Below are 53769 nucleotides of genomic sequence, written 5' to 3' on the forward strand. Positions count from 1 at the left end.
CTGACTGTAGCGCTGGTCGGACGGAACCTGCTGGCCTTCTCGCGCATCCCGCACTTCGACCCCGAGCAGACCTCGTTCCAGCAAAATCAATTTCAGACAGGCGTCGAGGACATGAGCTACCCAACCACCCGCAACGTGGGCTTGAAACTAAGCGCAAACTTCTAAGCCTGCCACCACATCATGAAACGGAAATTATACAGCATCCTCCTGCTGAGTGCCCTGGCTGGGTTTCTGCCCGCGTGTACGGACGGCTTCGAGGAAATCAACACCAATCCCAACGCGCCGGTCAACGTGCAACCGTCGCTGCTGCTGCGCAAAGTCATCTTCGACTACGGCGAACAGATGTCGTACGAAGCCTTCGTCGCGGGCAACCTGCTGGGGCAGTACTTCACGGCCATCGACTTCAACCTCTTCGACCGGCACAGCCTGAGCGAACCGCAGTACGGCGGCAACCCCTGGCCTTTTCTATACAGCAACCTGCGGGACAACGAGATTCTGCTGCAAAAAGCGCGCGCCAATCCCGCTTTCGCGGTGTACGAAGGACCGGCCCTGATACTGAAAGCCTACCTCGCCGCCACGCTGACGGACCTGTACGGCGACGTGCCTTACAGCCAAGCGTTGCAGGGCCGCGCGGGGGTGATTACGCCGGCCTACGACAGTCAGGAGTCTATCTACACGGCCCCCGGCGGCATCCTCGACAACCTGGACAAGGGCATCGCCTCCATCAATAACTACCGAGGTACTACGGCCCTCGAAGGGGATGTCCTCTACAATGGCAACCTCAGCAAATGGGTAAAATTTGCCAACTCGGTCAAGATTAAGTGCCTGATGCGCGTATCGCGCAAGGTGAACGTGCAGGCTGCCTTGCAAGCCGTTGTGACCGGCGGCAATTACATCCGCACAAATGCGGACAATGCCGCCTTTCGGTTCTCGCTGGCGCAGCCCAACAATTTCCGCATGTCGACCGCCCGCATCGGGGACTTCAACCTGTTCATCATGTCCAAAACCAGCGAGGAGCTGCTCACGGGACTGAGCGACCCCCGGATAGCTACGTATTTCCGGCCCACGGCGGCCAATCCGAGTACCTACCAAGGGCTGCTGAACGGCCCCGATGCCTCCAGGCTCTCCATTTCGTTGGCCAATTACTCCCTTACGGGAACCATCTTTCGGGAAAGCTCGGACCGTTTATCCGCCAACTACCTGACCGCGGGCGAAACCAGTTTCTGGCTCGCCGAAGCCGCCGAGCGGAACCTGATAACCGCAGCGGCGCGGACCTTGTATGAGCAAGGCATTACCCAGTCGTTTGAGTACTGGGGAACGGGCCTGCCCGCCAGCTACCTCACCAGCAGCCGGGTGGCGTACGGTCAGAACGGCCAGAACCCCATCGAGCAGATAGTAACGCAGAAATGGCTGGGCAACATCAACAATGGCTACGAAGGCTGGACCGAGTACCGCCGGACGGGTTTTCCTCGCTTGAAAACGGTTTCCGCTAGCCTCAACAACGGGCTGATTCCCGTTCGCATGCCCTACCCCGCCACGGAAAGTGCCCTGAACGCGGTGCAGTACAAAATAGCGGCCGACAACACCCAAAACAACAGCGTCAACGCCCCCGTGTGGTGGGCCCGCTGATACCCCCGTATGAGCACAACCCTTTTGCAGTGGATGTTGGTCCTGGCGTCCAGCATCACGCTGTTTTTCGTGTCCCCGCTGTCCCGGACCGCGGCCGAATTTTTCCGAGGAGCCCGCAAAGAGCGCACCCCCAATGCTGTTTTTCTGACGAGTAGCCTGGTTATCTCCTGGCTGTTTGCCAAGTCGATTACCAACGCCGCCAACCTGGGCCAAAGCTTCGGGCTGGTGGGGGGCGTGGCCTACGCAGGGTATTACCTCTCGTTTCTGGTGGCCGGCTTTGTCATCGTGTCCATGCGCAACAAAGGGGGCTACCGCAGCATCCACCACTTTCTGGAGTCGAAGTATGGCGCGGGCGCGGTAGTCGTCTTCACCTGCCTGATTATCATTCGGCTGTACAACGAAATCTGGTCCAACACCATCGTTATCGGCTCTTATTTCGGCGCGCAGGGTACATCCGCTTACTACGTCGCCATTGTGGTGTTCACCCTGCTGACGCTGGCCTACACGCTCAAGGGCGGCATGAGCAGCTCGATTATGACCGACGTCATTCAGCTCTCGCTCTTTGTGGTGTTGCTCACGGTTATTCTGGGCTTTATCCTTCCGCAGTACGGGGGCAGCCTGAAGCCCTTTCTGAGCAGCGGGGAATGGACCTTGGGGCAGGGGGTCGATTTGCTGCTGGTGGCGTTGGTGCAGTGTTTCAGCTACCCCTTTCACGACCCGGTGCTCACCGACCGGGGGTTTATCGCCGATACGCGCACGACGCTGCGGTCGTACCTCTGGGCGGCGGTTATCGGCTCGGGCTGCATCCTCTTTTTTAGCTTCGTGGGCATCTTCGCCAAGCTCAACGCCCTGACCGGCGAAGCCCCGGTGGCCGTGGCGCGGTACTTCGGGGTGCCCATGCTGCTGCTGATGAACCTCATCATGGTTACCTCGGCCTCGTCGACCCTCGATTCGGCCATGGCCGCGTTCTCCAAACTAGTCAGCATTGACTTGAGCAAAGCGGCCGAACCCAGCGTATCAAGAGGACGGTGGGCCATGGTGGTGTTGACGGTACTGGGCACCGTCCCGGTGTTTTTCAACCCCGCTATTCTGTCGGCTACTACCATCAGCGGCACGCTGGTGCTGGGGCTGGCACCCGTGTTTTTGTTTTGGAACGTGCCCGTCCCGCGCCTTGCCTTTCACCTGGCGGTCGTGGGAGGTCTGGTGTTGGGCGGTTTGCTAACGCTGTTTCCCCTGCCCGATACCCTGCACCTGGGCGACGGCAAATACGGGGCGCTGCTCAGCACGAACCTGATGACGTCGGCTTTCTGTTTCGGGGTGTTCGGGCTCTGTATGCTTCTCCCCAAAAAGCCCCATCATGGATAGTTCACTCCCCCAAGACCTCGGCACGCAAAGCGGCCGGCTGCTCGTGTTCGGAGGGCCCTACTCGAACCTCCAGGCCTTGGAGGCGCTCAAGGCCATTGCCGACCAGCTGCAGATTCCAGCTGGCAACATCATCTGCACCGGCGACATCGTGGGCTACTGCGCCCAACCCGAAGCCTCGGTGCAGTTTGTGAAAGACTGGGGCGTGCACGCCATTCAGGGCAATGTGGAACAGAACATCATCCGGGGCGAAGACGACTGCGGCTGCAACTTCGCCGAGGGCAGCCGGTGTGACCTGTTGTCCCGCGCCTGGTTTCCCTACGCGGTGCGGAGCCTATCGGCCGGCTCGGTCGCCTGGCTGAGCACCCTGCCGCTCCAGCTGTCTTTCCGGTACGCGGGCAAGGCGGTGGCCGTGCTGCACGGGGCGTCCACCGGCATCGCCGATTTTGTGTTCGCTTCTACCCCCTGGCCGGTGAAAGAAATCAGCTTTGCCGCTACCGGGGCCGAGGTGATACTGGCCGGCCACGCCGGAATACCCTTTGTCGATGCGCGTGCGGGGCACTGCTGGCTCAACGCGGGCGTGATTGGGATGCCCGCCAACGATGGCACCCCGCGGGTATGGTACCTGCTGCTCGATGATACCAATGGCCGGTTTAGCTACACCTTTCACGCCTTTACCTACGACAACGGCAGGGCTCATCAGTTAATGCGGGCCAATGGGCTCCCCGACTCCTATGCGCACACGCTCCTAACGGGCATCTGGGATAACTGCGAAATTTTGCCAGCGGCAGAGAAGACTTTACAGGGCCATCCCGTTACGCTGCATTAGAGATTATCGCTACCATTAAGCAGCAATTGCGCTAAGCAATAAAGCATTGTTTATCAGCGCGTTCTGTTAGTGTTCTAGCAAATGTACATTATGCGATGTAAGTAGTAATCAGCTCAGAAGTAGGCTATAATATCTGACTGACTGCCTTTCATCACCTTCTCATGAATCAATTAGCCACCCACTGGGGGCCTGATGAGATGATGAAACGCTTACCGCAATTTTTCGCCCCGTTGTAACGAGAACCCCAAAACCTTGTTCGGCAACGTGACGGTCGATAGCCCGCGCTACTACTTGCCGCCCACCGAGGCGGGACCGAAGAGCTTCAGTCCCCTGCAGCACCTATTTCCGCAGCATGTGACGCCGGAATTGCTGTACCTGGAAACCAAGTGGGCCAGCCTGATTCCCTACCAGAAAACGGCCGATTTACTTCACGATGTGCTGCCCCTGAGTGCGAAGCTCACAGGCACAACCATCCAGCAGCACCTGCACGCGGTGGTCACGGCGCAGGAGCAGCAACTGGCCCCGGAAGTGGCCACTTTTCACGGTAGTTCTCAACTTGAACGCGAAGCCTTACCTCGTCCGGCGCGTACCCTAGTGGTCGGTCTTGACGGCGGCTACGTCCGGCACTGGCATAAAAAAGGCTGTTTTGAGGTCATTGTCGGCAAGAGTATTCCCGCCGAAGGAGCCGCCAAATGCTTCGGCTTCGTGCAGGAAGTCGATGCCAAGCCGCGTCGGCGCGTGTTTGAGGTGCTGCGTTCGCAGGGGCTGCAGGCCAATCAGGCGGTAGAATTCTTCACGGACGGCGCCGCGGTTCTGCGGTCGCTGACCAGCTACCTGAGTGCGGAGTCCACGCACATCCTGGACTGGTTTCACCTGACCATGCGCCTGACGGTGCTGCAGCAATACGCGCTGGGATTCGCTCAGGTCGACGCGGCCAGTGGCAAAGCACTGCAAGACCGCTTGATCAGCATCAAATGGCACCTCTGGCACGGCAACGCCGAGCGGGCCCTGGAAAAAATACTGGACTTGGACGATATCCTGACCACGCACCAAGACGACCCGCTGGTGGCCAAGAAATACAGCAAGTGCAAGCCATTGGCCCGGCTACTGGCTGATTTTCACACCTATGTGGAGCAAAACAGCGGCTTCATCGTGGACTACTCGGAGCGCCATCACTACGGCGAACGGGTGTCTACTGGCTTTGTGGAGTCGGCGGTGAACCAAGTGCTGGCCAAGAGAGTGGTAAAGCGACAGCAGATGCAGTGGACCAAAAAGGGCGCGCACCTGCTTGTGCAGGCCCGCACCAAGGTGCTCAACGAGGACTGGGAAGACTGTTTCCGGCAGCAGTATCTCGGCTTCCGGTCAGTGCCAGCGGAACCGATGCAGATGGCCCCTTAGCCCCACTGCCCCACACTTTTTGATGCTCTCCTACGCGCTGGGCGCGACCTGCAGCACTTGGCAGAGCTGGCGCACGGGCGCTTGGCCCGTGCGCTGGGCGATGTGCTGATAGGTACTCACCGCGTCGGCTGGCCGAAGATGACCAAGGCTTTTTTTAAAATATCCAGCTCCTGCTCGGCCCGTTTGAGGCGTGGGGTGGTCGGCTAAATCTGGACAGTGTAGGGTGGTATCTTTCCTTCGTCATGAAAGACACGTCAAAACCCGACAAACGCCGCAAGTATGATGCGGCCTTTCGCGCCGAAGCCCTACGCTTGGCCGAGCAAAGCCGCTCGACCCAAGCTGCGGCCCGGGCGCTCAACATCGACCCGAAGCGCATCTACCAGTGGCAGAAAGCGGCCCAAACGCCAGCCGCGGCCACGTTAGGGCCTGCGCTGGACCCGGCCACGGCCGCCGAGCTGCGCCAGCTGCGGGCCCTGGCCCGGCAGCTGGCACAGGAACTGGAGATGTTAAAAAAAGCCATCGCCATCTTCTCGCAGACGCCGGCCCAATGAGCCATTATCGCTTCATCGCCGCCGAGCGCGGCCACTACCCTGTGCGCCAACTTTTCCAGGTGCTGGGCGTGCCAGCCAGTGGCTTTTACGCTTGGCAGGCCGAGCAGCAGTGGGTGTCGTTAAACAAATAGGGGAGAACCTCCGACTCGGACGCCCAGCAGCTTGAATGCTGCTGATAAGGCATAAATGCGTCGTAAGAGTAGCGAGGGATGATAGTGTTACACGCTCCTTACTACAATCAAAGGAGGGTAGCGAAAATGAGCGGTAAGACTATAGATTTGCTCTCGTTTCGAGTAAAAGGCTATCTATCAAAGTTCTAATCGCTGAAATTGCGCGGTTGTGCCGATGAGTCGGAGGTTCTCTCCTATTTGTTTAACAACACCCAGAGGAGGGCAACTCCTGTTGCCAGGGCTTTACTAATTGCGGCACCAGCTTAGGGCTAGTTCAAAATAAAACACACAATCAGTATATTACTGGGTTCAGAAGTTTAAGGATTAGATATGATTCCCCCTGTACTTTGATCCAAAACTTGTATTTCCCTGGTACCTTTTTCAGACAAATACTTGTATTCCTCTGAAAAAGGAATTTTATCTAATATAATTTCCCAAACGGGATACCCAGAATTATATCTTATAGGAGAGTTGAAAATATAATCTCGTTCTTTTTTGAAAAGAAAATTATGTTAGCCTTTTTTCCAATAACATTTGCAGGAATTATAAAAACACTATCATTTAGTCTTTTTGGCTTTACCTCAAACTTTCCAAAATCAAACAGCATTTTGTCTATTTTTATATGACTATCATCTTGATACATTCTCATTGTTATGTGAATGTCTGCAACTGGTTTTTGAAGACATAAGAATATGGCAAGAAAAAAACTCTCCATCTTACTCAAGGATTTATAGTTCTAAATTCGTGCAGAGGAAATGTTGCTATTGGGGTTTTAGAGGTGCCATTATAAATATAAACTTTTTTATCTTCTGCTCCTATTACATAGGAGTTTCCAGGATAGCTTTGAGCCTGGTTGTAATCTACTACAGGAGTTGGCGACTGTCTAAAACTTCCTTTTGATCCAACAACACTAAATGTAGAGGAAGTGGGATCCTGCGGCAGCCCGGTTGATGCAACACCTTTTGGATGCACATGAAAACCACCTTCTATATTCTCTATTCGATCTTTTGCAGGGTTGGCACGGATTGCTAAATCAATTGATGCCATTCCATCAGTCAGCGGATCTTTTTTAGATCCTGGCTTTGCAGCTGTAACTTCATCTTGGCCATCCATAGTTGTGCCATAAAAACCGCCTTCTTCATGAAATCCTCCTGCATCGTCATCCCCTTTGAATTCATCTTGCCGATTAGTGTTTTTACTATTAGATCTATCAACTGCTTCTCCCATTTGTTGATGCTGATTAAAACTTGGAAGCTTCAATGCTGAGTTTACTACACTTGCATCTGCTACAATACCTCCCGAATTTTTTAGCTCTTTTACGGTATTTTTATCTGCTACCACATACATCTTATGATCTTTTATATTATCTGTGCCAATTAGATTTCCTTTCTGATCATATAAATCCCCTGGCGCCATTCCATCTAAATCCAAGAAGCGTAACGGATTATTGAAACTGAAGTTGTAAGGTGACCAACGACGCATAGCGTCTGCTAAGGGATCTATGCTATTCCAGCGCCCCAGTTGCGGATCATACATTCTGGCGCCGTAATCGAGCCAGTTCAGCCCAAAGTCCCCCTGCTTCTCCTTGCCGTTGTACTGGAATTTTGCGTCCGGCTCACCAGCATCCTCAATACCCTCGAGGTTAAGTCCCCAAGGGTCATAGTGATTTTCCTGCATTTTTTGATCATCAATAAGCCGTACGGCTACGTCGTCAAAATAAGCAGGTGTTCCACTCTCGTTTATAACTGAGACTTTTACAAAACCGGCCGAATCAGCTCTCATACCCGTTTTCAAGTGCTGCCAACTGTCTGTGGTGGTGCATTGCAATGGTACTGTACGAGATGCTATCAACTGACTGTCGCAGTTGAACAACTCGAAGTGGAGAAATGCTTTGGGCAACTCGTCCTGCTTAGGTTTGAAGAGCTGCGGTACTAGACTTATGCTGGCCCCTAGATAAGGCAACCAGCGCCGGGGGGGGGACACGCCCTGCTTTTGATCACTACCGAGCACACCGGGGCCACCAGTCACGACGGCTCCCGCGACAACCGCCCCACGCCGCCAGAAGCGGCCGGAAGCGGCCGTGTGGTCATATCGACCGTACGCTTCGGCCCGGATGCTGTCACCGGCTTGCACAGCCCAACGGATACTGGGGCCTACGCGGCGGCCTTCCGCAGCAGACAGACGGGCTACGTAGTCGCCTGTGCGCGCGTGTTGCCCGTCGCGTTGTCGTGCCTCGCCTACATGTTCGAAAGTATGTTCTTCCTCCGCGGCGTTAGACGGCTCCATTCCAGCTGTACGTTGCTGCGAATTATTGCCTTCGTCGCGAAATCACCTTTGGTAATCGAGGTACGCAGGTTGTGGAGCGCGATGCGAAAGCTAAGGCCACTTGTGCTTATTGTGACGCTCGCGGTAGGGCAGACCAGGATGCAATGGCAGTGATGATTTCGGCCCCACTTCACTGGCCCGCCCCCATCATCTACGAGCCGAAGGCTGTTGCATCACAGGTTTGACTTGACGGAAATTAGAGGGAGATGAATCGTGTTTTAAAGCCTGGGCAGATTTGTCCAGGCTTTAGCTATTTCCCGGGATAAGCTGCTCTATATGTAGAATGCGGTTGAGTTTACTCTGAGTCATTACTGATTTCCTCGTTTTACATATTGTAAACGTTCGTTTGCAATATGTAAAATGGCTAACTTGCGAGAGTTTTCTTCCCTCTGGTTTTTTTCTCATGTCACCGGCACGCCGCTACACTCCTTATTATAGAGTCTCCACTCAGAAGCAAGGCAATTCCGGCTTAGGCCTTGATGCGCAGCGGGCGGCCGTACGAGCCTTTGTGCCGGACGTGGCCCAGCTCGGAACCGAGTTCGTGGAAATTGAGAGCGGTAAGAAGAACCAGCGCCCGCAGTTGCTGGCCGCCATCGCCGAAGCCCGGCGCGTGGGGGCGACGCTGCTCATCGCCAAGCTGGACCGGCTCAGCCGCAACGCGGGGTTCATCTTCGCCCTGCGCGACTCGGACGTGGACTTTGTCTGCTGCGACATGCCCGACGCAAATACGCTGACCGTCGGGCTGTTTGCCGTCATTGCCCAACACGAACGCGAGACTATCTCCAAGCGCACCAAGGACGCGCTGGCCGCCAAGAAGGCCCGCGGCGTCAAGTTGGGCAGCCCGGCCAATTTTACCCCGGCGGTTATCGCTCAGGGGCAGGCGGCCATGCAAGCCAATGCCCGCGAGCACCAAGCCAACCGCCAGGCCGCTCGACTCGCTGAACTGCTCCGCGCCAAAGGGCATACCCTCTGGCAGATTGCGGCCGAACTCAACCAGGCCGGCTACCGCACGCGACGCGGTAACGCGTTTCATGCCACGACCGTGCAGCGCCTATTACCGGTGGCTGGCTCCGTACACAGCTGAACAACATACGGAGTTGCGTTACTGAACAAAAAGCTTTAACTTTGCGTAATACAAAGTGTATACACTTTGTATTTGCGGCCAACATGACATTGCTACCCCTCCCTAATTGGTGCAGCGGCCTTGGATTTGACTTTTTGCTTTTTATGTCTTAACTTTGCTGGAAGTATATATACTTCCAGTGTTTCGGCATGTTCAACCGCTGCTATGGCCGGTAAATCACGGTTTGTTATCGCAGAGGCCCGGATACGGGCGTTCTTTAAGCAGCACCCCAAGAAGGCCTTTACCAAGTTGCAGCTGATTGCCTTGGTGGAGGAACAACGGGCGACCTGGAACATTGCGCCGACCACCACGGAGGAAAAGCTGATTGACCAGTTGCTGGCCAAGGAGGTGCTCCAGAAGATAAAGCTGGAGTCCGACGGGTACTTGCCCTCGAAAGAACTCTATGTGCAGGACGAGTTTTCGGTGTTGCACATCGCCACGGCGTTGGCCCCCCGGGCCTACCTGTCACATTACTCGGCCATATGGGTGAACGGCTTAACCACGCAGGTGCCGAAGATTATTTACGTGACGTTTGAGCAGACCAAGAAACCCCAGCGGGATGCGTCTCTGACGCAGGCCGGCATTGACGCGGCGTTTGCCAAGCCCCAGCGCCGCACCACGTCCAGCATTCGCTACGGGGACTTCACGTTTATGGTGCTCAACGGCGGTTTTACGAACCGCTTAGGCGTGCATCAGCTGGACGGCATTCCCACCACCAATGTGGAGCGCACCCTGCTCGACAGCACCGTGCGGCCCGGCTACGCGGGGGGCGTTTCGGCCGTCCTGGAGGCCTACCGCCAGGCCCGGGGCAAGCTCTCGTTAAATAAGTTGGTGGCTACGCTGGACGCCTTGGATTTCATCTACCCCTACTTCCAGGCCGTGGGGTTCTATCTGGAGCGCGCCGGCTACCAAGGCAAGAAGTTAGACGAGTTGCGAGAGCGCCCGAAGGCATTCGATTTCTACCTGACGTACGATATGGAGGATAAGGATTATTCCGCCGACTGGCGGCTTTACTTCCCTAAGGGGCTGTAATTCCTTCAAAGGCATTCATCACGTAGTCGAAATAGAAGTCAAAATCCTGCACTTCTTCCGTTTGGGAGACCGTCGCTCGGACGTTTTCCCAGTCGTCGCGGTGCAGAGACTTGTGGTGGCGCATCTGTTGTAGAAACGCCAGCGGCACACGCTTGGCGTCGAAGATGTGTTGCAGCAGCGCCCGGCTCTCGGCAGACCTGCAGGTTACTCCTTGGGACTCCATGATTAAGTGGATATCGTAGAAGTCCCGGGCCCGCGCCCTTGGAGTATGCGAAGGAATTATCTCGGCGTACTGCGGCAACTGCTGGCAAATGGCCCGTACTTTCTCGAATACTATCATTTCCGCCGTGTACACATACACGGTGTAGCCATCCACTTTAATGGGCCGCTTGCTGCCTTCGCCCATGTATTCGAACTTGCTGAACTCGATTTGAAACTTCGAGGAATTGTTGGGGCGCAGGGGGATAAAATCCCGCCGCTGCGCTTTGGGATTCGCGCTCGGCTGGTCGAATACGTGCTGCTCCACCACTTTGAACTCCACCAGGTAACCACCCCAAAAATCAGCCACTTGGGGTTTGACTTTGGGCTTGATGACAAAGTTGTAGTCCAGCACTACGTAGCCGTTTTCGGCGTAGGTCTGCACCAGCGTCTTTTCAATTCTATCCTTAATGATCTGTAGGTCTTCTAGGAAGTCGCCGTCGGCCAGGGAAAAATCCAGGTCAAAGGAAGTGCGCGAAACCGCGCCCTGCTGGCCGCTGTAAGCCAGGTCGATGGCGTTGCCGCCCTTTAGCACGATGGCTTCACTCAGCTCGTCATCGGAAGCGAGGGCAATAATGGCGAGGTGCTTGATTTTGTTGACGACATCGATGTCCATACTGAGGGCTTAGAAGCGCGGTAGCTTGACTACTGCACCAGCAAAATTAGCTGAATTTCGGAAGTCCTACTGACAGAAATGGTAACACCAGTAACACAGGTAATATTAGTAACATATGTAATACTAGTAACACTGATAATACTGCTGATAACAGCTTTGAAAGTCAAGCTGACCGAATTCTACTGCCTGAGCCAATCGTGAGCCAATTTGCCTGTTAAAAAAGCGCCTTCACGGCGCTCACTTAAGGATTTGCGCTTGGGTGCCGGCGCGTGGTGAGCCAATCATGAGCCTATTAACCGTACTCAGTCTCTGCTCCGCGGGTCCCAGTTTTCTGCAGGTAGCCGCCCTTCTCCAACTCATCCAGGCAGCGCGTGGGCGTGGACATGCTCACGCCCAACTGCTGCACCACGATGTTGGTGAGACGGCCGTGCTGCTCGTAGCAGCCCCGGAGTAAGTCAGCGCCTGAGCGCCTGCTGCTAGGCCTTCTTATAGGGGTTCTTCTTCCAACGGGGCGGATTTACACGCTAAGGAATTTCCCCGCCCCAGCGGGCTTCTACGGCTGGCGTAACGGCCGGCGGTGCAGCGGGTCCACCTGCGCCGGATTCTCGAAGGAATACTTGCCCAGTCGGTTAATATGCTCGTAGCGGCTGGGCGAGAGGTATTCAAAATGGGCCTCGTCCACTGGATACCCTTCCGTTTGCAGTTGCTGCAGGACCTCCTGCATGTAGACCGTATTCCAGAGCAGCACGCAGTTGGTGAGCAGCGTCAGGCAACGGGCGGCCTCGGCCTGCTCCTCCTGCTGTTTGCGCCGGATCACGCCCTCACTGCCGAACCAAAGCCAGGCCCGAAGCGCGTGCAATTCCTCCCTTTTGTTGAGCTGGGCGTGAATGCGTCGCCGCAACGGCTGGCTCTGCAGGTAGCGCAGAATGAAATTGGTTTTAATGAGCTGGCCGTAGGCCTGCAGCACCTAGGTCAGGTGGTTTTGCCGGGGGTAAGCCTGTAGCTTGCTGATGAAGAGCGAGGCCGTCACGTAACCCAACTTGAAGGAGCCGGCTATTCGCAGCAAGTCGTCCAGGCGGGCCTCGATGTAGCCGGGCTGCACGTGGCCGGTGAAGTGAAGGCCCGGGTAACTCAGCTCGCGGCCCCGGATGCGGCAGAGCTTCTGGTCGCCGATGTCGCGCAGACGCGGCGAGTACTGCAGGCCCAGCAGGTCAAAAAGTCCGAAAATCAGGTCCGTGTAGCCGTGCGTGTCGGTGGCGTGCTCGACGATGACCACGTCGGTTTCGTTGCCCAGCACCTCATCCAGCACATACGTGGCGTCCCGCTCGGTGGCGGGGATGACCTTGCTGCCGTACTGAGCGTAGTGGTCGGCCGTGTGGGTGTAGAAGGTCACGCCCCGGCCGTAGCCGAAGTAGCGCGGCAGGGCTTTGGCGTTGCGCACGGCCCCGCTGACGGGGAAGCGCTGGCCATCCGAAGAGGACAAGCCCCCACCGCCCCAGTGCCGGGCCAGCCACTGGCGGTGCTGCTGGTTGACCACGCGGGTAGTGACCGCCCGCAACGGCTGCTCGTGCAGGAACTGGTGGGTGGCCCACCACACCGTTTGGTAGTCCAAGCCGGTGCTGCGGGCCATGTCGGCCAACGGAATGTTACAGGCGGCCGCCAACAAGGCGGCGTACACTGGCTCCGGGTCGTCAACAGCTCCAGCCAATGATTCACGTAGCAGTTCCGAAAAACCGGTCTAGCCGTCCACTTCGACCAAGATGTCGGTCAACTCGACCACCGGCATGCGGGCGCGAATCTGCTCGTCCAGCACCCGGAGCGATTCCGGCAATTCCTCGGCCTGCAGCGCCGTCACCACCAACTCACCCGCTTCCAGGCGCACCTCCCCGCCTTCGGCCAGCAGGGCCGTTACCCGCGGCAGCAGCGCTTCGAGCTCGGCGAGGCGGGCGTGCAGGCGCTGACGCGGGTCCTCCGGTAGCCCCAGCTGGCGCAGCACTTCCCCGCGCAGGCCCGGCCACTGGGCGGCGGGAATCAGATAGCTCTCCAGGTCGGCGTATTTGCGCGAGCCGGGCACGAACACGTCGCCCGAGCGCAGCCGCTCGCGCAAGGTGGCCAGCACGCACAGTTCGTAGGGCAACCGCTCCGGCACCTGCTGCGGGTGCACAAACCCGTGCCAGGAAGGCGTGATGAAGTCGGTTGGCGCATCGGCCGGCAGCTTGCGCCGCGCGCCGGTCTGCAACTCCACCACCAGGGTCAGGGCCTCGGCGAACCGGTCACCGGCAAAAGCGCTGGCAAACGAGACCTGCCGCAACAGGCGGGCGGAAAACTGCTTCAGGTGCGCGTAGCGCCGCAGCAAAAACGCCAGGGGCGAATCCAAGCGGGTATCGCTCAGGGCAAAGTAGGCTTGCAGGGACTGTTCGACCTGTTCCCGCGGAATGGTCTCAAACACGGCTTCGCGCACCAGCCCGGCTGGGATCTGCTCGTCGACGACCGTGCGCGCCACCTGGGCGAAGACGCGCAGGGCCGTCTCGCGGGCCTGGCGAATGGCCTGCAGGTGCGCCTCGTGCTCGCGCTGCGCTTTGCGCTGGGCCAGCGCCCAGTAGTCGGGGTAGCACAAGAGTAAGAACGGAAACCAACGCTAAGGAACTTGCGCGAGTTGTTCTTCCCAATCGGCCGGGTCCCGCAACGGCCGCAATTGCCCCGCAGCAAGGCTTTCGGGCAACGTAAAATCGTAGCGTCCCAGCATGTTGACGTGCTCATACAATAACGGCGAAAGCCGGGTAATGTCCTCCTCCAGTACTTCCCCACCCGTTTCTTGGTGTTGCACCAGCGCTTGCTGTAAATAACGTGTGTTCCATAGCACCAGCGCATTCACCACCAAACCCAGGGCTCCTAACTGGTCCTCCATACCCTCGCGGTAGCGCTGGCGCAACTCGCCTTTCTTGCCGTGAAAGACGGCGCGGGCCAGCGCATGCCGCCCTTCACCCCGGTTGAGTTGCACCAGGATGCGCCGCCGGTAGGCCTCATCGTGGACGTAGGCCAGCAGGTAGCGCGTTTTCTCCACCCTCCCTAATTCGGCCACGGCCCGGCCCAGGCCCGATAAGGCTCCGGCCCGTTGCAGGGTGCGCATCACGGCCGGGGCCTTGACCTTGCCCACTTTAAGTGAGCCGGCCAGCCGTAGCATATCGTCCCAGTGCTCGATAAGGAGACGGGCATTGATGACGTGGCGGCTCAACGCGTTCAGCGGCCCGTAATCGTCGTCTTTCTGCAGCCGCCAGAAACGCTGGTCGGCCAAGTCGGCCAGCCGGGGACTGAAGCGGTAGCCCAGCAACGCGAACAGGCCGAAAACCACGTCGCTGTAGCCGTGGGTGTCGGCCATAATTTCGCGTGGGTCCAGGCTGGTTTGCTGTTCCAGCAGCCCGGCCAGGATGAAGAGGGAGTCGCGCAGCGTACCGGGAATGACGATGCCGTGAAAGCCGGTGAACTGGTCGCCCGTGAAGTTGTAGTAGGTCACGCCACGCTGCGAGCCGTAGTATTTGCGGTTCCAGCCGGCGTGCAGGGTGCGCACGGGCACGACGAAGCGCATCCCGTCGGCCGAGGCCACTTCCCCACCGCCCCAGGCCTGGGCCAGCGGCAGCCCCGCTTGTGCGTCCACGAGCCGGGCATTCGCGGCGGTGAGCGTTTCGACCCGCACGTAATTTTGCTGTACCCACGACAAGCGCGGCAACGTCAGGGCCGGTACGTCGGCCCGCGCCACCGTTTTCAGGCCGATGTTGCAGGCCTGGGCCAGCAGAACGGCGCAGATACTCAGGGGCAGGTCGGTGGCGGCCGTCTGCCCATCGGCCACATGGCTGAAGGCGCTGGCAAAACCGGTAAAGGCCTCCACTTCCAGGAGCAGCGCGGCCAGTTCGACTTGGGGCAACTGGCTGGCCAGGTGCTCCCGCAGGTGCTGTAAGCGCGCAGACTCCTGCTGTGCCGCCAGGGGACTGACCACCACGTATGGCTGTCCGTTCTCCTGCCGCAGCTCCAGGGCCGTATTCTGCGCTAGATTTTCACTCACCTCGCGGTAGGCGTCCCGCAGTTGCTGCTGGAGTCGACCCACTTCGACGGTTGGGTCAGTAGACCTTTCTAGGGCCCGCGCCACGGAATCGCGCGCCACCTCCCACTGTTCGCCCCGTAGCAGTTCGGCCCGTGGGTCGCCGTACCGTTCACTACGTACTACAAATACCTCCCGGCGGCGCAAAGCTTGATGCAGCCGGTCGAGCACGCATATGGTATACGCGGGTGGATTTACCTCGCCTTCGGCAGGAAATACCCGCCCCGCCCACCCCTTGGGCACCACCGCGCGGGGGGCGGAAGTCCATTTGGGCCGGCCCCGGCCGCTCGTTTCCTGCGCTTGCAGGAAGTGCCAGGCATCCAGTAGGGGTTTGGCTGATGGAGTACCTTCGAACTTGACGCTGCCGAGCAAGGCGGGCAAGAAGCGGCGCACCGTGGCATAGCTGCCGCTCAGCGCTTGCGCCATAGGGTCCTCCTGCGGGCTAGCCAGCGCCTGCACGGCGTCTGCCGCCACCCGTAATCGGGCCTCGCCCAGGACGGCCAGGGCCCGGGGTCGTATTGCTTTGGCGGGTACCGCCTCGTTGAGCAGGATGCAGACAGCTTGCTGGAGCAGCAGGGCGGCATGGTCCAGGTCTTTGAGCGAGCGAAGCCGCTCACTACGACGCTTGGTTTCCCCGCGCAGGGCCAGCGACGTCATTAGCCCGTCAAACAAATCCAGCACGTCGTCAGTGGCCGTGCGTTCCAAGGCCTGCACGAACACCAGCAGCGTGGCCAGGCAACATTCCTCGCCCATGCGTAGCAAGGGCTGGGCCCACGTCAGCTGGGCATGTCGGGCCATACGGACCAGCCGGGCTTCGGCTACATTCTGCACGGACACATCCCCCACGCCGACGGCCCAAATCTGCTCCAACCGCCGCAGGGCGACCACCAGGGCAGAAGCGGACACGCGGGTGGGCGGTATTCGCAACACTTCCAAGGGCGTTAGCCGCTCCCTCGCGGGCACCAGCAGCAACGCTTCCAAGGCAAGTTGCTGCGCGGGACTGAGGCGGGCCCGCAGGTGGCGGTAGATGTGCTGGCCACTCTGTTCGCGCACCCGCACAATGAGGCGCGTCAGGAGCGAATCGCCTGGCAACACCACGCGCAGAGTAACCAGATGCGCTGTGGTCAAATCAAACAGAACGCTCGGGCGCACCGTGCTGGTGGTTACCTGCGCGTAGAGCCAGCGCGTGAGTCGAAACGCTTGCCGGGCATCGAAGGGCACGTACCCTGAGTACGCCACCAGGCTAGCTTGGTGGTCATACCACGTATTAGGGCGGGTATGGTAGCCGTCCAACGACTCCGCCGGCAAACCGAGTTGCTGAGCCAGCGTGTGAACTACACTGGTCGGCACCTGCGTGGGGTCAGGCAGAAAGGTGCCCAGGAAACGGAGGGTGCAGAGCTGCACGGCACATCCCAGCTTGTTGTAAGGGCGCCGACGCCCCGATAACCACTGCAGGTCCGGGCCGCTCAAGTAGAAGAAACGGCTGAGTTGCTCCGGGCTCGGGTCGGCATGATAGCACCCGTACCGGGCGGCTTGGTCGTTGCTAAGAAATTCTACCGGCATCGGGGGAACGTCCAGGGTCTCAGCCCACGCTTTTCTACTGGTTCGCGGAGTCGGACGGGCTACCTGCCTTCCGCCCGAAGGCCCAGTAGAGCGCCGGCATGCCCAGCAGGTTGAGCACCGTGGAGGTGATGACGCCGCCCAGAATGACCACCGACATGGGGTGCTCGATTTCAGAGCCCGGCTCGTTGCCGGCCAGGATGATGGGCAGCAGGGCCAGCACCGACGTCAGGGCCGTCATGATGATGGGCGACACCCGCTCCAGCGAGCCGCGAATGATAAGCTCCTTGCCGAAAGGCATGCCCTCTTCCCGCTCCAGGTGCTGGTAGTGACTGACGAGCATGATGCTGTTGCGCGCCGCCACCCCGAGCACCGTGATAAAGCCCACGATGGAGCCTAGCGAGAGCACGCCGCCCGTGAGAAAGGCCGCCAGCAAACAGCCCGACACGGCGAAAAACAAACTTAGAATGCCTAGCGTAGCCAGCCGCACGGTGCCGAAGTCGGTGTAGAGCACCAGGAAGATGCCGATGAGCGAGAGGCACACCAGCAGCGACATGCGATTCTGCGAGGCCTGCCGCTCGGCGTACTCGCCCAGGATTTCGGGGTGGTAGCCGGCCTCGAAGGCCACGCCATCCACTTGCGCCTGCACGTCGCGGGCCACGGAGCCCAGGTCCCGGCCGCGCACGTTGAGCGTCACGTCGATGCGGCGGGAGGAAGCTTCGCGGGTGATTTCGTTTGGCGTGGGCACGATGCGTACATCAGCCACCTCGCGCAGGGGCACGGCCCCACCACCGGGCAGGCCAATGAGCAGGTCGCGCACGGCCCCGAAGTCGGAGCGCACGGCCGGCTGGCCCCACACGGCCACGTCGAAAATCTTCTGCTCCTGGTAGATTTCGCCCACCTTGCGGCCCTTTACCAGCGTGCTGATGGCCTGCAGCACGGTGCCGGGGCTGAGGCCGAAGCGGGCCGCTGCCTCGGGCTTTATCTTCACCTGAATCTGGGGCACCAGCGTCTGCTGCTGCACTTTCAGGTCCACCACGCCCTCCACGCCTTCGAGTTTGCTGCCGACTTCCTTGGCCTTGGTGTAGAGCTGGTCGAGGTCGGGGCCGAAGATGCGCACCACGATGGTAGCCGAGGTGCCGGTGAGCACCTCCTTGATTCGCTCGCGCAAATACGTCAGCAGGTCGCGGTAGAGACCGGGGTAGCCGTCCACCACGGTCTGGATTTTGGCCACGGTCTGCTCATAGTCCACCTTGGGGTCGACGGAAATCCACAGCTCGGTGAAGTTGGGTCCGACCACCTCATCGGCCACCTCGGCGCGGCCGATGTGGGCCCCGAAGTTGCGCACGCCCGGAATGGCGCGCAGCTCCTTGCTGGCCCGCACCGTGATGCGCGACATGGCCTGCAGCGAGGTGCCGGGCTTCTCCACCCAGTGCATCAGAAAGTCGTACTCCTTGAAGTTGGGCAAAAACTCCTGGCCGAAAAACGGCACCAGCAGCATCGACACCACCGCCACACCAGTCAGCGACCAGGCCACGCGCTTGGGACGAGCCAGCAAACCGGGCAGCACCCGGGCGTAGTGCCGCTTCAGCCAGGCCACCACCGGCGCGTCCTTCGACTTTTTCTCCGCTGCCTTGGGCAGCAGCAGCAGGGCCAGGGCCGGCGTCAGGGTCAGGGCCACGAATAGGGAGGCCAGGATGGCCAGCACGTAGGCAAAGGCCAGCGGCTGGAAAAACGCCCCCGACAGGCCCGGTAGCAAAAAGATGGGCAGCAAGACCAGCGCCACGATAACGGAGCCGTAGATCACGGCTGACCGTACTTCCATGGAGGCCTCATATACCACCGCAAACGCGGTTTTGGGTGAGCCCGCTTCGTGGTTCAGCCGCAGCCGCCGCATGATGTTTTCCACGTCGATAATGGCGTCGTCGACCACCTCGCCCAGGGCAATGATGAGGCCGGCCAGCACCATCGTGTCGATGGTTTTGCCGGAGTAACGCAGGGCCAGCGCCGCCGCAATCAGCGACGTGGGCAGCGCCAAAGCGCTAATCAGGGCCGTGCGCCACTCGTACAAAAAGAATAGCAGCACCAGCACCACCAGCACGCAGCCGATGAGCAGCGACTTGTTCAGGTTGCTGAGCGACATCTCGATAAAGGTCGCCGGCCGGAAGATGGTGGAGTCGATATCCAGGCCCTTCAGGCCCGGCCGCATGGCGTTCAGGGCCGCTTCCACTTGCCGGGTCACGTCCAGGGTATTGGCGCCGGGCTGCTTTTCCACGATGAGCAGCAGACCGGGTCCGTCGTTAATCACGGCGTCGCCGATGGGCGCGGGGAAGCCCTCGACCACCTGCGCCACCTCGCCCAGCTTCAGACTTACGCCGTTGCGGAAGGTCACGGGCATCTGGGCCAAATCGGCGGCCGACTGAATAGCCGAGCTTTGCGAGACGGCCAAACGCTGGTTGGGCGAGTCGATGAAGCCGCCGCCAGCTAGCGAGGTAGCGTCGGCCGCGGCCTTTTCCACTTCGGCCAACGTCAGGCCCAGGGTGCGCAGCTGCTCGGGGTTCACCAGCACCTGCAGCTGCCGGTCGCGCTGGCCCCAGATGGCCACGTTGGCCACCCCGGGCACCGCCATCAGACGCGGGCGGATGCTCCAGCGGGCCAGCGTCGTCATCTCCACCTGCGTCAGGCTATCGGAGGAAACGCCAATCTTGAGTACCCGGCTGGTCGAAGACAGCGGGGAGAGCATCACCGGGGGGCGGGCCACGCCGGGTAGTGTGGGCGCCACCCGCGCCAGCCGCTCCTGCACCGCCTGCCGGGCGTTGTTGATGTCAATGCCCTGCGGGAAGTACAGCACCACCGACGAGAGCCCCAGCACCGATTTGGACCGGATTTTCTTCACGTCGGGCGTGCCGTTCAGCGCGTTTTCCAGCGGTACGCTCACCAGAGCTTCCACCTCGGCCGTACTCAAACCTGGGGCTTCGGTCTGCACTTCCACGTAGGGCGGAGCAAACTCGGGGAATACATCCAGGGGCGTGTTGCGCACCACCTGCAGGCCCGCCACCAGCAACACCCCAAACAGGATGACCACTACCAGCCGCAGCCGCAGCGCCGATTCTATGATCCACTTCATGGCTTAGTGGCTGCCGCCAAATTCAGTTCCGAATAATTCTGCCGCGCCGTCGGTCACGACTTCCGCGCCGGCCTGCACGCCCCGAGAGATGACAATCTGGTTACCCACTGCCCGTTGCACCTCTACCCGCTGCCGGGTGTACTGCAGCGGTTTAGTGCGCACGTACACCCACTGCCCGCCCGAGGCGTCGTAGAGCAGCGCGGCGGCCGGAATGGTCAGGGCAGCCGTTGTGGCGGTGCCGCCCGTGGCTGAGCTGCCGCTGCCCAGCGTCACGTCCACGGCCACCCGCTCGCCGGGGCGGAAGGCCTCGTCGGTGTTGTCCAACTCGTAGAACACGTCGGCCGTGCCCGTGCCGGCTGCACCCGCACCGGGCGTGCCGGTACCGGCGGAGGCGCTGAGCAAGGGGGCTTCTACGGGCCGGGCCTGCCGGGCCGCGCCCCCGTTCAGGGGCCGTACGGTCACGGACTGTTCCTTGCCCAAACGACGCAAATCACCCACGAACAATGGCACGCGCACCCATACTTTGTTGAGGGCAGCCAGCTCCACCAGCACCGTGTTGGCCGTCACCACCGAGCCGGGCGCGACGTTCACGCGCTGCACCACCCCGCTCAACGGCGCTTTGATGGGCAGGGCCTGCCCGCCGCCGGTATTGCCGTTCATGGCCCCCTGCCGGGCGCGGGCGTCGGCTAAGGCGCGCTGAGCCAACGCCACGTCGGCGCGGGCGTCGTCGCGGGCCCGCACGCTGCCCGCGCGGTCGGCCAGCAGCTCCTCGGCCCGTTGCAGACGGGCCTGGGCTACCTGCAGTTGGGTGCGGGCCTGGGTGGTGCCCTGGTCGAGGGTGAGCAGGTCGCGCTCCGGCGGCAGCGGCACCAAGCTGTACAGCGTCTGGCCCTGGCGTACGCGCTGGCCGGCCGTGAGGCTGGCCCCGCCGCGTAGCGTGCCCTGCACGGGGGCCACAATGGTGACGGCCTGGCCCGGCACGGCCTGAATCTCGCCGCCTACTTCCCGCGTGGCCTGCACGTTGTCGGTTGTAATGGCCACGGTTTTGATGCCCAGCCGCTTTTCCGCGTCAGCAGTAATAACTATGGTAGTCAGGTCCGACTCCTTGACCGGGTTTTCGACTTCGGCGGGGCTGACGGCCTTGGGCTTTTCGGCTTTGCCGCAGGCCACCACGCCGCCGAGCAGGCTAGTCAGCGCCAGGCAGCGGGCGGCTACCAGCAGAGAGGATGTGAACGGGGGAAAGTACATGGCAGGAAGATGTCGGAGAAGTTAGAAGCGGCCACCCACGGCGTAGCGCAGCCGGGCCAGAGCGCGGCGCTGGTCGGCGCGGGCGTCGGCAGCGCGCTGGCGGGCATCGAGCAGCTGGCGGGTGGTTTCGGCCACCTGCACGTAGGGAAAGTCGCCGTTGATAAAGGCGTTGGTGGAGCGGCGTAGCGCGTCGCTCAGGCTGGGCAGGTAGCTTCGTTCCCACAGGGCCACGCTCTGGGTGGCCTGCTCGTACTGGGCGTAGGCCTCGCGCACATCCAGGTTCACGGTCTGGCGCAGGGCTAGATACTGCCAGGAGGCCTGTTCCAGTTCGGCTTTGACCCGTGAGATGCGGCCCTGGTTGCGGTTGAAAATAGGCAGGCCGATGGCCGCGCCCGGCCCCAGGTGCACGGGATTAGGGTCGTTGAGGCGGGCGTTGAGCGAGAGTACGAACGAGAACACCCGGCTCCGTTCCCACTTCAGCCGCTTGCCGATGCCCTCAATGCCGATGCGGGCGGCCCACAGGTCGGGCCGGGCCGCGTAGGCCGAGTCCAGCAGCGTGCGCAGCGGCGGCACGGTAGTAGCAGAGGTAGGAGCCGCCGTGAAGCGCACCGAGTCGGCATTCACCGAATCCAGTCCGAGCGTGGCAAAAAGCCGCAGGCGGGCCACCTGGGCGTCGCGGCGGGCGCGATAGAAGTCGTCGACGGCGCGTAGGCTATCAGCGCTGGGGGCCACGGTTTCCAGTTCGCTGGCCTCACCCACCCGGTAGCGGGCCCGCACAATGCGCGCTACCTCGGCCCGCATGGTAATGGCCTCACGGGCAATGCGCAGCCGCTCCTCGGCCAGCGTAATGTCGGTGTAGGCTACCTGGGCGTCGCGGCTCACGAGCAGGCCCCGGCTCACCAGGCTTTCGGCCACGCGCTGGGTTTCGAGCTGGGCGGCTCCCACCCGGCCCGGGCGCTGCCAGAGCAGATCGGAGGCGAAGTTCAGGGCCAGAAATACGGGCGAGGTACCGTAGGCCGTCACGCCCGTGAGCACAGGATTGGCCAGCAGACCGGCGTCCTGCAAATCAGCCTGGGCAAGGGCCAGCGTACTCAGGTCCGCCTGAAAGGCGGGATTGCGCGTGAGCGCCAGGCTCACGGTTTCTTCCTCGCTCAGGCCGTCCTGCAGGTTTGGCAGCGCGGGGGCGGGGACGGTAGCTGAGCGGCCCGGCCCCAGCTCGTAGCCGGCCCGCGCCTGTAGCCGGCGGGCCACATGGTCGCGGGTGTAGGTCGATTTGGTACTCACGCAGCCCGCTAGCAACAGGGGTAGCGCCAGCAGCCAGAGGCAGCGCCGGCGAAGCGTGGCGGCCAGGGAAACGGGAGGTGGAAGCGGGGAATGTATGGTCACGGCAACGGCTGCTGGGGGCAACTACCTGGGCAGAGTGCTACCGCCGGGATAGGTGCAGAGTAGGATCTTGGACTTAGCTCGCTGGCTCCGGCGTGTTTTCACCGCCTTTTCTGGCTCGCATGAGTAGTACTAAACCCAAGTATGAAGAATGCGTGAAGTTGAAACAGGCCCAAGAATACGAGGCCTTTCTGAAGCAATTCTGTAGTCGTCCTGCCACCATGGCAGGTGGATGCTCGTGCGCATTAGTTGGCCGGCGGAGACCAGACCAGACAAGACCAGGGCTGGGCGCGTGCTCAGCTCCGCCGGGCCAGCCAGTAGGTGCGAGTGTCGCGCCACAGCTGGCCCAGGTCCAGGGCGTGCCGGTCAAAGAGCAGGTGTATGCCGCCCACCCAGCCCATGGCCCCCACCCAGCCGGCCAGCACATCGGAGGGGAAATGCACACCCAGGTACATGCGCGACCAGCCCATGAGCAGCGCCCAGCCCGTGCCGAGCCCTACGGCTACCCAGCGGCCCCGGGTGGGCCAAAGCAGCACAACGAGCGTCAGGGCCAGGGCCGCCGCCCCCATGGCATGCCCGCTGGGAAAGCTGTAGGTGGTCTCCGGGGCGATGGACACCCAGAGTGCCGGGCGGGCCCGCGCCAGCAGCAGCTTGGCAAACAAGTTCAGCACGCCAGCTCCGCCCACCGCGAGCAGAAAAAACAGGGCCGCCCGCCGCTGCCGAGCCAGCAGCAGGCCCAGTAGAACCGTGGCCTCCACTACGGGCGTCCAAAGCATGCCCCCGGCCCGGGCCATCCACAGGGCCACGGCGTCCTGCCCGGGGCTGCCAGTCCGGTGCAGCAGTTCCAGCAGGGCCTGGTCGCCGAAGAAGCCCTGGTCTTCCCATACTTCCTGGGCTACCTTGATAAACACGCACCAGGGCCCCACGAAGCCCATTATCAGCCCGAGCAGCAGCTGGCGGTGCCGCCGCCAGAGCAGTCGGCCAAAGCCCCAAAGTGCGGATAGATACATGCGGCGGGCGGGTAAGGGGAGTAGTCGGCAGCTGGTGGCTGCCAGCGGGAGCCGCGGCGCCTGATTAGCTGCGCGGTGGATGGGTTTGCGCGGGGACCTGTGGCCGCCAGGTGGTATACGCCACCAGCGCCCCCAGCAGTAGCAGTAGAATCAGGGAGGAGCCCTGCGTGCCGAACCCCAGCCCGTTTTTCGCTACCGGCTTGGTGAGCAGGTCGCCAAAGGTGGCCCCAAACGGCCGGGTCAGCACGAAGGCCAGCCAGAAGAGCAGTACCCGCGAAATGCCGGTGAGATAGTAGGCGCCTACCACGGCGGCCAGTAAGCTGCCGATCAGCAGCGCGCCACCCCCGAACCCCAGGCCGGAGCTGTCGGCCAGGTAGTCGCCCAGTGCGGTGCCCAGCGTGTTGGACACCAGAATGGCCGTCCAGTAAAACAGCTCGCCGCGACGGGTGCGGATGTCGGACACGGACAAGGACTTTTCGCTTGCCCACCACAGCCCCAGCACGGCCAGCAGCAGGCCCACCAGCAGCCCCGCCCCCGTGGCATACCCCAGGCCCAGGGTCCGGTCCAGGTAGTCCGAGAGGGTAGTGCCGGCCGTACTCGTGGCCAGAATCACGGCCCAGTACAGGGCGGGAACGTAGTGCCGGGCGGCCAACTGCCCGAGCAGCACCGCCAGAAACAGCCCGAGCAACAGCAGGGTGCTGGCCCCGTAGCCCACGTTTAGCGTCTGGGCCAGCAGGTCACCGGCCGTTTCCCCCAGGGTAGTGGCGCAGATTTTCATTACCCAGAACAGCAGGGTAACCTCGGGAATCTTTTTCAGGACGGATTGCATGCAACCGGGCCGTTAGCGGGCGCGCCAGCTTACCGTCAGGCCGGGTGTGCCACCGCCGAAGTAGGCCGGGGCTACGTTCAGGCCCACCATCGTAGGCTTGCGGCCCCACCGGTTGCGGTGGGTGAGGTAGCCCAGGTGCGCCGACAGGATGCCAAAGCCGGCCCCAGCCACCACGTCGCTCTGCCAGTGCTTGCTGTTGATCATGCGTAGCGCGGCCACGCTGGTGGCCAGCGTGTAAGCGCCGATGCCGTACCACTGGCTCTTGTCCCGAAACTCGGTGTGCACGATGCTGGCTGCCAGAAATGCCTGCGCCGTGTGCCCCGAGGGAAACGACAGGTTATCGGACCCATCCGGCCGGGTTTCGCGGCTCAGGAACTTCACCGCGTAGGTTGTGCTGAGCATGATCAGCTCGCTTTTCAGCACCACCAGCCCCATGTTGAGGCGGTCGTTGTGCGACTCCACGCCCGAGAACAGCACGGCGCCCAGCTCCAGGTACGGGGCGAAGATGAGCAGGTCGTCGGCGCGGGTGCGGAAGGTGGGGAATACCCGGTGAATGTCGCGGTTGGCCTGCTGGTTGGTGTAAAAGCCGCCCCCGTTGAAGGTGTAGGCCCCGTAGCCAATGAGCACGGCCGGCACGATGGTGGCTTTCACCAGCTTGCCGGCGTACCACGGCTTCTTGCTGCTTGCCGCTACGGCATTAGGGTTCTCAAACTTGTGCGTGGTATCCGGGAGTATCGTCTGCAGGGGTACTACCTGCGCCGAAAGAGGGTGAGCTACTACGCCGCTCAACAGGAGCAGCAACGGGTAATGGACAAGTCGCTTGCGCATATACTGTCTTGCAGGAAGTGGTACCAGATTCAGGGAAAAGAGAAGTAGCAGCCTCACAGCCGGACTACCGCGGTGGCCCCCAATGCTCCCTGCTGGTAGCTGGGTACCACCAGTGCCCGGCTGCCCAGCACCCGGCGCATCGGCTTCATAAGGCGCGGATACAACCAGTAGGCCGCCTCGGTGGAGAGGATGCCCACGCCGGCTCCGGCCAGCACGTCGGAGAGCCAGTGCGCATCCTTGGCCATACGGATGACTCCCGTAGTAGCGGCCACGCCGTAGCCCCCGAGGCTGTACCAGATGCTGCGCCCGCCGTATTCCTTGTGCAGGAACGTGGCCGAGGCAAAGGCCAGGCTGGTATGCTGGCTGGGAAAGGAATGGAGATTGGACCCGTCGGGGCGCTGCACCTGCGTGAGCTTCTTCAGGTTGCTGGTTACCGCGTCGTTGAGGGTGAAGGCTAGCGCCGCCAGCAGCAGCTGGTCCACCGGTTTGTGGCGGCCCGGCACCCCGGCCAGGCCTAAGCCGAGCGCGGCTGCCCCCGGCAGGTAGCGGAGCTGGTTGTCAAGCGTCATCGTGGGCCGGCCCATGTGCTCGCGGATTTCCTCCCGCATTTCCTCGTCCGATTCCAGCAGCTCCACCCGGTGGGTGGTCAGGGCGCCGGCCGTGAGCAGCAGCGTAGGCACCAGCACCGCCCGGCTCACCGGCCGCTGCCAGAGCGCCTGACGTATGGTGGAGTCACCAGAGGAGGGCGTTAGCGAAGCGGATGGTAGCATCTGGGCCCGAGCCGGAAACAGGGGCAGCAGACAGCACAGCCAAGGGAGCAGCACAGAGCGGAACATACAGACAGGAACAGGTAGGCCCCAAACGTAAGGGCCAATTCTGTGCACATTCTGTAGTTGTCAGGGCCGGACGGCCACCGGCCCAAACCGGACGCGCAGCGTATGCCATGGCGGCTCCGGGACGTAGTCGTACGTCACGGTAAAGCCATAAAAAGCTGTGATGCTCTGCACAATTGACAAGCCCAGGCCGGGCGACTCGGAAGCTGCGTTCTGCTTGCGGAACCGCTCGAAAAAATGTACAGGATCCTGCTGCGCCGCCAGAGCCGGGCCGGCATTGGTGACAATCAACTCGGTGGTCGTCATCTCCACCCGCAGCAGGCCACCCGCCTGGTTGTGCCGGATGGCGTTGTGCAGCAGGTTGCTGAGCAACGAATCCGCCAAGGCCGGGTGCATCATAAGTACCTGCTCGGCGCTGATCTGTACGTCCAGCTGTAGGTCTTTCTGCTGGATGAACTCCTCCAGCTGACTCAGCTTTTCGCGCAGCAGCTCGGCCAGCGGCACCGGCTGGGCGGCGGCAAACTGCTGGTTTTCGATTTTGCTGAGCAGCGTCAGGCCCTGGTGCAGGCGGGCCAGCCGCTGCACGGCCGCGTACAGGTCGCCCACCAGTGGGCCGGCTGGCGCGGGCAGATCGGGCAGCTGGAGCAGCTGCTCCAGCTTAGCCTGCATGATGGCCAGGGGGGTGCGGGTTTCGTGGGCCGCGTTTTCCGTGAACTCCTTGAGTGTGGCGTAGTCGGCCGCGACCCGCTCGCTCAACTGGGTAAGCGTGTGGTTGAGCTGGGCAAACTCCTCGATGCGGGTAGCGGGCAGCTGCAGCACCTGATGCTGGCGCACCTCATAGCCACGCAGCTGGTGCAGGGTCTGCTCAAATGGGGCCCAGAGGCGGCGGGTCAGCCAGCGGTTGAGTACCACCACGCCCAGCAGCAGCGTGCCCAGCACGCCCACCAGCAGCAGCAGAATCAGGCGCTGGACTTCGTAGGTTTCCAGTAAGGCTTTGCTCAGCGATACCCACTGGGTTTGCCCATTGAGCTGCAGCCGGAACGTGAGTTGGCGGTAGGGCTCCAGCTCGTTTTCCAGGGGTTCCAGCAGCAGGGTGTCGCGCAGGCCTTCCGGCTGCCGCTGCGGGCTGAACTGCATGCGGCCCTCGAACGGGGTGCCGGGCAGGCGGCCGGTGCGCTGCACCTGCTCGCGCAGGTAGTCGCGCTGCTGAAACAGGCGCTCCTCCACCTCGCTTTGCAGCGTCCAGCGCACGCCGTAGTACAGCAGTACGCTGCCCACTGTGAAGAGCACGGTGGCCAGCAGCAGGTAGTAGCGGTTGGTGGCGGCCAGCAGCTTCATTCCGCGCTGAACTTGTAGCCTACCCCGTAGACGGAGCGGATGTAGTCCCCGGCTCCTTTCTCCTGCAGCTTACGCCGCAGGTTCTTGAGGTGGGTGTAGAGAAAGTCGAAGGAGTCGGCCGCATCGGCCGCGTCGCCCCAGACGTGCTCGGCAATGGACTCCTTGGTTAGCACGCGGCCGGGCTGGGTAAGCAGGTACAGCAGCAAGTCAAACTCCTTACGCGTGAGCAGTACCGGCTCGCCGTTGACCAGCACTTGGGCCTGGTCGGGAAACACGGTCAACTCCTGAAACAGCAGGTGGCGCTGCCCCTGAAACTGCCGCCGCCGGATAATGGCCTTCAGCCGGGCGCTTAGCTCCGAGAGGTGAAACGGCTTGGCCAGGTAGTCATCGGCCCCCAACTCCAAGCCCAGCACCTTGTCGTCGAGCGCCCCCCGGGCCGAGATAATGAGTACGCCGGCCGGGGAGCGGTCGGCTTTGAGCGTGCGCACCACGTCCAGCCCGTTGCCGTCGGGTAGGGTCAAATCCAGCAGCACGCAGTCGTACTGGTAGAGCTTAATCTTCTCGTGGGCCTGCTCGTAACTAGCCGCGGCTTCCACAACATAGCCGTCCTGGCGCAGGTACTCCACCAAGGAGGTGCGCAGGGCGGGCTCGTCTTCTACAATCAGCAGCTTCACGGGAGAGCAAGGTTAGGAACAGCAGAAAGGTAGCCGGCAATTCTGAAGACTTTCTGACGGCGGCCGTCACAAGCAGGCACCCGGCAATGCGGCAACTACGCCGATTCCTGCGCTTTTCCGCCGGTTGCCACCCCCAGGTACGCCAAGTAGCGGTAAATGGTGGCCCGGCCGACCCCTAGGAGCTGGCCGATTTCCGCCACCGTCTTATCCTGCTGCAGGTAGAGCGTTTTCGCGGCCTGGGCCTTGGACAGGGCTTCTTTGGACAGCCCCTTGGGCCGCCCGCCCTGCCGGCCGCGGGCGCGGGCGGCCGTCAGGCCGGCTTTCGTTCGTTCCCGGATAATATCGCGCTCAAACTCGGCCAGAGAGGCAAACAGGTTAAACATCAGCCGGCCCTGTGCCGTCGTCGTGTCCAAGTGGTCCTGCAGGCTGACAAAGTGAATGTCCTGTTGCTGGAAGCCGCTGACTAGGGTGACCAGGTCTTTGAGCGAACGGCCCAGTCGGTCGAGCTTCCACACCACGAGCGTATCGCCCGGCCGCAAGCGGGTCAGCAGGTGCCGGAGAGCTGGCCGCTCTTTGACCGATGACACTTTTTCCTGAGCGACTTCCACGCAGCCGTAGGCTTGCAGCGCGTCGGTCTGTAAATGCAACTGCTGGTCGGGGGTACTAACGCGGGCATAACCAAAAATCATAGTGCTTTTCTCGATAAGTCAACGGGGGCAAAGATAGTGAGCCGTTGAATAATGAGAACAGCTAATGAGACAGTTGCAGACCACTTTCTGCTGCTTTTTCCGTGCGCTATTTACTGGGCCGAAAAAATGCCCGTTTCCTGAGACACCCCACCACCGGAATCTGATTAACTGGCCTTAGCGTTGTTTTCCGTTCTTACTATAGTGCGACCCCATTCACTGTTAAGCGTCACGGCTGGCTCTGTTCTGACAACTCGTCCAAATACCTTGGCCTAACCTCTAGGGTGCCACCACAAGGCGGCGCGTGGCCGGGAGCCAGCCCGGCACCCGGAGCGCACACAGATACACGCCCGCCGGCAGCCCACCCAGTTCCAGCACCACCGTGCCACTGCCGCCAGCGACCAGCAGCCAGCGGCGCACCACCTGGCCCAGCATATTAGTGAGTTGGAGTTCCGCCCGCCCGCTGCGTGGTGGGCGGCGGTAGGCCACGGTGGCCGTGCTACTGGCTGGGTTGGGGTAAGGCGGCTCTAGCGCCACTGCGCCGGCTACGGCCCTGGGAGTAGCCGTCGCGGTGACGATACCTGGTAGCCCCCGCAGCCGGATGCGCGCCGTGTACAGCTCGCCAAACGTGGGACTGCCCGCCACGCAGCGCCCGAATATATATACGGCGCTGTCACCGTCGGCTAGCAGCTTATGCGGCTGCACCTGGGCGCAAATTTGGCTCAGCAGCGGGTACGTGTTCAGCAGCTGGCCCGTGGGGCTGAGGCGTAGGAGCGTGTAGGGCAGATTGGTAGTGATGCCGGCACTATTAGCCGACAGCACCAGCACGGAGCCATCACTCAGCTCACACATGCCCGCAAAGCTGATGGCATTTCGTAGCCCCCCGCCGATGGGCGGGCGGTAGGCAAATGACCACTGCGGCTGTAGCTGCGCATCTACCTTCAGCACCACCGGAATGGGCGAGCCAATAGCCGTATCCAGCCGCGCCAGCAGCAGAAAGCCCCGGTCACGCAGCGGTAGCGTGCGGTCATTAGAGTTGAAGTTGTTGAGCAAGGCCCGGCCGAGCCCAAACGGCGAGTAGCTCAGCCCGCGCAGCGAGTCGCCGGCCGGGTTGAGCAACAGTAGCCTGACCATGGGGCCAGCCCCAGGCGGCGAGGTCTGCCCGGTCATCAGAATATTGCCGTCTTGGGTGTAGCAGGTATAGGTGGGCGCATCACTGACGGTGCGCCCGTACATTTTCCGCCAGAGCACCGCGCCAGCCGTGTCGGTTTTCATGAGCGTCCATTGCGCCCGGTAGTCGGTGGTCTGGCTGGCTGCCGGGGAGTGAATGCTGATGAAATAGCCGTCGTTTGCCTCCAGCAACCCGAAGCTACGGTCCTGGACTGTACTAGAATAGCTGCGAGTCCATCTAGGTGTCGTTGGTAGGGAAGCGTATTGGGATAATTCTATGGTAGAAGAATTAATGTTGAGGCCGTTGGTAACCGAGCTAGAAGTTGCATACCCAGCCCGACTACGTAATGACAAATGCCACGGAACATCGATTACAAACCCTTTATCAATCGTCCAAAGTGTGTCGAGCGAAGGGGTCAGTAAGCGTAAATAGCTTCTGACTGTCGGCAAACCTCCCGTTACGCCAGAAAGCAGCAAATTCCCTTCATCCGTAAATACTGCTCTAATTGTTGCGCTTGCTGGTGCGAAATTGCGGCCACGTACTAACCGTTCGCGCACGATTTGCTGGCCGAGGGCACTCTTACCGCCTAGCAGCAGGAGCACCCAAATGAAAACCCATTTCATCATATTGGATACTTGCCTTTCGGGCTACCATGTCGGTTAGCCCGAAAGGCAAGGCCTACTATTTTCCAACAACTAAGTGTTGCGTCGGGCCAACCCGACTATCTACCAACAGCCGATAAGCGTAGTGGCCGCTAGGCAAGTGACTTACATCAATACGCTGGTCGTGCGCGCCAGCTTTGGGGGATAAGTCAGTCGTCAATACCATCCGTCCCGTTAGCAGATTTGTCAGCTGCAGCTCAACGCGTTGCGCAGTATGCGCCAATGTATAACGCATCTGTACCGAGCTGGTTGCCGGGTTGGGATAGGCAGTAGCTTCCAGCGGGGTTTTCATACTGCTCTCGGCAGTGGCGGCGGCGGGATGCGCGGTTAGTTGGCTGCGGTAGGGCGCGGCGTGGGGATAGTAATAACGCAACCACGTCGCCGCTTGTTCCGCCACCGACGTATTGGATGTGTATATGGCGTGCAGCGCCGCACTATCGGCCTGCGGCAGGCGCTGGCCGGCTGGCGGCCAATTCTGCCGGCGGGCCAGCACGTCGTAGAGCAGAATGCGGCTGCGTACTTCTGCTTCGCGAGGGAAAGCGCGCAGCAAGGAAGCCCGCATAGCTTGGGCAGCTGCCACATTACCTTCTCGGATGTAGGCGTTCAGCAAATAAAAGCCAATGGTTCCGAAGGATTCCGGACTAGCAGCACGCAGCATTTCCGCATATCGGGCCAACCCCGGCAAGTCACTCTGGCTTTCAAAATAAGAGACGATGACGCGCTGATATTCCTTTTGTTGGACAAATGATACCCGCTCATATTTCAACGAGTCCATTAGCATTTTTACAGCAGCAGCCGAAACGGATTGTTGTCGTGCGGCATTTACTCCATTGTTATTAAAAGCATTCTTGTTCAGGCAATAGCTAATAGGCGAAACACTATTCTCAGGTACTATGGAAGCGCCAATAACAGTTCCTAAATTTTCCTGTGAAGAATTTAGGCGATGGTAATTCACGCTGGCATTCGCCCCTTGGTTATATACTCCAACATCGATACCAGAGAAGCGGTTGCCGTTTGGATTACCGGGCTGACCTAACGAGGGCATCCAGGCATTTCCGCCTGGTGCGTTGAAGCCATAGGTAGTTCCCAGGGAGCTATTCAGCTTTTCAAACGTGTTGCACTGCGCCATACCAGTTCGCTGAATAATAGAGAAATTACTGGTTGGAAACACTACGCCATTAATGCAATCCGTTAGTTTATTATCAAACATAGCAAACGGACTTGCTCCCATTTCAATTCCCGTATTGAGTTGTTGAAACGTATTGCGGGATAAGCTTTGATAGCCGTCCGCTATGATACCTGTCTGATACTTGTAATTGGTTTGGTCAGCAGGATTTTGGCCTGTTATCCGGTTTTCGTTCATAAATCCGCTGGCATTAGCGTAGTAATAGTTGATGCCCGTTGAACTTCCAGTTGGAGAAATCTGAGAGGTGTTGATACTGCGGCTGGCGTTCAATTCAATGCTATTGCCGTTTACATTCACGCCTTGATTCTGCCTGGTCCAGATTCCCAACGTGTAAATTGAGCGAAGTGTATTATTCGTGATATACACAAAGTCACGGTCGCCTACATTATTCACGATTCCGTAAACAGCATTGATAATTGTATTTCCGTTTACACGAACCGACCCGGAGTTAGGTGGAGTTTGGCCTGGACCATACGTAAACGGGTTTATAAAGAGCGCCTGATATGTTATATAGTTTGAAGTAGGGCTGGTGTATTTATACGGAGGTAGCATTTGCATATTGTCGGACGTGAATGTACATGCCTCAATAAGGCTAGAACTCCCTGGGCTAATGTGTTTCGAATAGTCATAAATATGATTAAGATTATTGCTAAAGGTTGAGTTTTGAATATAGTAGAATGTATCAAAATTAATATCTGCTGGCTGTAGTGGTGCGTACACGCCATATTTAGCATTGCTGATCCGGCTGTTATTCTGAATATATAATTGGGCTCCTGATACGTTCCCTTCCATAACAATACCAAACCAGGAGTTGCAAGTGCCCCGAATAGTGGCATTGTTGATACGCAGAGTCGCCCCGAGGCCAACGATAATTTTTCCCGTTGGCTCTCCATTTACAGGTGATGTAAAGAAGGAAAGAGTATTTCCTGGATTCACTTCAAACGTGCCATTTTCAAGTCGTAGGTCCCCTCTAATACCCGCGTTCTGACCGAAGATAAATGTGCCTCCATTTGCACTTATCGTTGTCGTTGCATCAGGATTGCCATACGTTATGGCCGGTATTGGATACAGGTCGAAGCAGTTGGTGGTTGGGGGTGCCGCTGCTGTTGTGACACCGCCTTTCATCATGGTTGGGGTCACACTACCCTTTATCGGTACTGTCATCTGCTGCGCAGTCAGCGAATTGATGGTTACGCTGGCCAGCAATACTGTGGCTAACGTTAATAAGTAATTTTTGCTCATGACTGTAAAGATTACTGTGAGAAATAGGACTGTGATGAAAGTAGCTTGACGTCAGACAATTAGCAAGCTATGTCACAATATTATCGTATTAGTGATAGGGGGCTTCTTCCAGCGGGATACTGACCTGTTTTAGAAATGTGGCCTCAAAATCGCATTTGACATTTGCTGTTGTCGCACAGACCGTTAGCGCCCATTATAGCCCTGACGCAGAGGCTTTTGCTTCCTCCTATCCTATATTCAGCAACGCCGCTAAATTGGTCGTATTCTGCGACACCCCGCCCACCACAAACTCAGTTGGACCAAGACCTAACAGACCAGCTCCCCCTACCATTGTTTCCGCTCCAACTATTGTTGCCCTCCTAACATGCTTACAGCCGTCATAATCAGTACTACATCTACTACATCTACTACAATTTCGAGCCAGAACGACAGCTACTTTACGAGGGGGCAGAGGCAGCTTTATCAGCTGAGTTTGGCTCCCATCCTGCCAGCCGTTAGCCACGAACGCAGCTTTTGAGCATAGTGGCCACTAAGGTTTGTTGGCACTTATTCCAACATAACAGTAGCCTTAGAGTAATTTTATTCCCCTGCTGCTATAACAAAGCCTGCTAGCATTCCGTTGGTGGGCTGGTTGTCGCTTGCAACTCAGCCACGTTGAGGGAGGCCAACGGGAGGGCAATAGCCAAGCCTGACCCGTGCACCACATCATTAGCCCATGCCGCTAAGTCCGTCGCATATACCATCCGTTGCCCGGCGCTATTCTGATACACCGTCTTGCCTTCCATGAACACGGCCAAGCTGGAACGTAATGCCGCCGGGATGTCAGAAAAGGCTTGGTCGGTAGAGGACGTCAGCAGGAACTCTAAATAGGTGCGTAGGGCTAGATAAGCCGCGTGGTCTTCGAATGGCATGAAGTAAAAACAGGAATCCACTACAAAGTACTTCGCCTAAATATAGGCCCTATAGGCCTTTTTAATGGTTTAGGAGGTTTTAAAGTAGAGTAATACTTGTAACATAGGTAATACGAGTAACATTCGGTTGCGTATGTTTGCGGTATGAGCAAGATTCTGGCGTTTACAAACCAAAAGGGGGGAGTCGGCAAAACCACGTCCACGGCCAACGTTGGGGCGGGCCTCGCCCGTGCTGGCCAGCGGGTGCTGCTGGTGGACCTGGACCCACAAGCCAATCTTACCAATGGCCTGGGCCTGGCCGATGCTGAGCAGAATGTGTACGGTGCCCTGCTGGGCGAGTACCGCCTGAAAGCCTACTCCCTGCACGAGAACTTAGCGCTGGTGGCCGGCTCCCCGGCCCTGTCGGGTTTTGAGAAGGTCAAAGGCGACGAGCTGGACCGCGAGTTTCTGCTGAAGGAATTGCTCGAACCCGTGCGCGAGCGCTGCGACTATATCCTGCTGGACTGCCCGCCGGCCCTGGGCCTGGTCACGCTGAACGCTTACGCCTGTGCCCAGGCGCTCTACGTGCCGCTGGAAGCCCAGATGTATGCCGCCGACGGATTGGAGAAAGTGTTGGAGCTGGTCGGCCGGGTGCGGCGGCGACTGAACCCCGAGTTGTCGGTAGGCGGCATCTTTTTCACCCGCCACGACGGCCGTAAGGTGCTGCGCCGCGAAACGGCCGAAGAACTGCGGACGCTCTATCCGGGGCTGGTGCTGACCAGCTTCATCCGCGAGAGCATTGCCTTGGGCGAAGCACCGCACCTCGGCCAGGACATCTTTACCTACGCCCCGCAAAGCGCCGGGGCGGCCGACTACCAGGCGCTGGTAGCCGAAATTCTCACCCGCTAATCCGTTCGCTTTTCATGGCCAAGACCTTTAAAAACCTGCCCCGCCCCGGTGAGCCGAACGCGCCCAAGCCCACATCTGAACGCGACTTTTTTGACCTCAGCGACGAGCCAGTACCCGCGAAAAAGCCCGCTGAGCAGCTGAAATCGGCACATAATACTGGTAACATAGGTAATACGAGTAATATAGGTAACACTGGTAATACCAATGAGATAACCGGTGCCATTTCATCATCCCCTGCTACTAAGTCTGCACCGGATGGGGTGCGTCAAACATTTGTACTGAGCCGGGGCCACTTGGAGCAATTGCGCGATTACGTCCATGCCCGCCGCGCCCAGGGAGAGTATACCTACTCCCAGAAGCAAGCCCTGCAGGAGGCTTTGGAGTTGCTCTTTGCTGGCACTGCCCCGGCTCCACCCCGGCCGGCCCAGGCGCGGGAGCAAGAGCAACAGCGCCGGCAGCGTATCCAGCAGGGACGACGGCCCGAAAGCAATGAGTAGCTAGAGGATTAAGCCTTTTTTGTCAAGTTTTTACTGGCAAAAACTTGACAATTTGCGATTGGAGTGGATTTGCCAAGGCTTCGTTAGGCCACCAATTGGGAAAAGCCTAGGGACGCGCTGTAAACGACGCGGCAGGCGGGTAAGCAGTCTGCCTGCCTAAAAACATCGTTAGCGTCGCACCGCGGTCCGTTGCTGGCTTTTTAGAGCATCTGTTGAGGGATTAGGGATTTGATGGATAGGGTTAGGTTGATGCTCAAACTTCACTTGGTAGCTGAGACAAGAACCCAATTCTGCTAAGCGAACCCATTGTAATCACTCATGAAAGGCAATGTAGTAACACCAGTAACATGGGTAACACCGGTAATACTCGTTTTCAAAACGTCTGGCTTTTTAGGTTTGCATTGCTGTTTTCGCAGCCGACTTGGTCCAGTGCCACAGAGTGTTAACTGCTTTTAGCCGTCTTGAGCCCCAGAACGGTGAGCAGGAGTCCAGCCGGGTTTTTATCGGCCTTGATTTTATCGGTCTTCAGCCGGTACATGAATTTGAACAGCTCGTTGAGCAGCTGTTCATCGCCCAGAATGCGGCTGACCAGCTTTGCATCCTTAATGCCCAACGTTTCCAAGTGGCGACGGGCCATTACGACCCGGGCCTGCTCCGGCGACTCGTCAAAGGGAATCGGCAGCTGCTTAGGCTGCTGTTGGGTGACGTAGAAGCGGACGGCGTGAAAGGAGCGGCCCTGTTTGAGCAGCGTGTAGCCAATCTTCAGCTCGGTGTTTTCGTTGATTTGCCGGACGGCAATATCAAGCACTTTTGCCTTTAGGTCGCTGATGCGCTGGAACTGCTCGGGCTCCTTGCCCTTAGCGTCTTTAAGCTTGAGCATGAGCTTGAACTCATCCAGGTCGTAGGTCTTGGTTTCGCCGATGTCTTTCCACTGGGAGGCCAGTTGGTAGATGCGCTTGGCGTACTTACTGGAAATCTTCAGGGCCGAGAAGAGTTGAAACGAGGTGAAGTTGTTCTTCAGCTCGAACAAGTAAGGCCGGATGTCTTCCGATAACCGGATGCGCAGATAGCCCTGGCCCTTGACATACTCCACCTTCTGGAACATCCAGAGCTGTACGTAGGCCTCGTCGTTCTCCACCTCGAACATGCGCGAGCCCATGGACTCAGTAGCTTCTTTTAGCTGCTTGTAGTGCCACTCGCGGCCTGTCATGGCCACCACCTCGTTCATGTGAATCTGATACTCTTGATTGGGCGCATCTTCCCGGCGAAGCTTGGAGAGCAGAAAGAAGAGTAGGTCCAGCTGACAAGCCGTGTAGTCATACCGGGCAGTAGTGATGGCATTGTGCTGCCGGACCTGCAGCGCGTCGGAAGTTTCCATAGGGCGGGGGGTAGACTACAAATATAGACGTATAAGTATAAAAACTACCCTATTTTATCGAGGTCGTTTTTAACTGATAAAAAGTCGTAGTTTGAGTAAGGGGTAACTGATAAAAAGTCGTTTTTAACTGATAAAAAGTCGTTTTTAACTGATAAAAAGTCGTTTTTAACTGATAAAAAGTCGTTTTATGTGCTTGTAACTCTCAGTAAACCAGAAACTTATGGGCGCTGCAAATAGTACAAATAAAGAAAATACACAAGTTGTTGACTCGCGCGAGAGGTAAAAAGGCTTTTAAAGGGATGTTCAAGCCGAAAAAAACAGCAAAAATGGGCATATAAAAAGTACACCAGGGCGCGACTAGATTGCACTATTTTTATACTATATTATACTTCATTAAGTGATTCAATGTGCTGGTTAGAAATTTGGGCAAACAGCAGCGTCTTTACCTCTAGTAAATACTGGCCGATTCTAACATAAGTGCGCTCCAGCGGCACTTATGCGAATTTAAGTTAATTGGTCGTACGCTAACGACGACTTTTTATCAGTCATTCCGTGATTCCAGGGCCTCATTGCTTTCGGTTCGGGCATAGGCAACGCTTCTGAGCGAGATAAACGAGGGGTTGACTGATAAAAAGTCGTTTTTCGCAAACTCATTCACGCGTCAGTTATCGCGGTCAGATTTCACGTCCTACTTGCAAATCACTGAACCCAGCCACCCGTAGCACAGCGTCCGTACATTGCTTCTATGAACACGCGCCTGATTCAGATTGGAAACTCCCAGGGGATTGTGCTACCCAAAAAGCTATTGCAGCAGTACCGACTCGCTGGCGAGGTAAACCTGCAGCCTACGCCAAAGGGAGTGCTCATTACAGCCATCACTAGGCTCTGCCGTCAGAGCTGGGACGAGCGCTTTCAGCACGCCACCACCCCGGGCCAGGTACCGGAAAGCGAGTTGCTGGAGGCATTCTCGGACGAAGCCTTTGAGGAAACAGAATGGCAGTGGTAACCGCGCTGTGTTAGGATATGTGCTTATCAACTCTGATGCAAGCAGCACCGTTGAGGCTCTGACCCGCACGTAGCTTACGACCGGTTCCAGAAACCGTATTAGTACTAAAGTTCAAGTTATATCGACGGACCGTTTATTCGCGTTAAAGCCTCTTAACAGACTCTATAAACTTAATTGTTTGTGCCTAGCTGCTCGTTGCTCGACTAAGTATATCGCTTGCGGAGCACACTGGAACTGCGGGCTTTTCGTGCGGAGGATTCGAATATCAATCCTGCTAAGCGGTGGCCCAGATGGCCATTAAATCGCCATAGCTTATAGTTAAGTCACAAGCTACTAAGGCAGCCAACATGTCATAGAATCACTCCGGACCTGCTACGCCTAGTAGCGGGCTAATAGCCGATGCCTGTCCACTAATGTGTGTTAAGATGACCCTCGATTAGGGTACGACTAGGAAGGTGAGAGAAGGTAGGCTGGAGTTAACCAGGTAGGGGTGAACGTGATAGTAGAAACGCTGTTTATACCATCCTAACCGGACCCATTTGCAGACCTAGCTTGCCGGCCAAGTACCGGTTAAAGTAGGCGCCTATTCATTGGGAAGAGCCAGGCGACCCAAGCCAGTGTAACCACCGTGGGCTCAGATGTGAGGGTAGAAACTGCCTCCCACGTATTGAGATTGCCGGAAGGGGAGCCCACGACAAGAATCCCGACTAGATGAGTGCGAGAACCGAATAGCCAACACAGTTGACTGATGACAATCCCTCGCGCCTTATGCGTCTTGCTCTGCCCAAAACATGACTTCGATACCCGCCCTTTTACCGGTTTCCGAAAGAGTGGAAATCAGATTATTTCGGTTAGTCCACTTCATGGTAAATCCGACTAACTCCTTCTAACACTCATTGGAGTAGGATGCTGATGGAATGATTACCAGCCCGAAGTTTGGCAGGCTTACGGCTCAATAGCGCAGACAATTTAATCTCTAGCTGTAACCTAGCCTCGTTCTTTCCCGTCTGTTCGACGGCCCCTGACGCGTGTTTTAGCCAGCCATGTTAATGGCGGCAAAAACCTACGGTTTCTGCGCCATTAACGGCTGGCTTTGGCTCCTATCGTCGCCAAAGACCTATTCCCCCTGTTCTGCTATGGACCCTTCCCTGACTGCTGATGAGCCCCGGCCCAAACGTAATGGCGGCCGCCCCCGCAACCCGGAGGCCCGCCCGGACCGGGCTACGGTGCGCTTCACTAAAATTGAATACTTGGCGGTAAAGCGGCGGGCCCAGTCGGCACGGCTAACCGTAGCAGACTACTGTCGCCAGGCCGTGCTCACCGGCCAAGTGCTGCCTACGCTAGACCCAGCTGCGCTGCCAGCCCTACATGAGTTACGGGCGCTGGGCAACACGCTGAATCAGCTGCTAAAGAAGGCGCACAGGGATGGGGTTCGGAGCATTGCCGTCAAGGCCGATGCCCTGCTAGACGAGCTTAACAAACTACTCGCGGTATGATTGGCAAGACTATCATCGGGCGCAGCTTCGGAGGCTGCGTCGCGTACCAGTTCAAGAAACTTGACCAGGGCGCGGGCGAGGTGCTGCTGAGCCGGGGTGTGCGGGATTATGACGCCGAGGCCATGACCCAGGACTTTGAGCAGCAGCGACAGCTTAACCCCTCACTGGGACGGGCGGTGTGGCACACGTCCATCTCGTTTCCTCCGGAGGAAAAGGAGCGGTTGACGAATGACAAAATGGCGGCTATCGCGTTGGATTACCTAGAAGGAATGGGCCTCGCCAAGGGGCAGTACGTGGTGATTCGCCACGACGACCGGCCCCACCCACACTTTCACATCGTGGCGAACCGGGTGGCGGACGACGGCCACACAGTAGGGGATAGCCACAACTATTCCCGCAGTGAAACACTGCTGCGGAAGCTGGAGCAGAAGTATGAGTTGACCCCAGTCCTGAGCTTGGAAAAACGCAAAAACTTGACCAATGTGCCCGCCCACGACCAAGCCCGCATCCGGCTGCGGGAGGCGGTGCACGCGTGTGCCCAGCAGGCCAAGAGTTTGCCCGAATTTACCCAAGCCGTGGAAGCGCGGGGCATCACGGCGCAGCTGCATTTCAATGCTACTGGGAAGGCGACGGGCATCAGCTTTGAGCAGGACGGGCAGCGATTTAAAGGAAGCCAACTGGCGCGTCCGATGTCGTTGGCGGGCCTGACCAAGACGTTCGAACAGAATGAGCAGCAAGCGCAGAAACAGCAGCTTTCCCAACAAGCAAAGCCGCGGCCCCGGTCATCCGACCAGGGCTTGAGCTATTAACCAGTAAGCAGTAACTATCTACCCCTTCTTCATGAATAACGAACTCATTGGTGAACTCCTGCAGGGCCTGACCGACGACGTGGCCAGCGTTAAAAAGAGCTTGGTGGAGCAACCGGTCCCGGTGGATTACCGACCGACGCTGGAGAAGTTGGCGACTATTGTACTAGCTCTGCAACAAACGGCAGCGAAGCCAGCCCCCGCTCCCGCGAGTCCGGCCCCGGTGGGGGTGAGCAAGGAGCTGGAGCAGCAACTGCGGCAGGCAGTAGCGGAGGAAGTGCGGCGGCACCACCCGGACCGGCCGTTGACGCAGGCCGTGCGGTATGGGGTCTGGGTATTCATAGGCGTGCTGGCGTTACTCTTTCTGAGTTGGTGGGGGTGGTGGAACGCAGCGGCCGTGCGCGACCAGCGCGAGCGCAGTGCGTGGTTGTGGCGTGAGACCATGCAAACCAATCCTACTTATACCGCGTCGGTGACCGCACGGTGGCGGCAGGACTCGGTCAAGTTTCAGGAAGAAACCATTCGCTTGGAGGAACGCGAGCGTTTGCTACTGGAAGCGCAGCGGAAACGAGCTGAGGCGGTGGTACTGGAAAAGGAGGCGACTTCTAAAAAGGTCAAAGAGTGAATTTGTAGCGCTTTGAGATAAGGCGAGATACCGGGCTTCTCAGGAGGCACAGCTGCGCGATTAAAAATGGTCTAGAGGCGCTCTAAAAGTGGTTTGAGTGGCTTTTATGGCGTATCTTGAAGGATGGAACAACCCTCCAAAAAGCCGTCGTTTTGGCCCGAGAATGGCCCGCCGTTTACGCGCTATAATGAGTTGGATACTTTCCTGCGCATGTCCAGCTTCGCGTGGCACGCGGAACTGGCATGCCGCAAGTGGCTGGAACGGGGAGCAACTTCTCCAGGCGGGCTTAACACGCCGAAAACAACGGCGTGGATGTCGCTGCTGAGCTACGTAAATCCCCCGCTGGATGCGGGTCAGGAGTTCGGTATCTCGCCGGAGAATGAGCCTGAGGTTTCTATCCTGCGGGCGTACCAGCTGCTGCTGACGGGCTTGAGTGTAGCACAGGTCGCGGAGCGCATGGAAGCGCATCCCCTGCCAGATAATCTGCCCGACTTTCTTATTAGCGGCTAAGTATGCCTTTTTCCTCCCCACTGCCCCAGTTACCGGCCAGAGTAGCTATTGCGGCCGGTGTACCCGGTTCGGATACGGTGCACCTGCAGCCCGTCATAGACTTTCTAAAAGCCCAGGGCAACGCGCCGGCCACCGGTGATGCGTTCGAGTACAACCGTGATGGATTGGGCGTGTATGGCTTTGCCCAGCCGCTCGATATGCAGTTGCTGCAAGAGTACTTTGCATTCCCGCCCAGCATTAGCCTTTCCGTCGATGGCGTACACGACAGCCGCCATTCTGTGCGGATTCAGCACACGCCTAACCAACCAACGCGCCGCTTTTCCTTTGAAGCATCCTGATGAGCTATACGCCCCAATTTCACGAGGAAGAACAGACGCCCGCGCAGCGGTGGGACACAGTGCGGTGGGCCATTTGCGTGGGCGCCAGCGACCGGGCCGTGCCCTCCCCGGAAATGGCGCAGCTACAACTGCGCTACGTCGCGGGCGAGATTGACCAGCTGCAGGTCCACGACGAGCTGATGCGCTGGTACCGGCCCGACATTGCCCCCGCAGCTGACGTCCGCCCCCTGCTGCCCCAGCAGCCCGGGCGGGAGTACCCTTACGCGGCGGAAATGGTGGCACTGATGCAGGAAATGAACGAGCTGCCGCCTTATGTGCCCTACATTGTGATGGACGAGACACTGCCAATACCGGAGCTGTAATAAGTCAGCGCTGCCTGCTTTTTGCAATTGCAAAACGGATCCTATCACTACGAAAAGGCCATAATGGCCCCAGCATGTACGCGCCGCCATGGCGCGGGCTAACGCTGGGTTGTGGAGCGCACCTTCGCCTGGCTCAACTACTTTTGACGCATCGTCGTGGATTACAAACGCACCCCAGCCATGTGGCGTGGGTACTGCTCGCCAATCTGACCATGACCTTACGATGGGCTACCTCCGATTGAAATACCAAACACGTTCTTAGACTGGTTGTCGAAAGAATATCCAGCAAGCTTCAAACAGGTTGCCCGTCTACTCCCCTTGTCTATGCAGTAGACAGCAGGCTAAAAAAGCCGTGTGTCGGCCTCTTGCAATACTACTACTACTACTACTTACTACCTTTCAGTTACATTCCGCCCCGCGTTCCTTTCTGCACCTATTGCCCTTGCTGCATTGCCCCGGTCCTCGCTGACCTGGCTGTGGCATGGGCATTTTTGTTTTCTCAGCACTATAGTTTTTCTGCCATGAAACGCCTCCTGTTATACTCCGCCTTCCTGCTGCTCACGCAATGCTCTAAGTGCAAGGACAACGACCCCAGCCCCGAAGCGCAGTTGCCCCCGGCCACGCAGACCGGGGCCAACACCTTTGGCTGCCTGGTGAACGGGGAACTCTTCACGCCCGCCGGGCGCGTGGGCGGTACACCGAACCTTTCGTTTGAGTACGACCCAACATTCAACGGCGGGCGGCTAGTTGTGGACGCTTATCGCGCTGATAATGGACAGCAGCAAGCTATTCTACTCATTAGTCAGCCTATAACTGGAACGGGCACCTACTCATTCAATCTGCCCGGCCCGGCTGCCGCGCAATTGTCTTATCGAGACTCACGCCTTCCTGATTTGTGCAGGGCAATCTACAGTGAGCGGGATTTTACCTACCGGCGCGGCACACTCACTATTACGCGCCTGGATTACGCGGCCGGCATTGTCTCCGGCACTTTTGATGTGAAGTTCGTCGCTACCGGCGGCTGCGATACCATTCGCCTGACCAACGGCCGCTTTGACGTGCGGCGCTGAGTACTTTTCCACTAATCCGCTTTACGTACTATGAAACACGTGTATCGCTTACTCACCTTACTGCTGCTGGCCCTGCTAAGCCCGGCTATTACTCAGGCCACCACTCCGCCCGGTGACTCGCTACGCGTGGCCTTGGACCATGTGTTTGCTCCGCTCGACCTGAGCCAAGTACCCACGCCCTACTTGCAGGATTACGGCTACAAGTTTGTCTCTCTCACACCATACAACGGCACACTCACCGATAGCAGCGTCAGTTCGCTCGTCGTCTGGCGCCAACTCTACGCCTCGCTGCTGAGCGGGGGCCTGCCTGGTCGCGCTAATTATCTACCCGAACCAGGCACGTTTAACCAAGAGCTGGTGGCGCAGTTGAGTGCTTCCGGCGAGGCCATCCCGCTGCTGGTGTAGCGCGTCGACTATGCTGCTCTGCGGCCGGATGCCGTGCCAGCGGGACTGCTGACCGAAGCGGGCGGGCAGTTGTTCGATGTACCGGGCCGCCCGGCTTCGCCTTACCAGCGCCGCACCTTGTTCGTAGCGGCAGCCGGGCGGCGCGCGGCCCGTACTGGCAGCGTCTCGTTTGTGTTCCGGCGCAGCCTGCATGCGCAAAGCGGCGGTGGCAGCGTGGTAGGGTTGAGCGTGGACTTCGGTGATGGGCGCGGCTACGTGCCCGCCGCCTGGGATCAGCCCGTGAGTGCCTCATTCTGCACGGCCGGCACCCGCCGCATCAAGGTACGCGTCAGCTATTCTACTAGTTTCATCTCGCAGCCTTCCTCCACTCAGACCCAAGCGCCCACAAGCCCCTCATCGGGTACCACCAAAGCCCTGCCACAGCCTCAGGTACTTAGTTACGAAAGCCAGTTTGACCTAGCAGTAGTAGGCGACGACTGTGCGTCAAGCCGCTACCTTGACCCAGGTACCCAAGTTCCATTTGCGGCCCGGCCCGGCATACATTCCGGCGGCGTGGCACATATCCGGTACGGTGATACTGCGAGCCGCTCTCAGCTAGTAAGGCCACTTATTGTGGCGGAAGGCTATGACGTGTCCAGCGTGGCGCCTTCTGTTGAGGATAATTATACTGTAGACAACTTTCTGACGGCTATTACGCGTGGTAACATTTACAATGCCCTCCAAAATGCTGTTGCCCCCGGCTTCCCGGCACCACGGGGCTACGACATTGTGTTTATTGACTACAACAATGGTACGGACGACATCCGGCGTAACGCCGCGCTGTTTCGGGAAGTGGTAGACTGGGTGAATAGCAACAAAGCCGGCGGCACGACCAGCGGCCAGCAAAATGTGGTGCTGGGTGTTTCGATGGGTGGCCTCGTAGCTCGTTATGGCCTGGCCCAGATGGAAAAAGCTCAGCCCGGCAGTACGCACACTCGCCTGCTCGTCACGCACGACAGTCCCCACCGCGGCGCCAACACGCCGCTGGGCGTGCAGGCCCTCACCCGGCAGGCTGCCGGCACCATGTTGGGCATGGCCATCCGAACATACAATAGCCAGGGGTTGGCAATTTTTATTCCGGCAATACGCCTTTTTCCCCAGTTGGAGGAAGGCGACAATCTGCTGGATGCGCCCGCCACCCGGCAGTTGCTGCTGGTGCGCGCCACTCGGTCTGCCTCCTTTCCCGGTACAAGTTTTGGGCACGAGTATAATTCTTTCCTGGACTCTGACTACCGCACGACGATTACCCCCCCGGCCGGGCAGTCGTTCCCGTACCAATTTATAGCCACCAGCCTAGGGTCGGAGTGCGGACAAGAATTATTTGCCCCACATACTGAATTGCTGCGGGTAGCTGGCAAAGGCTTTCTTTCCGCCCTGGTCGCCAGCACTGCTTTTCATACCGAGATTATCGTCAATGCCCTGCCCAATGGCGGGCAGGTGGAGCGCCTCTCCAGTCTTCGGCTTTGGAACCAGACCCGCATTCTTGGCATCCGGCTGCCCCGCATCTACTTCAGCAACTTCTCTTATCATTCTCCCGCCAGCAATCCGTTTCCCTGGGACGGGCTGCCTGGTGGCACGCAGCGGCTGGGCCCGAATGTCCCATTGGAGCCTGCCGATGAGGAAGCATGGTATTATGCTTTCATCTTTGAGTTCGGTTACAAGTGGCAAGTTAGCTTTGTCGATAACTGGCCTGTCTTAAAAGTTTGGTCCAAAAATCGCATTCAATATTAAGGGATTTACATGTCGATAGCCCACGAGTACTTTGAGGCTAGATATTTTGATTAAAGCCCGTACTGCTACCGACGTTTCGGCAACAGCACGGGCTTTTCAAAGTCGCAGGGCTTGTTAATGCTGGACGCTGATGTTTTGCCGTAGGATTTGATTGCCTTTAACGGCATGGACTACATAGATGCCTTCGCGCATCGAAGCTGTATTTAACACATACTTGGATTGTGTAGTATGACCTGTACTTACCATTGTGCCGCTGTTATTATAGACTCGAATATCGAACTCTGAATCAGCCCCTTTTTGCTTGCTTCTATCTTTAGGGGAAACAGCGAGTGTGACCTGCTCATTGCCGGGGTTTGGAGAAGCTGTAAAGTAATAGTCACATTGCCAATAATAAGGCTCGGTTTCTACATCCCCCGTTTGGTATGGGACACTGCCGCAACTGTTACTGACGTTCACTGACAGATTATAGGTGCCGCCGCGTCGCAAACCCAAGGTTACAGTTTGGTTTAAGCGACCGAACTTAATATATGCTCCGCTTCCAGTAATACTCCATTGATACGATGCTCCAGGCGACGGATTATAAACGGTGTGTTCAACTTGGTTTAACGAACAAAGGGCGGGAGTTTCAGTAATGATGCCGTCGTAGGTAGGTGGTCCGCTCGGTGCCGGCTGGCCTATACCAACCGCATGCCATGCATTCTGCGTAGCAGTAGCTTCCACCGAACAAACGCCATACAAGTCAATGGCAGCATTGACCATGGCGTTTCGCGTCTGCGCAAATCCAGAGTTTGATGTGATGTAGCCGAAACTCTCGGCACGGAATACAATGTTAGCAGCTTTTTCAATCCCGATACCATTAACACTGAATGCCGTTCCCACACTATTCGTACCCGTTTTACCAGTTGTCAACAGATAGAAAAAATGACTCAGTACGGTGCTGTTGGTATGGACAGAGGGATTAGAACCGCTGTCATAATACGGACCGTTGTATACATCTGGGTATCCCCCTGTTCTCGTCGTGCTAGGGTCAATACCTACGTTAGGGCTCTCCATATTGCGCAGGCAAGAAGCTGTTCGCATAATATCCTCGCCAACCTTCCAGATTTGTTTGTTGGGGGCAGCGTATTGTTCAACACAAGCCGCCCATATATCGCTCAAGCCTTCATTGATTGCTAAGGCTTCACTGGAACCTGGGTTAAAGTTTACCATGGACTGCGCGTACCCGTGACCTATCTCGTGGGCCACTACATCCAGCGAGGTGAGAGGGTGAAATGTTACCGCGCCGTCACCGTAAATCATAATGCGCAAGTTAGGGTCCCAACCTGCATTATCGTTGTTTGTCGCGTAGCCTAAAGTAGGTAGGTCAGCGTGTACGTATCCTCTGATGGTGCCACCGGCACCGTCATAGCTGTTGCGGCAATGGCGTAGGTTAAAGTAATCGTAGGTAGATTCAGATCCCCAATGGGCGTCCAACGCGGCATTATCACGCTGTGGGTTGTTAAATTCAACCCAGCTATTGTCGTTGTCGATAAAATCTACAGCACTCCCAAGGCTAGAACTTTGCGCCGCATTCAACGTTTCAATGGCAGACCCGCCACCTCCACATGTGGTACCGGCTCCACGGCCTGACTCTCGCAAGCGGTAAGTAGCATTAAAGGAATCTGTCACGATGTTTCGGGTTTGACTGTAGCGAGTTTCAGCGGTGCCCGGCGAATTGCCGTGCTGGCTGACGGGCTGACGTTGTATTACAGCCCCGGTATGGGCGTCAATATAGACATACTCACTGCTAGCGGGCTGTTGGGCATAAATGACGAACTTGTATGCCAAGTGGACCTGCGGCACCTCCGCCCGAGGCTGAGTGATGAGTAATTCCCCTTTCGGAAGAAACGTGGCCTGTTCATCCCGCTTTAGCTTTTTAATCCACTGCTCTTCTGAAGGCACCTGCCATTTATACAAGGTCGCATCAACGGCTTTCAGCGCTCGAGCTAATGCCTGCTGCTCTGTTAGGGTAGGAACAGGATTTATTCCATTGGTTTTGATAAGACCACCATCAATGGTCTCGATAATTTCATTGCGGGCGTGAACAACATAGGTGCCATATTCCACTGGTACACCCTGGTAAAACTGGCGGTGCCACTGGTGAGTGAAACCCACGTCATCGCGCCTTTGCTGGGTGTTCCGTAACTCGTCACGTGAAGTGAGTTGCAATAAGTTGCGCAACACCGCCGTGGATTCACTTACTTTTCGCGGAGCCATTTTGGGGTCTAGCCGCAGAAACGTGATGACGCCGTTGCGCGCCGTGTCTTTAGCCAGTACGCCGGTCTGAGCATACGCCAGGGTTGGGTAACCAGCGCATAAGACGCCGATTACCAAGCAGTAAGCTTGTTTCATAGAACGAAAAAGTAAAGATGAGAGATAGAGCGGTACTACTTGCTTTTTCTTAGAATCAATCCCGTATTAGTCAAGGCAAGGCCGGTTTTCTCAGAAGGAAAACTCATCCCTGTTACAACCGTTCCCATTGTTTGGGGCGCGTATTCGAGTTGCCACGTTATCCCAGCGTCCGTAGTGTGCCAGATACCTGACTGCCCCCCGAAGTATCCCTCCTGCGCTGAAACAAACCAGCCGCTCGACATTGCATTCAATGGTCTGGCTGCCGGCTGCCAGGTAATTCCCTGATCGGCTGAGGTAAATAGACGGTTATCGCCTGTGGTGAGGTAGCCTTTGCCACCAGGAGCAAACTGTAGCTCCGTGATGGCTCCATGTGGCCACGCCACTTGCTGCCAAGTGGTGCCGCCGTCGGTGGTGCGAAGAAGAGTGCCCGTATTGATTTGGTCAGCAGACACACCGCCAGCAGCATAACCTATCTGCGGTGACAGGAAGCGAAGTTTACTCAAGCCTACTGGCCCTCCAGTGTAAGTAGTGCGCCATGTGTCACCTCCATCCTCTGTGCGCTGAATGGCATTATTGGTTACAGCTAAACCTATCCGCTCAGAGAAGAAGAGCAAATCAAAAGCACCCCGGAAATCTATACTGGATAGTTTACGCCACGTTTTACCACCGTCACTAGATTGGTACATACGACGGTTAAGCGAACTACTACTGGTTAGGTCGGGGCCGCATGCCAGAATAAGCGTAGAAGTTACCGCCGATAAAGCAGTGAAGCCGTTTACTTGATAAGGGCGTAAGTCAATACGTTGCCAAGTCTGCCCGGCATCCACAGTGTGGAGTAGCACCGCATAGCCGGGCGTACCATACACTCCGCCAATAACCCATCCTGCTTGTTCTGAAGCAAACTTAACCTGCGCTAGAGCAGACATCTTGCTGTCCCCCAGCACCTCATTCCACCCCTCAGGTTTACTTTCTTTTTTACAACCATTCACGACCAGAAGGCCCGACAGCAATAAGGATAGAGGCGCTCTCATAATGTTGTCGCTCTACAAAGTGTATCACAGTAAAATAACACTACTAGCACTAATTCTGCAGCGAATGGCACTATCGATGGCCTTCTGCATTCAAATATGGACAACTAAACTACTATTTTATACCGTATTTCCAATTCGCAATGATGATTTAACTTAACTACAGGAAGTACTATAGTACGCTGTGGTTCTAGAACATAATTCATATATGACTGCATTAGAGCCTGAATCAAGAGTCATTGTATCTACTTGGCTGTAGATACAATAGGCTTTTCGTTGATCCGGCAGCCGGCAAAGCGCAGGATTTTATAGAGGGTGCGCCGAGAGCCAATCTGGAAGTAGGCCATGAGCTGACGAGTGGATTGCTGGCCGGCCTCGTAGAGTTCCTTGACAGCAGGCGCAATTTTCTGGTAGCGCGGGGCCAGTCCCGGGGGCCGCCCCCCCTGGCGCCCGCGGGCGCGGGCGGCCTGCAGCCTAGCGCGGGTGCGCTGCACGAGCACATTGCGCTCGTGCTCGGCCAGGGCGCAGAAAATCTGGAACACGAGCTGGCCCCCTGGCGAGGTGGTATCAATCGGGTCCTGGAGCGAAATCAGGTGCAGCTGGCGGCGACTCAAGTCTTCGACGACTTCAATCAGGTGTTTGGTCGAGCGGCCCAGCCGGTCGAGCCGCCAGATAACGACCGTGTCGCCGGGGCGGGCGTAGGCCAACAGTTTTTCCCAGTTGGGCTTGTGGGCCTGTACGCCGGAGACCGTATCCGTATAGAGGTCCTCACAGCCAGCCTGACGCAGGGCGTCGAGTTGCAGGTCGAGGACCTGTTCGCTAGTGCTGACACGGGCGTAGCCGAGTTTCATACAAAAGGGTCGTAACTGGTACCGGAAAGAGTCGAAATGCGAATTTACGGTATCTTAATTTCGGAAACCAGTTTCGGGTACCGCAGTTTACGTGGGGCATATGCCTGATTTCGGGCAGTACCCGGTGGTACCGGAAAAGGGACGTTTTCCGGCGACACGCCGGCCCCGTCGAAACGCGCCGCCAAGCTACCGGCCCAGCGTCTTATTTCCTTGTCTCACGAAACTATGTTCGCGTATCTTCGCGGCCGTGACTTTATAAGACAACTGCCCATGAAAGTCGGCTACGCCCGCGTCAGTACCCAAGACCAGCAACTGCACCTGCAGGTCGACGCCCTGCAGGCCGCGGGCTGCGCCGACATCGTACAGGAAAAAGCGTCCTCGTCCAAAGAGCGGCCGCAACTCCAGCAGCTGCTGACCCGCCTGCGGGCCGGCGACACGCTCGTGGTCTGGAAACTGGACCGGCTGGGCCGCTCCTTGAAAGACCTGGTGCTGCTGGTGACGGGCTTTCAGGAAAAAGGCATCCACTTCGTGAGCCTGCACGACCACTTGGACACGACCACGGCCCAGGGCCGGCTCATGTTTAACCTGTTCGCCTCGCTGGCCGAGTTCGAGCGCGACCTCATCCGCGAACGCACCAACGCCGGGCTGATGGCGGCCCGGGCCCGCGGGCGACAGGGCGGCCGGCCCAAGGGGCTGTCAAAAGAGGCCCTCTCCAAAGCCCAGGCGGCGAAGACCCTGTATTTGCAGCAGGACAAGACCGTGGCCGAAATCGGCCAGCTGCTTGGTGTGGGCCGTGCTACTATTTACCGCTACCTCGCCCACCTGCAGGTGCCCACCGGCAACCAGACCGCGTAACCAAGCCTCCGTGATGAATATTGACGACCTGTTAGTCCCGCGTCATCCCCTCCCGCGACTGCACGAGCAGCAGGTTGAGTCGTTGCAGCCGATTAAGTGCTTTGCTATACGGGCGCAGCGCTTCGGTCTTAAATCCGTCGTCGTATTTACGCCGTTTGTTGGGCGACGCCCCGCTGGTTTTAGTTGCCAAAACAGAAGAAATACCCATCCTTTTTCTGTCCGTAATTCATAGACAACCTCACTCTGTAAATTGCCACACTTCCTTTGCTCTGATACTTCCCATACATGCGGTCAACACCACTACTCGTTGTCTTTCTTTCCTTGTTATCCGTGTCTGCGGTTGCCCAGAAACTCACCGGGCAGGTTGTAGACAATGTCTCGTCACAACCGATTCCGGGTGCCACCGTGCAGGTAAAACGCACACAAGCGGGTACGCTCACGAATGCTTCGGGAACGTTCACGCTGACCAATCTTCAGCCAGCCGACACCCTTGTTTTTTCAAGCCTGGGCTTCCAATCGCAGAAAGTCCTGTACACAGGTCAAACCACCCTGACGGTTGAGTTGGTTGCGGGCCTTGCCCTCAATGAGGTCGTCGTAACGGCCCTGGGGCTGGAACGGAACGCCCAGAGCCTGGGCTACGCGGTGCAGAAGGTGGATGGCCGGCAGGTCAGCGAGGTAAAGGCTGCAAACTTCCTCGACAATCTGGCGGGTAAGGTAGCGGGCGTCATGGTCACGGCCGGCGCAACCGGGGTGGGGGCATCATCGCGCATTACCATCCGGGGCGAATCGTCCTTCACCAACAACAATCCCCTCTTTGTGGTCGACGGTATTGTGATAAACAACGCCACGGTGGTCAACCGGGTCAACGACGATGCCAACGGGTTTCAGGAAATCGATTTCGGCAACGGGGCTGGGGAAATCAACCCCGACGACGTGGCGTCGGTATCGGTGCTGAAAGGACCCAGCGCGGCCGCCCTTTACGGAACCCGTGCCTCCAACGGGGTCATCCTGATTACCACCAAAGACGGTTCGTCGGCGGGCAAAGGCATTGGCGTGAGCTTCAACAGCACCTTCTACGCCGAGCAGCCATTTCAACTACCCCGCTTTCAGAACACCTATGGGCAGGGCAACAGCGGGGCGTTCCGGTACGGCGACGGCCTGGGTGGGGGCATCAACGACAACATTTCGTACAGCTACGGCCCTCGGCTGGACGCGGGCCTGCTGATTCCGCAGTACGACAGCCCCGTGACCCTGCCCGACGGCCGGGTGGTGCGCGGAGCCGATACGAACCTTTACAGCGGACTCCCCATCACCCCGACCCCGTTTGTGGCGCGTCCCAACAACCTGCGCGATTTTTACCAGACAGGGCGCACGGCCATCAACAACCTGGCGGTTGCGGGCGACTACGACAAAGGCAGCTACCGGCTTTCCTTCACGGACCTCAACAGCCAGTCGATTATTCCGGGGGTGGACCTGAAGCGCAAAACCCTGGCCGCCCGGCTGCAGTTTGACCCCACTCGGCGGCTGAAAATCAGCTCCTCGCTCAACTACATCAACAGCGGCAGCGCCAACCGCCCCGCGACCAAGTACGGATCGGAAAACACCAACTACGCCCTGAGTGCCTGGCTGGGCCGGCAAACCGATGTCGACCCCATGAAGCAGTACTGGCAGCCGGGGCTGGAGAATATTCAGCAGTTTTCCTACAACTACACCTTCTTCGACAACCCGTATTTCACGCTTTACGAAAACCGGAATTCGTTTACCCGCGACCGGCTCATCGGCAATCTGGCCCTAACGGCCGAGCTGGCCAACAACTTGACACTAATGGCACGGAGTGGCATGGACTACTCCAATGAGAATCGCCAGTTTCAGCGGGCCTTCAGCAGCAACCGCTTTAAGAACGGCGCGTACGCTGAGAACGCCGTTTCCTTCCGGGAAATTAACACCGACTTCCTCCTGAACTATGCCCGCAGCCTGGGGCCGCTCTCGCTTGACGTATCGGCCGGGGGCAACCGCCTGGACCAACTGGCCTCGTTCGACCAATACCAGGCCTTGACGCTGGCGCAGCCGGGCGTGTTCAAGCTCAACAACGCCGCCTCGCCGGTGGAAGTCTACCAGCAGAGCGGCCGCAAGCGCATCAACAGCCTGTATGCCCTGGCCAAGCTGGGGTATAAAAACGTCTTGTTTGTTGACATTACCGGGCGCAACGACTGGTCGAGCGCCCTGGCTACGCCAACGTCTACGGCCAATACGTCCTTTTTCTACCCATCGGCCTCGGCCAGCTGGGTGCTGTCGAACCAGTTCCAGCTGCCCACGGTCGTGTCTTTTGCCAAAGTACGGGCCAGCGCTGCCAACGTCGGCAACGACACCAGCCCCTATCAGACCGCGGGGGTATACAACGCCCGGAACCCGGTTTTTTCGCAGCCGGCGTTCAGCGACCAGAGCACCATCGCCAACACCAACCTGAAACCGGAGTCGATTACCTCGCTGGAAGTAGGGGCGGATGTCCGCTTCCTCAACGACCGGCTGGGGTTTGACCTGACCTATTATGATGCCCGCACCCGCAATCAGATTCTGTCGCTGCCTATTGCCGTCTCGACGGGCTACAGCGAACGGGTCATCAACGGCGGTGAGGTGCGGTCGCGGGGCATCGAGGCGGTGGTGAGCGCCACGCCCGTGCAAACGAACGGCTTCCGGTGGAATGCGAGCCTGAATTTCAGCCGGAACCGAACCACCGTAGTGTCCCTGCCCGAAGAAGCCGGCACCCTGACGCTGGGCTACAACCGCATCTACGACAACGTGAACCAGACGGTCTGGTACCAGGTGCGGCAGGGTGACCGGATGGGCGATATGTGGGGCACGGGCTACCTGCGCAGCCCGCAGGGCGACTTCCTGGTGGGCAGCAACGGGCAGTACATTGCCGACAACACCCTCAAGAAGCTGGGTAACTACAACCCCGACTTTATGGTGGGTCTGTCGAACCAGTTCAGCGTCGGCAATTTTAATCTCGGCTTTCTGCTCGACTGGCGGCAGGGCGGCATTCTGGTGTCGCGCACGCTGGCCCTGGCGGGCGTGGCAGGTCAGTTGATTGAAACGGCCGACCGGCCCGATGCGGGCATCGTGGCCAAAGGCGTGGTGAATACCGGCACCGCCGAAAACCCGAACTACCAGCCGAACACCCGCGCCATTCCGGCCGAAACCTACTACCGGATGTACTACGACCGCAACCACGAGGAGAATAACACCTACGATGCCTCGTATGTCAAGCTGCGGGAAGTGACCATTGGCTACACGGTGCCCGAAACAGCCTGGCTGGCCAAAACGCTGCGCATGCAGCGGCTGACTGTAGCGCTGGTCGGACGGAACCTGCTGGCCTTCTCGCGCATCCCGCACTTCGACCCCGAGCAGACCTCGTT

At 58.4% G+C, this 53769-nt stretch carries 43 protein-coding genes and 1 pseudogene; 22 read left to right on the top strand and 22 right to left on the bottom strand.

Features of this window, described 5'->3' with window-relative positions; genetic code table 11:
• Window positions 1–180 precede the first annotated feature (180 nt).
• From H8B14_RS20100 to H8B14_RS21235, 6 genes are all read left to right on the top strand, one after another.
• Complete coding sequence (locus tag H8B14_RS20100; protein WP_187317468.1) at window positions 181–1629, top strand: SusD/RagB family nutrient-binding outer membrane lipoprotein; 1449 nt, start codon at window positions 181–183, stop codon at window positions 1627–1629.
• A gap of 9 nt (window positions 1630–1638) precedes the next feature.
• Window positions 1639–2994, top strand: coding sequence for a sodium:solute symporter family transporter (locus H8B14_RS20105; RefSeq protein WP_187317469.1), 1356 nt, complete (start codon window positions 1639–1641; stop codon window positions 2992–2994).
• The gene (locus H8B14_RS20110; protein WP_187317470.1) at window positions 2987–3820 is read left to right on the top strand and encodes a metallophosphoesterase family protein; all 834 of its coding nucleotides are present in this window, start codon (window positions 2987–2989) and stop codon (window positions 3818–3820) included. Before H8B14_RS20105 ends, H8B14_RS20110 begins: the two co-directional genes overlap by 8 nt.
• Window positions 3821–4072: 252 nt before the next feature.
• Window positions 4073–5218, top strand: a complete 1146-nt coding sequence (locus H8B14_RS20115; RefSeq protein ID WP_261990116.1) for an ISKra4 family transposase — start codon at window positions 4073–4075, stop codon at window positions 5216–5218.
• A gap of 242 nt (window positions 5219–5460) precedes the next feature.
• Entirely contained in the window at window positions 5461–5769 is a 309-nt protein-coding gene (locus H8B14_RS20120; protein WP_187317472.1) for a transposase, read from the top strand.
• Window positions 5766–5900, top strand: coding sequence for a hypothetical protein (locus H8B14_RS21235; protein WP_261990117.1), 135 nt, complete (start codon window positions 5766–5768; stop codon window positions 5898–5900). The genes H8B14_RS20120 and H8B14_RS21235 overlap by 4 nt, the downstream gene beginning before the upstream one ends.
• 759 nt (window positions 5901–6659) lie before the next feature.
• On the opposite strand, the gene H8B14_RS20125 is transcribed toward H8B14_RS21235, so the two are convergent.
• Window positions 6660–7733 (bottom strand): RHS repeat domain-containing protein, encoded by a 1074-nt coding sequence (locus tag H8B14_RS20125; protein ID WP_222840667.1) that lies wholly within the window; start codon window positions 7731–7733, stop codon window positions 6660–6662.
• A gap of 934 nt (window positions 7734–8667) precedes the next feature.
• On the opposite strand from H8B14_RS20125, the gene H8B14_RS20130 reads away from it, so the two are divergent.
• Window positions 8668–9348 (top strand): recombinase family protein, encoded by a 681-nt coding sequence (locus tag H8B14_RS20130; protein WP_187317474.1) that lies wholly within the window; start codon window positions 8668–8670, stop codon window positions 9346–9348.
• Between the two features lie 204 nt (window positions 9349–9552).
• Window positions 9553–10419, top strand: a complete 867-nt coding sequence (locus tag H8B14_RS20135; RefSeq protein WP_187317475.1) for a type IV toxin-antitoxin system AbiEi family antitoxin domain-containing protein — start codon at window positions 9553–9555, stop codon at window positions 10417–10419.
• Here the strand turns inward: H8B14_RS20135 and H8B14_RS20140 are convergent.
• The 17 genes and pseudogenes from H8B14_RS20140 to H8B14_RS20225 form a co-directional block, all read right to left on the bottom strand.
• Complete coding sequence (locus tag H8B14_RS20140) at window positions 10406–11293, bottom strand: nucleotidyl transferase AbiEii/AbiGii toxin family protein (RefSeq protein WP_187317476.1); 888 nt, start codon at window positions 11291–11293, stop codon at window positions 10406–10408. The genes H8B14_RS20135 and H8B14_RS20140 overlap by 14 nt on opposite strands.
• A gap of 553 nt (window positions 11294–11846) precedes the next feature.
• Window positions 11847–13001, bottom strand: a pseudogene (locus H8B14_RS21240) (transposase).
• Window positions 13002–13031: 30 nt separating this feature from the next.
• Window positions 13032–13910: a hypothetical protein gene (locus tag H8B14_RS20155; protein ID WP_187317479.1), complete on the bottom strand. Its 879-nt coding sequence runs from the start codon at window positions 13908–13910 to the stop codon at window positions 13032–13034.
• A gap of 21 nt (window positions 13911–13931) precedes the next feature.
• The gene (locus H8B14_RS20160) at window positions 13932–16952 is read right to left on the bottom strand and encodes a Tn3 family transposase (protein ID WP_187317480.1); all 3021 of its coding nucleotides are present in this window, start codon (window positions 16950–16952) and stop codon (window positions 13932–13934) included.
• A 34-nt stretch (window positions 16953–16986) separates the two neighbouring features.
• Window positions 16987–20076: an efflux RND transporter permease subunit gene (locus H8B14_RS20165; protein WP_187317481.1), complete on the bottom strand. Its 3090-nt coding sequence runs from the start codon at window positions 20074–20076 to the stop codon at window positions 16987–16989.
• A gap of 3 nt (window positions 20077–20079) precedes the next feature.
• The gene (locus tag H8B14_RS20170) at window positions 20080–21324 is read right to left on the bottom strand and encodes an efflux RND transporter periplasmic adaptor subunit (protein WP_187317482.1); all 1245 of its coding nucleotides are present in this window, start codon (window positions 21322–21324) and stop codon (window positions 20080–20082) included.
• A 21-nt stretch (window positions 21325–21345) separates the two neighbouring features.
• Window positions 21346–22710 (bottom strand): TolC family protein, encoded by a 1365-nt coding sequence (locus H8B14_RS20175; RefSeq protein ID WP_187317483.1) that lies wholly within the window; start codon window positions 22708–22710, stop codon window positions 21346–21348.
• Window positions 22711–23003: 293 nt separating this feature from the next.
• Window positions 23004–23717, bottom strand: a complete 714-nt coding sequence (locus H8B14_RS20180; protein ID WP_187317484.1) for a phosphatase PAP2 family protein — start codon at window positions 23715–23717, stop codon at window positions 23004–23006.
• A gap of 64 nt (window positions 23718–23781) precedes the next feature.
• Window positions 23782–24546 carry a COG4705 family protein gene (locus tag H8B14_RS20185; protein WP_222840668.1) on the bottom strand — a complete coding sequence of 255 codons (765 nt, stop codon included), beginning with the start codon at window positions 24544–24546 and terminating at the stop codon, window positions 23782–23784.
• A gap of 12 nt (window positions 24547–24558) precedes the next feature.
• The gene (locus H8B14_RS20190; protein WP_187317485.1) at window positions 24559–25374 is read right to left on the bottom strand and encodes a phosphatase PAP2 family protein; all 816 of its coding nucleotides are present in this window, start codon (window positions 25372–25374) and stop codon (window positions 24559–24561) included.
• A 53-nt stretch (window positions 25375–25427) separates the two neighbouring features.
• The gene (locus H8B14_RS20195) at window positions 25428–26210 is read right to left on the bottom strand and encodes a phosphatase PAP2 family protein (protein WP_187317486.1); all 783 of its coding nucleotides are present in this window, start codon (window positions 26208–26210) and stop codon (window positions 25428–25430) included.
• A gap of 60 nt (window positions 26211–26270) precedes the next feature.
• Window positions 26271–27545, bottom strand: coding sequence for a sensor histidine kinase (locus H8B14_RS20200; protein ID WP_187317487.1), 1275 nt, complete (start codon window positions 27543–27545; stop codon window positions 26271–26273).
• Window positions 27542–28219, bottom strand: a complete 678-nt coding sequence (locus tag H8B14_RS20205) for a response regulator transcription factor (RefSeq protein ID WP_125435006.1) — start codon at window positions 28217–28219, stop codon at window positions 27542–27544. The genes H8B14_RS20200 and H8B14_RS20205 overlap by 4 nt, the downstream gene beginning before the upstream one ends.
• A 95-nt stretch (window positions 28220–28314) precedes the next feature.
• Window positions 28315–28908, bottom strand: coding sequence for a recombinase family protein (locus tag H8B14_RS20210; RefSeq protein WP_187317488.1), 594 nt, complete (start codon window positions 28906–28908; stop codon window positions 28315–28317).
• A gap of 276 nt (window positions 28909–29184) precedes the next feature.
• Window positions 29185–30267 carry a T9SS type A sorting domain-containing protein gene (locus tag H8B14_RS20215; protein WP_187317489.1) on the bottom strand — a complete coding sequence of 361 codons (1083 nt, stop codon included), beginning with the start codon at window positions 30265–30267 and terminating at the stop codon, window positions 29185–29187.
• A gap of 490 nt (window positions 30268–30757) precedes the next feature.
• Window positions 30758–33166, bottom strand: coding sequence for a T9SS type A sorting domain-containing protein (locus H8B14_RS20220; protein ID WP_187317490.1), 2409 nt, complete (start codon window positions 33164–33166; stop codon window positions 30758–30760).
• Between the two features lie 608 nt (window positions 33167–33774).
• The gene (locus H8B14_RS20225) at window positions 33775–34077 is read right to left on the bottom strand and encodes a hypothetical protein (protein ID WP_187317491.1); all 303 of its coding nucleotides are present in this window, start codon (window positions 34075–34077) and stop codon (window positions 33775–33777) included.
• Between the two features lie 144 nt (window positions 34078–34221).
• Between H8B14_RS20225 and H8B14_RS20230 the strand changes: the two genes are divergently transcribed.
• The gene (locus tag H8B14_RS20230; protein ID WP_187317492.1) at window positions 34222–34965 is read left to right on the top strand and encodes a ParA family protein; all 744 of its coding nucleotides are present in this window, start codon (window positions 34222–34224) and stop codon (window positions 34963–34965) included.
• 14 nt (window positions 34966–34979) lie between these two features.
• On the top strand, window positions 34980–35462 hold the full coding sequence (locus H8B14_RS20235; RefSeq protein WP_187317493.1) for a hypothetical protein: 483 nt from the start codon (window positions 34980–34982) through the stop codon (window positions 35460–35462).
• Window positions 35463–35904: 442 nt separating this feature from the next.
• Here H8B14_RS20235 and H8B14_RS20240 read toward each other — a convergent pair whose 3' ends face one another.
• Window positions 35905–36840, bottom strand: coding sequence for a replication initiation protein (locus H8B14_RS20240; protein ID WP_187317494.1), 936 nt, complete (start codon window positions 36838–36840; stop codon window positions 35905–35907).
• Window positions 36841–37585: 745 nt separating this feature from the next.
• Here H8B14_RS20240 and H8B14_RS20245 point away from each other — a divergent pair.
• From H8B14_RS20245 to H8B14_RS20290, 10 genes are all read left to right on the top strand, one after another.
• Window positions 37586–37846, top strand: a complete 261-nt coding sequence (locus H8B14_RS20245; protein ID WP_187317495.1) for an AbrB/MazE/SpoVT family DNA-binding domain-containing protein — start codon at window positions 37586–37588, stop codon at window positions 37844–37846.
• Window positions 37847–38982: 1136 nt separating this feature from the next.
• Window positions 38983–39342 carry a plasmid mobilization protein gene (locus H8B14_RS20250; protein WP_187317496.1) on the top strand — a complete coding sequence of 120 codons (360 nt, stop codon included), beginning with the start codon at window positions 38983–38985 and terminating at the stop codon, window positions 39340–39342.
• On the top strand, window positions 39339–40151 hold the full coding sequence (locus H8B14_RS20255) for a relaxase/mobilization nuclease domain-containing protein (RefSeq protein WP_187317497.1): 813 nt from the start codon (window positions 39339–39341) through the stop codon (window positions 40149–40151). The genes H8B14_RS20250 and H8B14_RS20255 overlap by 4 nt, the downstream gene beginning before the upstream one ends.
• Before the next feature lie 31 nt (window positions 40152–40182).
• Window positions 40183–40773, top strand: a complete 591-nt coding sequence (locus H8B14_RS20260; protein WP_187317498.1) for a hypothetical protein — start codon at window positions 40183–40185, stop codon at window positions 40771–40773.
• A 123-nt stretch (window positions 40774–40896) separates the two neighbouring features.
• A complete protein-coding gene (locus H8B14_RS20265) occupies window positions 40897–41283 on the top strand; it encodes a hypothetical protein (protein WP_187317499.1) in 387 nt (128 codons plus the stop codon).
• A 2-nt stretch (window positions 41284–41285) separates the two neighbouring features.
• Window positions 41286–41621 carry a hypothetical protein gene (locus tag H8B14_RS20270; protein WP_187317500.1) on the top strand — a complete coding sequence of 112 codons (336 nt, stop codon included), beginning with the start codon at window positions 41286–41288 and terminating at the stop codon, window positions 41619–41621.
• Entirely contained in the window at window positions 41621–41983 is a 363-nt protein-coding gene (locus tag H8B14_RS20275) for a hypothetical protein (RefSeq protein ID WP_187317501.1), read from the top strand. Before H8B14_RS20270 ends, H8B14_RS20275 begins: the two co-directional genes overlap by 1 nt.
• A gap of 521 nt (window positions 41984–42504) precedes the next feature.
• Entirely contained in the window at window positions 42505–43053 is a 549-nt protein-coding gene (locus tag H8B14_RS20280) for a hypothetical protein (RefSeq protein ID WP_187317502.1), read from the top strand.
• Window positions 43054–43083: 30 nt separating this feature from the next.
• Entirely contained in the window at window positions 43084–43458 is a 375-nt protein-coding gene (locus H8B14_RS20285) for a hypothetical protein (protein ID WP_187317503.1), read from the top strand.
• A 33-nt stretch (window positions 43459–43491) separates the two neighbouring features.
• Window positions 43492–45228, top strand: a complete 1737-nt coding sequence (locus tag H8B14_RS20290) for an esterase/lipase family protein (protein WP_187317504.1) — start codon at window positions 43492–43494, stop codon at window positions 45226–45228.
• Window positions 45229–45342: 114 nt separating this feature from the next.
• Here H8B14_RS20290 and H8B14_RS20295 read toward each other — a convergent pair whose 3' ends face one another.
• From H8B14_RS20295 to H8B14_RS20305, 3 genes are all read right to left on the bottom strand, one after another.
• Window positions 45343–47619, bottom strand: a complete 2277-nt coding sequence (locus tag H8B14_RS20295) for a M4 family metallopeptidase (RefSeq protein ID WP_187317505.1) — start codon at window positions 47617–47619, stop codon at window positions 45343–45345.
• Window positions 47620–47654: 35 nt separating this feature from the next.
• Complete coding sequence (locus H8B14_RS20300) at window positions 47655–48650, bottom strand: WD40/YVTN/BNR-like repeat-containing protein (RefSeq protein WP_187317506.1); 996 nt, start codon at window positions 48648–48650, stop codon at window positions 47655–47657.
• 242 nt (window positions 48651–48892) lie between these two features.
• Entirely contained in the window at window positions 48893–49498 is a 606-nt protein-coding gene (locus H8B14_RS20305) for a recombinase family protein (RefSeq protein ID WP_187317507.1), read from the bottom strand.
• Between the two features lie 270 nt (window positions 49499–49768).
• Between H8B14_RS20305 and H8B14_RS20310 the strand changes: the two genes are divergently transcribed.
• A complete protein-coding gene (locus H8B14_RS20310) occupies window positions 49769–50353 on the top strand; it encodes a recombinase family protein (RefSeq protein WP_187317508.1) in 585 nt (194 codons plus the stop codon).
• Window positions 50354–50683: 330 nt separating this feature from the next.
• On the top strand, window positions 50684–53769 hold a 3086-nt coding region (locus H8B14_RS20315; RefSeq protein ID WP_315984855.1), incomplete at its 3' end, for a SusC/RagA family TonB-linked outer membrane protein.

The sequence above is a fragment of the Hymenobacter puniceus genome (assembly GCF_014333525.1).
GTDB lineage: Bacteria > Bacteroidota > Bacteroidia > Cytophagales > Hymenobacteraceae > Hymenobacter.

Bases quoted from the DNA above. Each gene is read 5' to 3' on its own strand.
- H8B14_RS20100 (WP_187317468.1), top strand. From the start codon at position 181: ATGAAACGGAAATTATACAGCATCCTCCTGCTGAGTGCCCTGGCTGGG.
- H8B14_RS20105 (WP_187317469.1), top strand. From the start codon at position 1,639: ATGAGCACAACCCTTTTGCAGTGGATGTTGGTCCTGGCGTCCAGCATC.
- H8B14_RS20110 (WP_187317470.1), top strand. From the start codon at position 2,987: ATGGATAGTTCACTCCCCCAAGACCTCGGCACGCAAAGCGGCCGGCTG.
- H8B14_RS20120 (WP_187317472.1), top strand. From the start codon at position 5,461: ATGAAAGACACGTCAAAACCCGACAAACGCCGCAAGTATGATGCGGCC.
- H8B14_RS21235 (WP_261990117.1), top strand. From the start codon at position 5,766: ATGAGCCATTATCGCTTCATCGCCGCCGAGCGCGGCCACTACCCTGTG.
- H8B14_RS20130 (WP_187317474.1), top strand. From the start codon at position 8,668: ATGTCACCGGCACGCCGCTACACTCCTTATTATAGAGTCTCCACTCAG.
- H8B14_RS20135 (WP_187317475.1), top strand. From the start codon at position 9,553: ATGGCCGGTAAATCACGGTTTGTTATCGCAGAGGCCCGGATACGGGCG.
- H8B14_RS20140 (WP_187317476.1), bottom strand. From the start codon at position 11,293: ATGGACATCGATGTCGTCAACAAAATCAAGCACCTCGCCATTATTGCC.
- H8B14_RS20160 (WP_187317480.1), bottom strand. From the start codon at position 16,952: ATGCCGGTAGAATTTCTTAGCAACGACCAAGCCGCCCGGTACGGGTGC.
- H8B14_RS20165 (WP_187317481.1), bottom strand. From the start codon at position 20,076: ATGAAGTGGATCATAGAATCGGCGCTGCGGCTGCGGCTGGTAGTGGTC.
- H8B14_RS20170 (WP_187317482.1), bottom strand. From the start codon at position 21,324: ATGTACTTTCCCCCGTTCACATCCTCTCTGCTGGTAGCCGCCCGCTGC.
- H8B14_RS20180 (WP_187317484.1), bottom strand. From the start codon at position 23,717: ATGTATCTATCCGCACTTTGGGGCTTTGGCCGACTGCTCTGGCGGCGG.
- H8B14_RS20185 (WP_222840668.1), bottom strand. From the start codon at position 24,546: ATGCAATCCGTCCTGAAAAAGATTCCCGAGGTTACCCTGCTGTTCTGG.
- H8B14_RS20190 (WP_187317485.1), bottom strand. From the start codon at position 25,374: ATGCGCAAGCGACTTGTCCATTACCCGTTGCTGCTCCTGTTGAGCGGC.
- H8B14_RS20195 (WP_187317486.1), bottom strand. From the start codon at position 26,210: ATGTTCCGCTCTGTGCTGCTCCCTTGGCTGTGCTGTCTGCTGCCCCTG.
- H8B14_RS20200 (WP_187317487.1), bottom strand. From the start codon at position 27,545: ATGAAGCTGCTGGCCGCCACCAACCGCTACTACCTGCTGCTGGCCACC.
- H8B14_RS20210 (WP_187317488.1), bottom strand. From the start codon at position 28,908: ATGATTTTTGGTTATGCCCGCGTTAGTACCCCCGACCAGCAGTTGCAT.
- H8B14_RS20220 (WP_187317490.1), bottom strand. From the start codon at position 33,166: ATGAGCAAAAATTACTTATTAACGTTAGCCACAGTATTGCTGGCCAGC.
- H8B14_RS20225 (WP_187317491.1), bottom strand. From the start codon at position 34,077: ATGCCATTCGAAGACCACGCGGCTTATCTAGCCCTACGCACCTATTTA.
- H8B14_RS20230 (WP_187317492.1), top strand. From the start codon at position 34,222: ATGAGCAAGATTCTGGCGTTTACAAACCAAAAGGGGGGAGTCGGCAAA.
- H8B14_RS20235 (WP_187317493.1), top strand. From the start codon at position 34,980: ATGGCCAAGACCTTTAAAAACCTGCCCCGCCCCGGTGAGCCGAACGCG.
- H8B14_RS20240 (WP_187317494.1), bottom strand. From the start codon at position 36,840: ATGGAAACTTCCGACGCGCTGCAGGTCCGGCAGCACAATGCCATCACT.
- H8B14_RS20245 (WP_187317495.1), top strand. From the start codon at position 37,586: ATGAACACGCGCCTGATTCAGATTGGAAACTCCCAGGGGATTGTGCTA.
- H8B14_RS20250 (WP_187317496.1), top strand. From the start codon at position 38,983: ATGGACCCTTCCCTGACTGCTGATGAGCCCCGGCCCAAACGTAATGGC.
- H8B14_RS20255 (WP_187317497.1), top strand. From the start codon at position 39,339: ATGATTGGCAAGACTATCATCGGGCGCAGCTTCGGAGGCTGCGTCGCG.
- H8B14_RS20260 (WP_187317498.1), top strand. From the start codon at position 40,183: ATGAATAACGAACTCATTGGTGAACTCCTGCAGGGCCTGACCGACGAC.
- H8B14_RS20265 (WP_187317499.1), top strand. From the start codon at position 40,897: ATGGAACAACCCTCCAAAAAGCCGTCGTTTTGGCCCGAGAATGGCCCG.
- H8B14_RS20270 (WP_187317500.1), top strand. From the start codon at position 41,286: ATGCCTTTTTCCTCCCCACTGCCCCAGTTACCGGCCAGAGTAGCTATT.
- H8B14_RS20275 (WP_187317501.1), top strand. From the start codon at position 41,621: ATGAGCTATACGCCCCAATTTCACGAGGAAGAACAGACGCCCGCGCAG.
- H8B14_RS20280 (WP_187317502.1), top strand. From the start codon at position 42,505: ATGAAACGCCTCCTGTTATACTCCGCCTTCCTGCTGCTCACGCAATGC.
- H8B14_RS20285 (WP_187317503.1), top strand. From the start codon at position 43,084: ATGAAACACGTGTATCGCTTACTCACCTTACTGCTGCTGGCCCTGCTA.
- H8B14_RS20295 (WP_187317505.1), bottom strand. From the start codon at position 47,619: ATGAAACAAGCTTACTGCTTGGTAATCGGCGTCTTATGCGCTGGTTAC.
- H8B14_RS20300 (WP_187317506.1), bottom strand. From the start codon at position 48,650: ATGAGAGCGCCTCTATCCTTATTGCTGTCGGGCCTTCTGGTCGTGAAT.
- H8B14_RS20305 (WP_187317507.1), bottom strand. From the start codon at position 49,498: ATGAAACTCGGCTACGCCCGTGTCAGCACTAGCGAACAGGTCCTCGAC.
- H8B14_RS20310 (WP_187317508.1), top strand. From the start codon at position 49,769: ATGAAAGTCGGCTACGCCCGCGTCAGTACCCAAGACCAGCAACTGCAC.